The organism is Xanthomonas campestris pv. asclepiadis, assembly GCF_020784175.1.
Taxonomy (GTDB): Bacteria; Pseudomonadota; Gammaproteobacteria; order Xanthomonadales; family Xanthomonadaceae; genus Xanthomonas; species Xanthomonas campestris_D.
The window spans coordinates 1-57,209 of sequence record NZ_JAJGQM010000011.1 but is presented as its reverse complement, the minus strand read 5'-3'; the positions used below and the strand labels follow the sequence as shown (position 1 = coordinate 57,209).

The following is a 57,209-nucleotide window of genomic DNA, read 5'->3' as shown; positions in this document are numbered from 1 at the left end:
CAGTCTATCCGCACACTAGAACGCACGGGGTTGTTGTGACCGCCATCACTTTTTTCTCACAATCCGGCTCTATATTCGGCTCGACACATGACGTAAATCACGTTACTCGACGCCAACAGACGTTTTCCCGAATTTTGCGGTGCGCATTCTTCCCCCCACCCGAGCGCGCTTTGTCGCGTCCGGTTCGAAGCTGCAATCACCGAAGGAGTTTGAATGGACGCAACGCGTTCGGTCCTGCTTGCCTCCAATTACGAGGCATGGCCAGAGGCTTTCAATGGGCAGGCATATGCGTTGCTCAACGTGGTCCGCAGTCTGGAACACGCGCAACTGCTGTGTCCGCCCGCGGCCGATTACACCCACGGACGCGGCGTCAATCCCGGCGTGTCGTATCTGCTCAACGAGCTCAAACACCGCGGCGTCTCCGCACTGCAGCGGCTGTGCGGGCAGCCTGCGCTCTCCAACGCACAGCCCCGGGTGGTCGAGCAGGACCATGACCTGTTCTTCTACGTGTGCCAGTTCCCCAGGGAATTGAGCGCGCTGGGGCGTATCAAGGGGTGGCGTGAACGCTGCCGCACCCGCGTGGTGTATCTGCTGGAAACCTGGCCGGAATTGCTGGAATCGCAGAAGGCCGAGTTGAAGCTGCTGGACCAGTTCGACCATGTCTTCGTGCTCAATGCCAGTTGCGTTGATGCGCTGCGCCGCTACACCAGCACCCCGGTGTCGTTTCTGGCCAGCGCCTGCGACACGTTGCTGGCAACGCCACTGCCACGGCCGCCACAGCGCTGCATCGATGTGCTGAGCATCGGCCGGCGCATGCCACAGGTGCACGCGCAATTGCTTGCGCATGCACAGGCCAACCCCGGCTTTTTCTATCTGCACGATGTGTTGCGCGGTGGCGCGGTGCAGGACTGGGCGGCACATCGGCTGCAGTCGGCAGCCATGATCAAGCGCGCCAAGTTCTTCATGGCGCACGACTTCGTGGTGGATACCCAAGGATTCTTCAAGGGTGTGAAAAAGCAGGCGCTGGCAACGCGCTATTTCGAAGGTGCCGCCGGGGGCGCAGTGATCCTCGGCTCCGCACAGGCGTGCCCGGAATTTGCCCAGTACTTCGATTGGGAAGACGCGGTGATCGAGCTGCCGGCCGATGGCGAGGAGATCGGTCCCTTCCTGCGCGACCTGGAGCAGCAGACCGACCGACTGGAGCGTGCCCGTCTGCACAACACCGTGCAGTGCCTGCGACGGCACGACTGGGCACACCGCTGGGCGCAGATCCTGCAAACGCTGCAACTGCCGCGCCCGGCACTGATGGCCGAGCGCCTTGCCATGCTCGACAACCTGGCCACGATGGCCGAACAGGCCGCCTGTCCGCCGGCGATTGCGCTGAGCATGACCGCCTAGCGCTCCATCGCACTGCGCCGAGTCACCGGCGCCTCAGTTCAAGGATCAGCAATGAAAGCAGTCATTCTGGCGGGTGGCCTGGGAACGCGCATTTCCGAAGAAACCGCCATCCGCCCCAAGCCCATGGTGGAGATCGGCGGCAAGCCGATCCTCTGGCACATCATGAAGATCTACGCGCATCACGGCATCCAGGACTTCATCGTCTGTCTTGGCTATCGCGGTGAGGTGATCAAGGATTTCTTCATGAATTACCACATGCGCGAATCCGACGTCACCTGCGATCTCGGCAGCAATACCACCACCTTGCACAACACCCGCGCCGAGCCCTGGCGCGTGACGCTGGTCGATACCGGTGCCCAGACCATGACCGGTGGCCGGTTGCGCCGCGTGCGCGAGCATCTGCGCGACGAGGCGGCGTTCTGCATGACCTATGGCGATGGCGTGGCCGATGTGGATATCACCGCCGCCATCGCACTGCACCAGCGCGAAGGCCGCATGGCCACGGTCACCGCAGTGCAACCGCCCGGCCGCTTTGGCGCCCTGCGTGTGGAAGGCGAACAGGTCACCGGATTCCGCGAGAAACCGCTGGATGGCGACGGCCTGATCAACGGCGGCTTCTTCGTGCTCGACCCGCGCGTGATCGATGTGATCGACGGCGATGCCACCGTGTGGGAGAACAGCCCGCTGGAAACGCTGGTCGATCGCGACGAGCTGAGCGTGTATCGCCACGACGGCTTCTGGCAGCCGATGGACACGCTGCGCGATCGCAATCATCTCGAAACCCTCTGGTCATCCAATCGCGCGCCGTGGCGCGTGTGGGAGTAACACCATGCGTATTCTGATCACCGGCAACATGGGCTACATCGGCCCGGTCGTGGCCGCACATTTGCGACAGCGCTATCCGCAGGCCTGGTTGGTCGGGCTGGATCGCGGCTGGTTCGCGCACTGCCTGTCCGACCCGCGCCGCCTGCCGGAAGTGGTGCTGGACCAGCAATGGTTCGGCGACGTGCGCGATCTCACCGCGCAGCAGTTGCAGGGCTTCGACGCGGTGGTGCACCTGGCGGCGATCTCCAACGATGCGATGGGCAAGCGTTTCGAGCTGGTCACCGATGCGATCAACTGCCGCGCCAGCGTGGCGGTGGCGCAGGCGGCCGCGCAGGCCGGCGTGGGTCACTTCGTGTTCGCCTCCAGCTGCAGCGTGTATGGCGCGGCCGCCGATGGCACGCCACGTTCGGAAACCAGCGCGATCGCACCGCTGACGGCGTATGCGCATTCCAAGATCGATACCGAGCGTGCGCTCGCACAGCTGGACACCGACATGGTGATCACCTGCCTGCGCTTTGCCACCGCCTGCGGTGCCTCGCCGCGTCTGCGGCTGGATCTGGTGCTCAACGATTTCGTCGCCAGCGCGGTGGCCAACGGCACCGTGGAGGTGTTGTCCGATGGCTCGCCCTGGCGGCCGTTGATCCATGTGCGCGACATGGCGCGCGCCATCGACTGGGCAGTGAGCCGTACGCCCGCGGCCGGCGGGCAGTTCCTGTTCGTCAATGCCGGTTCGGAGCGCTGGAACGTGCAGATCCGCGATCTGGCCCATGCAGTCGGCGTGGCGATTCCCAGTGCGCACGTTGCAATCTCCACCAGCGCGCCGACCGACAACCGCTCCTATCGCGTGGACTTCTCCCTGTTCGAACGCCTGGCGCCGGAACATCAGCCGCAGGAAACCCTGCGCTCCACCATCACCGAGCTGCGCGACGACCTGCAGCGCACCGGGTTCAACGATGGCGACTTCCGCCAGCGCTCGGACTTCATTCGTCTGCGCATCCTGCAGCAGCTGGTCGACACAGGCGCCCTGGCAGCGGATCTGAGGGTGGCTGCATGATCTTCCACCCCACCCCGCTGGCAGGCGCGTTCGTGATCGAGCCGCAGCAGCGTGGCGATGAACGCGGCTGGTTCGCACGCGTGTTCTGCACCCAGGAGATGGCGCAGGCCGGCCTGGTCGATCAGTTCGTGCAGGTCAACAACTCGTTCAATGCGCAGGCCGGCACCTTGCGCGGCATGCATTACCAACTGCCTCCGGCCGCCGAGGTCAAGATCGTGCGCTGCATTCGTGGTGCGCTATGGGATGCGATCGTGGATCTGCGTCCGGATTCGCGCACGTATCTGCAGTGGTACGGCACCGAATTGACTACCGAAAATCGCCTGGCCCTCTACGTGCCGCGCGGCTTTGCGCATGGCTTCATCACCCTTCAGCCGCAGACCGAGGCGTTGTATTTCGCCAGTGCGATGTACACGCCGCAGGCCGAGCGCGGCTTGCGCTGGAACGATCCGCGTCTGGGCGTGCAGTGGCCGCTCGAACCACAGCTGGTGTCCGACAAGGATGCTGCCTGGCCGGACTTCAACGAACACCAACACGGCATCCCCACCCTTGCCGGACTCACCCAGCGGGAGCGCGCATGAACATCGATCGTCTATTGCAGGCCCGTGCCGCCGAAGGCCGCCCATTACGTGTCGGCCTCTACGGCGCCGGCTTCATGGCACGCGGCATCGTCAACCAGATCGCGCACTCGGTGCCGGGCATGCGGGTGTCGGCGATCTGCAACCGCAGCGTGGACAAGGCACTGGAGGCCTACCACCTGGCCGGCCAGCACGCACGCGTGGTGGATGGCGCCAGCGAGTTGAAGCGCCAGATCGCTGCAGGCATTCCCGCGGTGACCGACGACCCCGCACTGCTCTACGAATGCGATGCGCTGGATTGCCTGATCGATGCCACCGGCGCCATCGACTATGGCGCGCGCATCAGCCTGGGCGCCATCGCCCATGGCCGCCACATGGTCACCATGAATGCCGAACTCGACGGCACCGTCGGCCCCTTGCTCAAGCGCAAGGCCGATGCGGCCGGGGTGATCTTCAGTGCCTGCGATGGCGACCAGCCCGGCGTACAGATGAACCTGTACCGGTTCGTACGCTCGATCGGTCTGACGCCGCTGCTGTGCGGCAACATCAAGGGCCTGCAGGACCCGTATCGCACACCGGCCACACAGGCCGGTTTCGCCGCGAAGTGGGGCCAGGACCCGCATATGGTCACCAGTTTTGCCGACGGCACCAAGATCAGCTTCGAGCAGGCGATCGTGGCCAATGGCACCGGCATGTCGATCCTGCAGCGTGGCATGACCGGCTATGAGCATCGCGCGCATGTCGACGAACTGACCCGGCGCTACGACATCGAAGCCTTGCGTGCGGTGGGCGGCGCAGTGGATTACGTGGTCGGCGCCCTGCCCTCGCCCGGCGTGTTCGTGCTGGCCAGTCACGACGATGCCAGGCAGCAGCATTACCTCAATCTCTACAAACTCGGCGAAGGCCCGCTGTACAGCTTCTACACGCCGTACCACCTGTGCCACTTCGAGGTGCCGCTGTCGGTGGCGCGGGTGGTGCTGCTGGGCGATGCGGTGCTGCAGCCGCTGGGCGCGCCGCTGGTGGAAGTGATCGCCACCGCCAAGCGCGACCTGGCCATCGGCGAAACCATCGACGGACTCGGCGGCTACATGAGCTACGGCCAGTGCGAACGCGCTGATGTCACCGCAAACGCCGGGCTGCTGCCGATGGGTGTGGCTGAAGGCTGCGTGCTCCGCCATGCGGTGTCCAAGGACCAGGTGCTGACCTACGACGACGTGCAGTTGCCGGCCAACCGCCTGATCGATCGCCTGCGTGCCGAGCAGGCCAGCGTCTTCGCCGACGCTGCGGAACTGGCTGCCTGAGCGCGCAGACAGCGGCCTGCGTCGGCGTGCCGATGTCGCAGCCGATGGTCGCGCTGCCTGCCCGTCCCACCATCGGCGTGCTGCAGGCCGGGCGTGCGCTGGCCGCCACGATGGTGGTACTCAGCCACAGCGTGCTGCCCACCACGCACCTGGTGCAGCCGTTGCCGGCATGGCTGGCCGCGGCGCTGGCGCACGGCTATCTGGGCGTGGATTTTTTCTTCGTGCTGTCGGGCTTCATCATCTACTACGTCAACCATGCCAGTGCGGACACGCCGGGCTGGAGCCGCGCTTACGCCAGCAGCCGCATCAGCCGCATCTATCTGCCGTACTGGCCGGTGGGAGTTGCGTTGGCGCTGGCCTATACGCTGCGGCCCAGCCTGGACGATGGCGACATGGGTTGGTCATGGTTTGCCACGCTGACCCTGCTGCCGGTCGACGGGCAACCCGCATTGGGCGTGGCCTGGACGCTGAGTTACGAGCTGATGTTCTATGCACTGGCGTGGCTGTTCTTCCGTAGCGGGCATCCGCTGCGCTGCGCGGTGATCTGGGCAGGCGTAACGCTGCTGTACGCCGCCCTTGGCGCGCCGTTCGCGCAGCCGTTGGAGCTGTCCTGGCGGGCGTTGCTGCTGCATCCCATCACGCTGGAATTCGTGTTCGGCATGCTGGCGGCACGTGCGGTCTTGAGTGCTGCACCGTGGATGGTGTGGGTCAGCTATGCAGTCGCGGCCGTCGCATTCGCGTGCTTCGTGCTCGATGGCATGCAACGCGTGCATTCGCCGCTGTTCGGCCTGGCGATCGCTGGCGCAGTGGTCGGCCTTGTGCGCGCGGAGTGGCGTGGCTGGCTACGCATCGGCCCGATGCTGCTGTTGCTCGGCAATACGTCGTATGCGATCTACCTGGTGCATATGCCGCTGATGTCAGTGGTGGCACGCACCACGCGGCGGATGGGGCCGCTGGCCACCTGGCCGGTGAATCTGCTGCTCAGTGTAGGCGCCGCACTGCTGCTCGGCGTGCTCTATCACCTGTGCTACGAGCGCATCGCGTTGCGGCATGCGCGCCGAGTTCTGCGTTGAAGCGTCACGCCGCCGCGCGTGGATTGGCGCGCGCGGCGGTCAGCTGATCGCGCTCAGCCCACCGCCCGCTCCAGCATCAGGCCGACGCGATCGTCGCACTGCGCTGCCGCCTCGGATAAGGCAGCGCCCACCAGCAGCAGGGTCGGCAAGCCCGGCAGCATGCCGGCGGCGGTGAGTCCCAGCTCGCCCAGCGTGGTCAACCGGCGCTGCTGCTCGGGCCGGGTGGCCGCCTGCACGATGGCCGCCGGCGTGCTGTCCGGCAGATGCGCCAGCAACGCAGTGGCCAAGGCATCGGCGCGCCGCAGCCCCATGTAGATCCCCAGCGTCGTGCCGCTGGCGGCAAGCGCGCCCCAGTTCGGCTCGCCGTGATCGTGCGTATGCGCGGTGACGAAGGTGATGCCGTGGCAGTGGCTGCGATGGGTCAAGGAGACTTCCAGCGCGGATGCCGCGGCGAATGCGGCACTGACGCCGTTGATGATCTGCACGCCCACTCCGGCGCGGCGCAGGAAGCTGATCTCTTCGCCTGCGCGCCCGAACAGCAGCGCATCGCCGCCTTTGACGCGCACCACGCGCAAGCCTTGCAAGGCGTAGCGCCGCATCAGCCGGCAGATGAAATCCTGCGGCGTCGAGCGGCAACCGCCGCGCTTGCCGACCCGGATCACCCGCGCCTGTGGCGCTAGCTCGACGATCTGCGGGTTGGCAAGATCGTCCAGCAACACCACTTGCGCGGCCGCCAGCGTCTTGACCGCCTTGACGGTGAGCAGGTCCAGATCGCCGGGGCCGGCGGACAACAACACCACATCACGCGCACAGGAAGGAAGGACTGACATGAGAGGATCTCGCAGTATGTGGAGGTCAGGAAGGCCGCTCAGGCGTGCCGTGATTGCCGGCACAACCGGATGAGTTGCGGGACACAGGAGCCGCAGACCGTGCCGCAGCCCAGGCGTTGCTTGAGCTGGGGCAGATCGGCACCGTCGTCGATGGCGGCATGGATCGCAGCAGTTGAGACCTGCATGCAGCTGCAGACGATCGGGTCGCTGGGCGCGCCCTGGGTCTGCGCAAATACCGCCAGCCGCGGACCACGCCAGGGCCGGCCCGCCAATGCGCTGCGCAGCAATGCCTGGTTGGCCTCGCTGGGCTGCGCTGCGGTGAGCAGCAGGCCATCGATATGGCTATGGCCATCCTGCATGCGCCAGCCCACACGACGCATCAGCCCGCGGCGCAGGTCGCGGTACTCCAGCACGTCTGCACCGGCCGGCAGCTGCAATGCCGCAACCAGACGATCGATCCATTCGGCATCTGGTGCGCGCTCGCAGGCCGCATGGAGGACCGACCAGTGCCCGCCGGCCCCGGCCAGCGGCTCGGCATGCAGCCGCAGCGATGCATAGCCGCAATCGCGCAACAGCGGCTGCAGCGCCCGTTGCAGGGCCAGCGCGTCGCCGCGCCGGGCCGCCAGCAGATGCCAGCCGAAACTGGCCTTCTCCACCCGCACCGCCGCATGCTTGAGCTCGGGCTGCTGCGAGCGCACATCCACCGCCGGGCTGCTCACTTCGTTGATGCCCCCACTGGACAGGTGCTGCCCGCTCCAATGCATCGCGGCGAACACAGTGCCCGAGCGCAGCTCGTCGGAAAGTTCCAGCGGCAGCACCAGCGCACCGCGCTTGCTGGCGATCTGCACCAGCTCGCCAGCGACCAGGCCACGTCGCGTCGCATCGTCCGGATGCATGCGCAAGGCCGGTTCGGGGCTATGCGCAAACGCCGCCGGTACGCGTCCGCTGCGCGACATGCCATGCCATTGGTCGCGCAGCCGTCCGGTCAGCAGCCGCATCGGAAAACGTGCCGAGGTTGGCTCGGCCACCTTGCGATACGGCGTGACGTGGAAGCGCGCGCGCCCGTTGCCGGTGGCGAACACGCCGTCGGTATAGCGACGCGCCTGCCCGTGTGCGGCGCCGGCAGGGAATGGCCACTGCTGCGGCCCGCCATCCAGCATCGGGTAGTCCAGCCCGCCGATATCCAGGTCACGGCCCACCGTCAACGCACAATGCTCGTCGAAGATCTGCGCGGTGGTATCGAACGCGAATAATCCCTCGCCCTCGGCCGGCGCCAAGCGTGCCTCCAGGCGTCGTGCCACTTCGCGCGCGATCCACCAGTCCGCGCGCGCCTGGCCCGGCGCGTCCACCGCCTTGCGCACGCGGGTGATGCGACGCTCGGAGTTGGTCACGCTGCCGTCCTTCTCGCCCCAACTGGTGGCCGGCAACAGCACGTCGGCATACGGCACGGTGTCGGTGCCGGAGAACGCGTCCTGCACGATCACCAGCTCGGCCTGTTCCAATGCGGCGCGAATGCCATCCACCTCCGGCATCGAATGTACGGGGTTGGTGCACACGATCCACACCGCCTTCAGGCTGCCGGCACGCAGGCGCTCGAACAACTGCACGGCCGGTGTGCCGGCCGTGGCACTCAGACGGCCGGCCGGCAGATGCCACAGGCGTTCCAGTTCCACACGGTCCTCGGCATTGTCGATCTCGCGATGCGCCGCCAGCATCGTCGCCATGCCGCCGACCTCGCGCCCGCCCATCGCATTGGGCTGGCCGGTCAGCGAAAACGGGCCCGCACCCGGCTTGCCGATCTGCCCGGTCGCCAGATGCAGGTTGATCAGCGCCAGGTTCTTGTCGGTACCCTGCGCGGACTGGTTCAGGCCCATGCAATACAGCGACAATGCCGCCGGGCTGCGCCCGAACCACTCGGCCGCCTGCACCAGGTCCTCATGCGAGATACCGCAGATCTCGGCGCTCATGCGCGGGGTGTATTCGCGCAGCAGGTGCTTGAGGGCGTCGAAGTCCTCGGTATGCGCCGCAACGAAACGCGCATCCACCAACCCCTCCCAGATCAGGTGATGCAGCATGCCGTTGAACAGCGCAACGTCGGTTCCGGGCTCGATTGCCAGGTGCAGGTCGGCCATGGCCGCGGTGTCGGTGCGACGCGGGTCGATCACGATCCAGCGAATCCCGGGATTGCGCGCGCGTGCATCTTCCAGGCGGCGAAACAGCACCGGATGCGCATACGCCATGTTGCTGCCGGCAAACAGCACGGTCTGCGCCAGCTCCAGATCCTCGTAGCAGGTCGGCGGGCCGTCGGCCCCCAACGCGAGCTTGTAGGCGGTGACCGCGCTGGACATGCACAGCCGCGAATTGGTGTCGATGTTGTTGGTGCCGAGCAGGCCCTTGGCGAACTTGTTGAAGACGTAATAGTCCTCGGTCAACAACTGGCCCGAGAGATAGAACGCCACCGCATCCGGGCCATGCTGCTTGATGATCGCCGCCAGCTTGCCGGTGACGTGGTCGAGCGCCTGATCCCAGCTCACCGCCGCACGCGGTGCCTGCCGATGACGACGCAGCTCGGGCTCAAGCACGCGCCCCTGGGTACTGGCGACGGTCTGCGGCAACGCCAGGCCCTTGCTGCACAAGCGGCCATGATTGGCCGGATGCAGCGGGTCGCCTTCGATCCCGACGATGCGTTCGCCAGTGGCATCGTGCTCGCTGTGGATCAGCACCCCGCAGCCCACGCCGCAGTAGCAGCAGGTCGAACGCGTGATGCGATGCATCGGCGAGGATGTCTGCGGCGGCACCGCCTCACCGGTCAAGGGTCGCTGCTGGCCGTCGCTCATGCGGCCGGCTCGGCGATGGCATCCGGCAGCGATACCGGCTGCAACACGATCCACACCGCGTCGGCCTCCACCTTGACCGGGTAACGTGGCGCGCAGCCCACATCCGGCGCGCAGGCCTGGCCGCTCTGCAAGGCAATCGCCCAGCCGTGCAACGGGCAGGTCACCGTTTCGCCGGCCACGATGCCTTGCGACAACGGCCCGCCCTTGTGCGGGCAACGGTCGCGCAACGCAAACACCTGATCGCTGGCGGTACGAAACAGGGCGATCGGCGCAATGCCGTCGACCTGCAGCACGCGCGCGCCCAATGCAGGCAGGTCCTGCAGCGCGCACACGCGGATCCACGGGGTCTGCTGCATGCTCATTCCTCCACCGTGGCGGCCGGCGCGGCGATGCGCAGCGGTTGATACTCCTGCCGACGCTCGCCGGCGATACGCGCCTTCCACGGGTCGACCAGGCCTTCCAGCGAGTACAGCAAGCGCTCGTACAAGGCACGTCGGTTGGCCGCGTCATCCACCACTTGTGCACGGATGTAGTCCAGGCCCACCCGTGCGATGTAGTGCACGGTGCGATCCAGGTAATACGCCTGCTCGCGATACAACTGCAAAAACGCACCGGTGTATTCGCGCACGTCCTCGGCGGTGCTCACCTTGACCAGGAAGCGGGCCACCTCGGTCTTGATGCCGCCATTACCACCGACATGCAGCTCCCACCCCGAGTCCACCGCGATGATGCCGACATCCTTGATGCCGGACTCGGCGCAGTTGCGCGGGCAGCCGGACACCGCCAGCTTCACCTTGTGCGGGCTCCACATATTGGCCAGCATGGTTTCCAGGTCGATGCCCATCTGCGTGCTGTTCTGCGTGCCGAAGCGGCAGAACTCGCTGCCCACGCAGGTCTTCACCGTGCGGATCGACTTGCCGTACGCGTGCCCGGAGGGCATGCCCAGATCGCGCCACACATCCACCAGGTCTTCCTTCCGGACCCCAAGCAGATCGATGCGCTGGCCGCCGGTCACCTTGACCATCGGCACGGCGTATTTGTCGGCGACATCGGCAATGCGACGCAGCTCGCCGGCATTGGTCACCCCGCCCTTCATCTGCGGAATCACCGAGAAGGTGCCGTCTTTCTGGATGTTGGCGTGCGCACGCTCGTTGATGAAGCGCGACTGCGGATCGTCGATGGCCTCGTGCGGCCAGCTCGACAACATGTAGTAGTTGATCGCCGGCCGGCAGGTCGCGCAACCATTGGGCGTGCGCCATTCCATGAAGGCGTAGGCCTGCGCATGGGTCAGCAGCTTGTGCTCGCGAATGGCGCGCCGCACTTCGCCATGGCTCAGATCGGTGCAGGCGCAAACCGCCTTGGTTTTCGGCGTTTCCTGGAAGTTGGAGCCCAGGCAGTTCATCAGGATCTGCTCGACCAGCCCCGTGCACGATCCGCACGAACTCGCCGCCTTGGTGTTCTTCTTGACGTCATCGACGGTGAACAGGCCTTGCTCGCTGATCGCTTTCACGATCGTGCCCTTGCACACGCCATTGCAGCCGCAGACCTCGTCGCTGTCGGCCATCGCACTGGCACGGTCCTGCCCGCCGGTGCCGGCATCGCCGAGTGCGCTCTCGCCGAAGATCAACTGGTCGCGCTGCGCCTGGATCGGCGTGCCGTCCTTGAGCAGCTTGAAGTACCAGCCGCCATCGCTGGTGTCGCCGTACAGGCAGGCACCGACCAGCACATCGTCGCGGATCACCAGCTTCTTGTAGACCCCGCCGGCCGGATCTGACAGCACGATCTCCTCGCAGCCATCGCCCCCCATGAAATCGCCGGCCGAAAACAGATCGATCCCGGTGACCTTGAGCTTGGTCGAGGCCACCGAACCGCGGTAGATGCCGATGCCGAACTGCGCCAGGTGATTCGCACACACCTTGGCCTGCTCGAACAACGGTGCCACCAGGCCATACGCAATGCCACGATGGTTTGCGCACTCGCCCACTGCGTACACGCGCGGATCGAAGCTCTGCAGGCTGTCGTTGACCACGATGCCTCGCGAGCAATGGATGCCGGCTTCTTCGGCCAACCGGGTGTTCGGGCGGATACCCGCTGCCATCACCACCAGATCGGCCGGGATCTCGCTGCCATCGGCAAACTTCACGCCGATCACTTCGCCCTGCGCGTTGCCCAGCAATGCACTGGTCGCGGTACTCAGCTTGAACTCCAGCCCGCGCGCGCGCAGGGCCTGCTGCAGCAGATTCCCGGCCACCGGATCGAGCTGACGCTCCAGCAACCACCCGGCCAGATGCACCACGGTCACGTCCATCCCGCGCAGCTTCAAGCCATTGGCCGCTTCCAGGCCGAGCAGGCCGCCACCGATCACCACCGCATGCTGCTTGCTGTGCGCGGTCTCGATCATCGTGCGCGTGTCCTGGATATCGCGGTAGCCGATCACACCGTTCAAATCGTTGCCGGGGATCGGCAACACGAACGGCACCGAACCGGTGGCGATCAACAAGCGGTCGTAGTCGGCCTCGGTGCCATCGGCGGCGATCACGCGGCGACGCACCCGATCGATGCGCGTGACTTCCTTGTTCAAGTGCAACTGGATGCCGTTGTCCCGATACCACTGCAATGGATTGAGCACGATGTCGTCGAACTCCTGCTCGCCGGCCAGCACCGGCGACAGCAGGATGCGGTTGTAGTTGGGGTGCGGCTCGGCCCCGAACACGGTGATCTGGTACATGCCCGGCATCAGCTTGAGCAGTTCCTCCACGGTACGGATGCCGGCCATGCCATTGCCGATGACGACGAGTCTGGGTTGCTTCATTGCCTGGTTTCCTGTCGACATGTCAGACCCGCGCCGCGCCGGCGCTGGACCATTCGCTACGCCACTGCGTCTTGACCCCGGCCAGCAACGCCCAACCACCGAGTGCGAACGCAGCGAACACCCACATGCCGATCGCGTAGCTGCCGGTGTGCTGCTTGAGCACGCCCAGGCCCGCAGCCAGCGCAAACCCGCCGATGCCGCCGGCCATGCCGATCAAGCCGGTCATCACGCCGATGTCCTGCGCAAACCGCTGCGGTACCAGCTGGAACACCGCGCCATTGCCGGCGCCCAGGCACAACAAGGTCAGCACGAACAAGGCCAGCGTCACCATCGCACCGCCCGCACCGACACCTGCGATGCCCACCAGCGCAGCCACCAGGAGATAGACCGTGAGCAAGGCACGCGTGCCACCAACGCGGTCCGCAATCACGCCGCCCAACGGGCGCATCACCGACCCCGCCAGCACGCAGGCAGCGGTCGCCCAGCCGGCAGTGCGCGCATCGAAGCCGAACTGGTCGTGGAAGTAGCCCGGCAACGCGCTGGCAAACCCGGAGAAACCGCCAAAGGTCACCGAATAGAAAAACATGAAACGCCAGGCATCGCGGTTGCCCACCAGCACGCGGCCGTAGTCGGACCAGCGCTTGCGTGCGACCGGTGCAGGCGCCTCCTTCGCAATCAAGACAAAGACGATCAGCGTCAGCAGCAACGGGATGCACGCCAGTCCGAATACATTCTGGTAACCGAACGCCAATGCCAGCATCGGTGCGAACAACGCCGCCAATACGGTGCCGGAATTTCCTGCACCGGCAATGCCCATGGCAGTGCCCTGATGCTCGGGCGGATACCAGCGCGAGGCCAGCGGCAGCGCAACCGCGAACGAGGCGCCGGCAATGCCGAGCAACACGCCCAGCAGCAGCACCTGCCCCATGCTAGACACGCCGAACTGCCAGGCACCAAACAACGACGCGATCACCGCAAGCTGTGCGGCAACGCCCGCACGCTTGGCACCGATACGGTCGGCCAGCATGCCCAGCGCCAGCCGCAGTACGGCGCCGCACAGGATCGGCACCGCCACCATCAAGGCGCGCTGCTGCGTATCCAGTCCCAGCGATTGCGCAATCGGCACCTGCAGCGGACCGAGCAGATACCACACCATGAAGCTCAGGTCGAAATACAGGAAGGATGCGAACAAGGTGGGCGTATGCCCGGATCGCCAGAACGAGCGCTGCATAGAGACCTCTTCGAATGCGATGGCCAAAAAAAAAACGGCGCCCCTCCGGTAAAACCGGAAGGACGCCGTTGTCCTGGATGCGTGCGGATCGCCGTTGATCCGCTGCATCGTGTGCGTGTTGTTGCAGGTACGCCGTTGCACCTGCACGTGAGTGCCAAGCAATCAACGTGCCAACTTGCGCACCCGGGCATCATGCTGCTGCAAGTTACTGGAAAATGCTGGCTTTCTTGCGATGCCTGAAGTTCGCCAACGATCTGTCGAGGAACGAATGCAGCGTGCCGTTCCCGGCTTTCGTGCGCCGATGCACCAATAGCGTGCGTCGGTCAGTGCGCGCCCTACCCCCATCGCATGGCTAAGAGCGCCGAATACATCTGGTGCACTACAAGGGTGCGGTGTCCTTATTAGATGCAGTCAAATGTTTAGGTCAAAGCTTGGCTAGTCGAGGGCGCGATGCCCTCACCGCTTGCGGGACACGCCGTGAATCCATCCGTGGAGGCTCGGTGGCGGCATCCATGCCGCCACACGGTCCCGCAACCGGCGAGGACACCGCGCCAGACAGTTGGTCGGCGCTTAGTTGAAAAGCTGTCTGTATTGTGGCGTGCATCAGACATGGAGCCGATGCTTCATGATCGAACGAGGCGCATCCAGCACCGCTCTTGCCATGCACACCGACCATCTCGACTGGCCCTTGCCCGCTCACCGTCGCGGGACCCTGAGCGGCATGGATGCCGCGCCGGAGCCTACAAGGACGTACTTGCGGCGTATCCTGCGATGGTGGGCGGGCAAGGGCCCTGCAACCAGACGGCAGACCACATGCCTCGCGCTGTTGCCGTTGCCGTTGCCGTTGTAATTTTTGCCGCTGCTTCCGCTTCTGCCCGATCCAATGCATCCAGCCAATGCACTCCGGCCTGGCTGGCCGCATGACCCTCTTGTCAGCCAAGCTCAGGGCGTATCGAACAACCGATTGCTGCGGTGATCGCCCTCCGGCACGGCCACGCCGATGCGTGCAGCCGCGCGCCGATAGTTGTCCAACCGGTGGATGTCGCGCAGCCGCGCGATGTCGTCTTCCTGGATGTCATGCCAGCCCCAGCGTTGGAACTGGGTCAGGAACCACTCGCCGTCCGATAGCCATGGCATGTTGACCGCGCCATCGCGGTGAAAGGCCAGCGCCGTCCCATCGTTCGCAGATGCCTTCGCATCGGCATCGGCATCCAGGCAGGCCGCCAGATGCGCAGCCGACACGCCGATATGCTGCGGCTCGGCCAGCCACTGCGCGCACTGCGCGCGATTTGCCGGTTCCGCATCCAGCCAGCGGCAGGCGTCCAGCACACAGGCGGTGAGGCGTTCGGCCAACTCGGGTTGCAGCGCGGCGAATTCGCGCCGGCAGGCCAGCACTTTTTCCGGATGGCCGGCCCATAGCTCGCCACTGCGGATCACACGGCGACCGCTGCCCTGCGCCTGCGCAACCGCGGCCCATGGCTCACCGGAGCAATAGCCATCGACCAGGCCGCTGGCCAAGGCGTCCGGCATCTGCGGCGGCGGGATGCTGAGCACCTCCACCTCGCGCATCGGGTCCACACCGCACGCGGCCAGCCAGTAGTACAGCCACAGCGCATGCGTGCCGGTCGGAAAGGTCTGCGCAAACACGGCGCGACGACCCAGGCTGGCCAGCGCCTGCGGCAAGGTCTGACCATCGGCCAAGGCCTGCGCGAGCGCGGGCGCCAGCGTGATCGCCTGGCCGTTGTGATTGAGCGTCAGCAACAGCGCCATCGGACATTGCGGCCCGGCAATGCCCAGGTCGATCGCATAGACCAGGCTGGCCAGGGCATGCGCAGCATCGACCTCGCCGGCCAGCAGACGGTCACGTACGCCGGCCCATGAGGCCTGCCGTTGCAAGTGCAACTGCAGCCCATGCACACGGTCCAGGCCCAGCCGCTGCGCCGCGACCAGGGGCGCGCAATCGATCAGCGGCATATAGGCCACGCGCAGTACGGGAAGGTCGGCTTGGCTCATGTGGTCATCCCAGCAACTCGGCCATGGCCACGATGCGTCGCGCCACTTCGGCCAGTTTGACGCCCTGCTTCATCGCCTGCTGGCGCAGCGCCGCATAGGCGTCGGCCTCGCTCAGGCCGCGTTTTTCCATCAGCAGGCCCTTGGCGCGATCGATCAGCTTGCGGTCCTGCAGTGCCTGCTGCACATCGTCCAGGCGCTTGCGCATGCTGCTTTCCTGCGCAAACCGCGCAAGCGCCACCTGCACGATCGGCGCCAGCCGCGCCGGTGCCAGGCCATCGACCACATAGGCAGTGACGCCTGCGCCGACGGCCGCATGGATCAAGGCATCGTCGCCATCGCCGGAAAACATCACCACCGGGCGCGGCGCATGGGCATGCAGCATTGACAGTTGCTCCAGGGTGTCGCGCGAAGGCGAGTCGACATCGATCACCACCACATCCGGCTGCTGGCTCTGCACCGCAAGCAGCAAGGCACCGACCGATGCCACATCGTCGAGCACCGTATAGCCGGCGCGCGTCAATGCCTGACGCAGTTCGCCGATCGGCTTTTCGGTATCGTTGACCAGCAAGACACGCATTGGCGGCAGCGAGGCGTGGACGTGGCCTGATGGTGCCATGCAACATGCCGTCGATGCGAGCCATCCTTTCGGAGTACGTCTGATGCCGTTGTTCCCGTTGTTCGCAAACCTGCAGGCGCGCGCCGTGCTGGTCATCGGCGGTGGCGAGGTCGCCACGCGCAAGGTGCTGGCGCTGCTCAAGGCCGGCGCGCACATCCGCCTGTACGCGCATGCGCTCTCGCCCGAACTGGCGGAACTGATGCAGGCCGGCCGTTTCGAACAATTGGGCGGCCAGTTCGATCCGGCCTGGATCGATGACGTATGGCTGGTGGTCGCCGCCACCGACGATGGCGCGTTGAATCAACGTGTCGCCGCTGCCGCCGGTGCGCGTCAGCGCCTGGTCAATGTGGTGGACGATGCGGAGCTGTCGACCTATCAGGTGCCGGCCATCGTGGACCGCGATCCGCTGGTCATCGCCATTTCCTCCGCCGGCGCCGCACCGATGCTGGCGCGCCGCCTGCGCGAACGGCTGGAACGTGAACTGGATGTCTCGGTTGGCCGCTTCGCCGGCCTGTTTGCGCGTCACCGCGAGCGTATCCGCAGCCAGTTTCCCGACATGAATCGGCGCCGGCGCTGGTTCGACCGCGTCATCGACGGCAACGTGCCGCTGCTGCTGCAGGCCGGCAACGACGACGCGGCCGAAAGCGCCTTCATCGCTGCGCTGGACGATGCCGGCGCGGTGCCGGCACGTGGCAGCGTGCAACTGGTCGGCACCGGCCCGGGCGATCCCGGCCTGCTCACCCTCAAGGCGCTGCGTGCGATGAATCTCGCCGACGTCCTGCTGATCGGCGACGACATCCCCGATGCAGTGCTGGAACTGGCAAGGCGCGATGCCTCACGCCGCGGCTTGCCGCACGATGCCGCTACACAACACGATCTATTGCTGGAACTGGCCACCGAAGGCCTGCACGTGGTCGCGTTGCGTAGCGGCGCCGGCTACAGCGATGCCGATGCTGCCGCAATCGATGCCGCGCTGCAGGCGCGTGGCCTGGCATGCGAGCGTGTGCCCGGCATTGCTGCGCGGCTTGAAGCTGACGCATAAGCGGTGCGCGCGCGCGGCCACCGCCACCTCAGGCTTTCGGAAAGCGCTTGCGCGCACTGTCGCGCACATCGATATCGAAGGTCACCTGCAACGCCGTCTGTTCGGCATGGCCAGCACCGGCGTCGAAGCTGAAGCGCAATCCCTCGCGGCTGGGCAATTGCCGTGCATGGTCTTCCAACGCATCGCGCGGCACCGACAACTGCCAATGGTCGGTGGCGCAGTTGCAGGCCGCGTGACCGCCGGTCAGGCTCACGCTGTGGCGCACCAGTCGCGCGCCCTGCCCGCTCGGCAAGCGGCTCAGATTCTCGACATTACGCCCGGCAAGCAACTCGGCCAATTCGGCTTCGTCGATGCGAAAGCGCAGCTGCTGACCTTCAATCTGGATTTTCATGGATGAGCTGACTCCACTGCTCGGGCGTATTGCAATTGACGAACGCGGCGCGTTCGCTGGCGGTGACAGCCACGCGATGGCACTGCAATGCGGCCTGCAGGGCGCGCAGTGAGCGCGACGACCCGGCGCCGGCCATCAGCGCAGCGAGCGCCTCACGCACAGCACCATCCACGTACAGACGCATCGGCAACATCTGCTCGTCGAAGGCAACGCAACGCTGATGTGGCGGGGCCAGCAGTCGCTCCAGCAATGGCCTGGAAAGCAGCGGCATATCGACCGGCACCACCACCAGTGTCATTGCATCGGCCAGCCGATCGATCACGCTGGCCAGGCCGCCAAGCGGCCCCAGGTCCGGCTGCACGTCGGCAATCCCGGCATAGCCCGGGCGATCGCCGCTGATCACCACATCGCGCGCGCCGGCATCGCGCAACAAGGCCTGCATGTGCTCCAGCAATGGACGGCCGTGCCACTGCAACAGCGCCTTGTCCCGCCCCATCCGCGAGGACAGGCCACCGGCCAGCACCACACCCGTCCACGCAGGCGTGGCGGTCATGCCGCCTGCTCGTCGGCACTGCATCGCACTACATGCAAGTGCATGCTCACAGCGCAAGCGCCGGTGCGGCCGGCTGCAGATGGCCCAGTCCGAACACCTGCGCCGTCGTAGCGGGCGCGGCGCCAGCGTCCTGCGGTTCCAATACCGCCCACACATTGGCCTGCAACAGCGGCGCCACGCGGAACGACTCCTGCTGCGGCAGGATCTGCACGCAGAGCGTGCCCGCAGCGCTGCAGGTCAAATGTGCGCGCAGGTGCTGCCGCCAGAGTGGCCGTGCCTGCATCGGCGTCTCCAGCGCAACCTGCAAGCCGCGCTCGGCCGGCATGCCAAGGAAGCCGCGCAATGCCGGCTCGACGAAAAAACGCAGCCCGGCGGCGCTGGCCATCGGATTGCCCGGCAAGCCGACATACAGCGCACCGTGCTCGAAGCGCGCCAGCAACACCGGCTTGCCCGGTCGCACCGCAACCTTGTGGAACAGCACCGCCGCGCCATGCCGTGCCAAGGCATCCGGCACGAAATCGTAGCGACCGCGCGACACCGCGCCCGTGCTCAGAATCACATCGGCGCCTGCAGTGCGCGCCTGCGCAAGCGCCAGATCGAAGCCGGCAGCGTCATCGCCCACCTGTCCATGCCACACGACTTCGGCACCGGCTGCACGCAGCTGGCTGAGCAGATAGCTGCTGGTGCCATCGCGGATCTGTCCAGGCTGCAGCGGCTGCGCCGGATCGCCGACCAGCTCGCGGCCGGTCGCAATCAGGGCCACACGCGGACGCCGCACCACCTGCACACGCGCACAGCCCAGCGCGGCCAACAGCATCAGGTGCGCCGCCCGCAGCACGGTACCGGCCTCGATCACGCAATCATGCAAGGCCACATCTTCTCCGCGTCGACGAATATGCTGACCGGCGCGAAGGTCGGCGCGCAGGCGGATGCGGCTGGGCCGCGCGCCATCATGCGCCAGCACGTCCACCTGTTCGATCGGCACCACTGCATCGGCACCGGCAGGCAAACCGGCGCCGGTCATGATTTCCCACGCGCTGTCTGCCGCGATGCCACCCGCATCTTCGCCTGCGGCAACGCTGCCACCGATCATGTGTTCGCTGCCGGCGACCGCGCCACAGCCGGCCGTGACCAACGCAAATCCATCCATCGCACTGTTGTCGAACGCCGGCAACTCGGCCGGGCTCGACAACGCCTGCGCCAGCACACGTCCTTCGGCTTCGGCGCTATCCACCCACTCGCCGGCAAGCACGGCGATCTGCTGATGGACAATCGCAAGTGCGTCGGCGTAGCTGATCATGAGCAAGGCACGGTCGAGCGATGGATGACCTGGCTAGGATACCGGCCCCCGGCGCGGCTGGTACAGGCGTGGCGATCGCGGCATCGCCGCGTCCTGCCGCATGCGCAATCTTGTCTCACAGATGGCGCATATCGCTTGAAGCCGCTAGAACGCCTTGCCCACACAGCGCATCGCACTATTGCGCGCAGTTCCCCACGGTATCCGTGCCGCATGCAACCCGTTGACCTTGTGGGCTGGCTCGCCAGTACCATCCTGATTGCCACCTTGATCCGCCAGATCTACAAGCAATGGCGCTCGGACGCAGCGCACGGTGTGTCGCGCTGGCTATTCATCGGCCAGATCAGCGCCTCGGTGCTGTTCATCCTCTACAGCTACCTGGTCGGCAATGCGGTGTTTATCGTCAGCAATGTACTGATCCTGCTGACGGCCCTCACCGGGCATGTGCTGCACCGGATCAAGCAGCGTCGGATCGAGCGTCACCACGCACGCAGAACCGGCTAGCCCTGCCGCGTTACTCAGCGCTTTTCTTCGCCAGCTTGCGCGGCTTGGTGGGTACGATTGACTTCCTGGTAGCAGGCCGCGTTGGCGTTTTCTTCGTCCCGGTCTTGGACGCCGTCTTCGCTGTCGGCTTGCGGACCGGGGGCGCCTTCGCCACGGCACGCTTCCGCGGCTTAAGCACAGCCTTGGCCTCGGTTGCTGGCTTGGCTACCGCTTCCGGCACACGCACGCTGATCCATGTCGGCGCGTGATCGCTCGCCTTTTCCAGTGCACGTACCCACTTGTCCACGCCGGCATCCTGCAGCCCGGGCGCCAGGGTGCGATTGAGCAGCAGATGGTCGATGCGCAGGCCGCGATCGCGCGCAAAATGCTGGCGAAAATAGTCCCAGAAGGTGTAGATCGGCGTCTGGCCGTGGACGGCAAGCAGGCTGTCGGTCCAGCCCTGGTCGAGCAGCGCCCGATACGCCTGGCGGCTCTCCGGCTGCAGCAGTGCATCCTTGCGCCAACCTTTTGGGTCGTAGATGTCGGCATCGGTCGGCACCACGTTGAAGTCGCCGATCAGTGCGACCGGGTGCGGCAGGTCCACCAGCGTCCTGGCATGCCGGATCAAGCGTTGAAACCATGCCAGCTTGTAGTCGAACTTCGGCCCGGGCTGCGGATTGCCGTTGGGTAGATACAGGCAGGCCACCACCACCCCGTGAATTGCCGCTTCCAGATAGCGGCTCTGCGTATCGCCAGGGCCCCACGGCAACCCCCGACGGATTTCCACCGGATCGGCGCCACGCGCCAGCAATGCCACGCCGTTCCACGACTTCTCGCCCTGCCAGATCACGCCGTACCCGGCATCACGGATCGCCTGTTCCGGAAAGGCGTCCTGCGTGGCTTTCAGTTCCTGCAAGCCGACGATGTCCGGTTGCTCGCGCTGCAACCATTCCAGCAAGTGCGGCAGCCGGCTAGTGATGCCATTGACGTTGAATGTCGCGATCTTGCGGGTGGTGGCGGGCATGGGCGAACGGCCAGATGAGCGTAATGGAACAGCATCGCCGGCATGGCATTAAGCAGATGCTCAAGCGGGGTGAAGCTCCGCCACGTACCGGCACCTGCACTCACGCCTCGCAGACCATCAGCCTCCGTAGCCTGGGGCCCACCATTCACATCTTTGGAGATCGCATGCGACAGTCCGCGCTGTGGATTGCTCTGCTGTGCGCCGGCTGTTCGCGCAGCCCGCCGTCGGTCACCCCACCCGGCGCGCCTGAAAGCGCCAGGACCAATGTGCTGGAAGCTGGCGCCAGGGTCCTGCAACCGACCGGGCCGGTCGGCAAGCTCGACATCTACCTGGTGGGTTTTCATCCGATGAAAGACGCACCGGATGTACAGATGGAAGCGCATCACTACTGCAATCAGGTCAATGAAGACCTGGCGCAATGCGCGCTCTACGATGGCAATACCGAGCGTGCCAACCTGACCGGCATCGAGTACATCATTTCCGAAAAAGTGTTTGCGCAATTGCCGGAGCACGAGCGCAGCTTCTGGCATCCGCACAATGGCGAAATCCTGTCGGGCCAACTGTCCGCGCCCAACCTGCCACTGGTCGCCGAAAAGGAGCTGATGCGCAGCAAGCTCAACAGTTATGGCAAGACCTGGCATACCTGGCACTCGCGCAACGGCACCGCAGCGGGCGATGTACTGCCGCTGGGCGAGCCGATGCTAGCCTGGTCATTCAATCGCGATGGCGAGGTCCAACAACCGCTGATCGATCAGCGCGACAAGCTGGCCACTTTCTCTACCGCGCAACGTCGCGCCAATCGCCAGGACCTGACCCCGCTGGCAAAGCCGCAGCACGGAGTGGATGCCTTGCGGCCGCACTTCGCCAATGCCGAACCGATTGCCGGGGTGGTCGACGCAAAGACTTCACCCGACTGACACCCTCAAAACCTGGCCGCCCGTTGTAGCGCAATCGGGCGGCCGGTCACTCGACGTCCATCGACAAGCTACTGACAAGCGGACGCGATCTCACCCATCCATACAGCCACGCAGACGCCGTAATGCCTTGCCCATCAACAGATACCGGGCACGCTGCATGCGCTCAACCGATGGCCAAGCGCGCACCCATCCATCTGCGCCTTGCAGGCGCAACGTGACGCAACTGCCCTCGCCCGCAGGCATGGCCTGCGCATGCAGCAGCACGCCAAGCTGCAAGCCGCGACCGCCATCAACCTGGTAACGCACCGATTCCCCCAAGCGCGCCTCACCACGTTGTAACGCGACAACTCCACGCCCACACCAAGTTGACTGCAATGCCCAACGCGATGCATGACCATCGCCGGCGATCAGCTCGGCCACTCCATGCAGGATGCGTTGCTGCATATTGGCATCGCACCACGCATCCAGGATCTGGTGCGGCTCGGCGTGGATGATCAGGCGACGCATGCCTTGCATGACGTCTTCAGCAGCGGCAACCGCGCTTGCCGGCAATGCGGGCATGCCTTAGCGTCCAGCATCCTTGGCGCCGGCCTGCAAGGTCTTGGCAGCCGCCAAATGCTCGGCGACATGGCGGCGCGTGGTCTGCAGATGCGCCAGCACCTGCGGCGTTTTGGCCGCCGGGATCAGCTGCTTGTCCAGTGCTGACAATGCGTCGGTATGGTCCTTGACCATTGCCGTGACGTAAGCGGCCTCGAAGGCCTTGGCGTCGAGCTTCTGCAACATCGCCAGCTCGGTCTTGCCCTTGCTCATCTGCGCCTTGGCACCGGCAGCAGACACGTCCGGCGACCACTTGGCCAGCTTTTGGTTGTTCTCGGTATGCTCCTTGACCATCTGCATCGCATAGTCGCGCACGCCACCTTGCACCTGCTTCTGGAGCGCGAGATTGGCCGCGTTGATTTCACTGATGTTGATGGCGCTCAGGGTGCCCAGTGCTTCACGCTCCTTCGCGCTCGGGGCGTCGTTGCCCGCCTGTTGTGTGGTGGCGGGCATGCCGGCCTGCGTTGCATTTTGTGCATGCGCAGCAGCGGCGACGCCTAAACACAGGGTCAGCGCCGCATACATCGGGGGACGTAGCTTCATGTGAATCTCCAGAAATAGGATGTGCATCCATGCTGGACCTCGTCGCGTGACCCGTTCGTCGCACCGGTGTCGAAAGACGGAGAGGAAACCTTGCTGCAACGCACAGCGCCTCACATGGCGTGAAGGTCGTACGGCGTTCTTTCTCGGCGCTGCTACGTCCAACGACAGTGCATTGTGCAACTGGCTCCTGGGCCGACGAACAGGGCCCTGATCATCAGACTGCTTTGGAATACCTGGCGGCCGCGACCGCCGGCATTGCGATCAGGCACGGTACGCCCACGCTTCGGAGCTCGATCTGCCACCGGCCCTGCACGTGACGGGCATGACGGTGTGTCAGCAGGTCGATCGTTGTCACTCCCAACGATGCGCACACCTGCTGAGATGGCGGCTTGTTGCGTTAAACAATTCCATGCAGGAAATGCGGTCGCCAGGCAGGATTTATGCATGACACCGCTGCGCGATGTCACGGGCAAGCCGACACTACAGCAATGCCGCGCGGGCTTGCTGCCAATCGATGTTGACGGTGTCCGGACCTGGCGCAGGCCGGCTTACTTGCTTCAACGCCCTCGCATCGAGGAGCGCTGGCTCAGGCGCCGGGATCCGCAGGTCCCAACTGATTGGCAGACAGGATGTCGTCGATCCGTTTGACGATTTGCGCCGCCTGCTCCTGCGAGTCGGCGGCAGCGGTGATCTGCTCTGCACGTGCGTGGAATACATCCCAGAAATTGTCCGGATGCTGGCGACGCATAGCAGGCAATGCATCGGCAAGTTGTTTCAGTTGCGCGTCGATATCAGGTGTCATTGAGGGTCTCCTTGTGTGCCCAGGCTACCGCCGTGCTGGTGAGCCTGACGCCAACATGGCAATCCTGTGCCTCGAACGGCCGGCGTTTGCGCGACAATGACGCCATGAGCGCTCATGACATCTCCCCTGCAAACGCCCGCCTGCGCGCCCTGCAAGGCGCCTTGCTGATCGATATCCGGCAGCTGCACGAGCGTGCCGGCGGCCAGGCCGAAGGCGCGTTGGCGATTGCGCAACGCGATCTGGAAACCGCACCCGCACAACACCTGTCGGAGCAGGCGCGCGAGATCGTGCTGATCTGCCAGAGCGGCAAGCGCTCGGCAGACACGGCGGAGATCTTGCGCGCGCAAGGCTATACGCAGGTGTCTTCGGTGCTCGGTGGCACCACCGCGTGGACGAGCGCCGGCCTCCCCTTGGTGCGCCCGACCCTGCCGCCCGACGAGCAGGATTTTCTCGAGCGGTATTCGCGCCATCTGCGCCTGCCGCAGGTCGGTCTCGAAGGCCAGCAGCGCCTGGCGCGTTCGCGCGTGTTGCTCGTCGGTGCAGGCGGGCTCGGCTCGCCAGCGGCGTTCTATCTCGCTGCTGCCGGCGTCGGCCAGCTGCGGATCGCCGATGACGATGTCGTGGACCGCAGCAATCTGCAGCGCCAGATCCTGCATGTGGAAGACAGCGTCGGCGTTGCAAAGGTCAGCTCGGCCGCGCAACGCATTGCCGCGCTCAATCCACGCGTGCAGGTCGAAGCGCTGCAGACACGCGTGACTGCCGACAATGTCGACGCCTTGCTGGAGGACGTGGATGTCGTGGTCGACGGAGCCGATAATTTTCCTGCGCGCTATCTGCTCAACGATGCCTGCGTCAAACTCGGCAAGCCGCTGGTCTACGGTGCGGTACAGCAGTTCGAAGGGCAATTGAGCGTGTTCGATGCCGGACGCAGGCGCGGCCATGCGCCGTGCTATCGCTGCCTGTTTCCCGAGCCACCGCCACCCGAATTCGCGCCCAGTTGCGCCGAGGCCGGCGTGCTTGGCGTGCTGCCCGGGGTCATCGGACTGCTGCAGGCCACCGAGGCGATCAAGTTGCTGCTCGGTATCGGCGACACACTCACCGGACGCTTGCTCAGCTTCGATGCGCTGGCGATGCGGTTTCGCGAAATCCGTCTGCCACCCGACCCGCATTGCCCGGTGTGCGCGCCTGGTGTCGCATTCGCCGGGTATGCCGATTACGCCGCGTTCTGCGGCAGCGCAATCGGCTGAGAGCGGCAATCAAACGGACACCTAGCGGTGTTCGTCGCCGCCTATCCCCCTTGTGACGGCTTGCTGCACGGACGGGCGATGTCTTCCACTGTCGTCATCCCCCTCGCCATCGCTGACAACATGTAGCGACCAGTTCGCAGGTGGATGCCAACGACGTGGAAGCAACAGAATGGATCAAGGACCAGGGCACATACCGCATCGCTCAGAGCCGCGCCCGCCTGGGCGTTGAGCGCAGTACTGCTTGCTAACCGCGCCTGGTTCACCGAGGGATCAAAGCGCGTAGGGAATCACCCGCACGATCTCGCCTGCCTCGAAGCGCCGCGCCTGCTCGGGCAACACAATCAAGGCATTGCTGTCGGCCGCGCCACGCAGCAGATGCGATGCATCACCACGATGCGGCAACGCCGTCAGACGCCCGTCTTCGCCGCACTCCAGCCGCCCGCGCAGGAACTCCAGGCGCTCGTGGCGTTTTTCCCACGGACTGGCCAGGGCTGCATGCCACAGCGGGCGCGGCTCGCTACGTCCCTGCAGGCCATCCAGCAACGGCACGCCGTAGGCGATGAGCGTCGCCAGCACCGAGACCGGATTGCCCGGCAGGCCCAGCACCAGGCAGCGGCCGATCTGGCCCAGCACCGCCGGCATGCCCGGGCGCATGCGCACGCGCCAGAAGTGGATGCGGCCCAGTTCGCCGATCAGCTGCGGCAGATAATCCTTTTCCCCCGCCGAGACGCCGCCGCAGGTGATCACCACATCGAACGCCGCAGCCGCGTCCTCCAGCATGGTGCGGATACGTTGCGGATCGTCCGGCAGGGTCGGCCATGCGGTCGGCGCGTAGCCCAGTGCGCGCAGCTGCGCCATCAGCATGTCGCGGTTGCTGTTGTAGATCTGTCCCGGCCCCAATGGCATGCCCGGCTCCACCAGCTCATCGCCGGTGGCCAGCACCGCAATGGTCGGCCGCTGCGCCACTGCAAGCCGCGACAGGCCCAGCGCAGCCGCCAATCCGATCCGGGCAGGCGTCAACACCTGCCCACTCTGTATCACCAGGTCGCCCGCGCGCACGTCGCTGCCGGCCAGGCGCACCGCGGCCCCCAGCGCAGGCATTGTGCGAAAGCGCACCACGCCATCGCGCTCATCGGCGTCTTCCTTCGGAATGACCGTATCGGCGCCATCGGGCAGCGGCGCACCGGTGGTGATGCGCAGGCATTGCCCGGCGCTCAGCGTGCCGGTCCAGCGCTCGCCAGCGAATTGTTCGCCGACCAGTTGCAACGACGCATCGCCGCCAGCGACATCGGCATGCCGTAACGCAAAGCCATCCATCGCGCTGTTGGCGAAGGGCGGCAATGCGAGCGGCGCGATCAGATCGGCAGCGCAGATCCGCCCATCGGCACGCGAGGTGGCGATGTTCTCGTCGGGCGGACGGCTGTTGGCGGCGACGGCCTGCAGGATCTGCAGCGCCTGTGCATAGGGAATGCGGGAGGGATAGTCGGTCATGGCACGCAGGATACCAGTGCACCACGACGACTCAGAACGCCAGGCACTGTCAGTGCAGATGCCAGAAGGAATCACCGCACTTTCCTGGCATAGCTCGCGGCACTCGACCACGGCAGTTGCAGGCGCTGCGGCCACTCCACCTGACGATCATCCGCCAGGCACGGACCGTTCCCTGCTTACTTGCCCTTGACGTGCTTCATCAACCGCCTTTTGCGCGCCACCTGCCGTTCGGTGAGCGTGTTCTTCTTGCCCTCGTACGGATTGGCACCTTCGCGGAAGATGAAACGTACCGGCGTGCCGACCAGCTTGAAGCGCTTGCGGAAGAAGTTTTCCAGATAGCGCTTGTAGGACTCCGGCAGCACCTTCAGGCGCGTGCCGTGCACGATGAAGGTGGGCGGATTTGCGCCACCCGGATGCACGTAACGCAGCTTGGAGACGTGACCACGGATGCTCGGCGGCGGATTGGTCTCATAGGCGATTTCCAGCGCCTGGTTGACTTCGCTGGTGCTGAACTCGTGCGTGGCCGACGCGTGTGCACGGTGAATCGCCTGGAACAACTCGCGCATGCCCGAGCCGTGCAGCGCGGAAATCCGCACTGCCTCGGCCCAGCTGACAAAGCCCAGCTTGCGCGACAGCAGGTCTTCGGCCTGCGCACGCTGGTAGTCGCTCTGCCCGTCCCACTTGTTGATCGCCACCACCAGGGCACGACCTGCATCCAGGATCGCCCCCAGAATGGTCGCGTCCTGATCGGTGACGCCTTCGCCGGCATCGAGCATCAGCACTGCGACCTGGCATTGCTCGATCGCCTGCAGCGTCTTGAATGCGCTGAATTTCTCCACCGCCTCTTCGACCTTGCCACGGCGACGCAGACCAGCCGTATCGATCAAGCGGTACTGGCGGCCGTCGCGGTCCATGTCCACGGCGATCGAATCGCGCGTGGTGCCCGGCACTTCCGAGGCAATCATGCGTTCTTCGCCGAGCAGGCGATTGACCAGTGTCGACTTGCCCACGTTCGGGCGGCCGACAAAGGCGATGCGCACACGTGCCGGATCGGTATCCAGCAACTCGCCGGCACCTTCCTCGGGCAGGCGTGCGCCGACTTCTTCGAGCAGTTCGTCGATGCCCTGCCGATGCGCGGCAGACAGCGCCACCACATCGGAGAAACCATAGCGCGCGAATTCCGAGCGCACGGTCTCCTCGTCGGTGCCGTCGATCTTGTTGATGACCAGCACGGTTGGCCGCGCCAGCTTGCGCAGCCAGGCCAGGATCTCATCGTCGAGCGAGGACGCACCTTCGCGGCCATCGACCACGAACAGCACCAGGTCGGCTTCGCCGGCAGCGGCACGCGCCTGACGCGCGGTGGCGCCGGCCAGGCCTTCCTCGTCGCCGGCGATACCGCCGGTATCGACGACGATGAACGGGCGCTCCTCGTCGAGACGACAGACCCCGTAGTTACGGTCGCGGGTGACGCCGGGCTGGTCGTGGACCAGCGCGTCACGGGTGCGCGTCAGCGCATTGAAGATGGTGGACTTGCCGACATTGGGCCGTCCGACCAGGGCGACCAGGGCGACCAGGGGCAGCATCGCGAAGTCCTTATTGTGCCAACCGGAAGGCGGTGATATCGCCATCGGTGTTTTGTACCAACAGAATGCCATCCACGACGATCGGCTGCGCCAGCAGCGTGTCGCGTCCAGCGCGAGCGCGCGCGGCCAGTGCACCATCGCTGAGCTTCAGCCAGTGCAGATAGCCTTTGTAATCGCCGACCACGGCGTAATCGCCCTGGATGGCCACACCGGTCAGGGAGCGACGAGCCAGCGCGGCCTGCGACCACATCGCCACGCCGCTGCTCTTGTCCAGGCCCCACACCGAGCCGGCGTTGTCGGACACCACCACCACCGCGGACGACACGCCAACGCCACCGGCGCCACCGTGATCGCGCGTCCACAGTGGACGGCCGCTCGGGCCTTCCAATGCGAGGGTTTCGTTCTTGAAGCTGGTTGCATACAGCGTGGTGCCGTCCAGCACCGGGGCACCGTCCACATCGGACATGCGCTCCAGCTCGGTGCGGCCTTCCGGCACGCCGATCGCCTGCTCCCACAACGGGCGACCGTCCTGCAGCGCAAGGGCGCTCAAGGTGCCGCTGTCGTTACCGACGAACACCACGCCCGGGCCGGTCACGATCGGTGCATTGCCGCGCACCGACAGGGTCGGGCCTTCTTCGGCATGGAACCAGCGACGTTCGCCGGTGGCCGCGTCGAAGGCGCTGACGCGACCATCGTTGCTGCGCACCAACACCAGGTTCTGTGCAATGGCCGGTGCGGCGATGACTTCGTTCGGCACCTTGGCCCGCCACTTTTCGGTGCCGTCGGCCTGGTTCAATGCAATCACGTCGCCCGACAGCGTGCCGATCACCACCAGGCCATCGCCAACGCCGGGGCCACCCGACAGGCGCTGCTTGAACTTGCGATCGTTGCGTTCTTCCTTCTTGGGCTTGTATTCCCACACGCGCTTGCCGGTCTGCAGGTCCAGTGCCTGCACGCCGCCGGTGATCGCCGAGGCGTACACCTTGCCATCGGCCACCGCCGGACGCTGACGCACGCCGATATGGCCTTCGCCCTTACCCACGCCGGTGGACCAGATCTTGTCGACCTTGACCGACGGCTCGAACTTGACCAGCTCGGCAGGTTCCTGCGCCTTCTTGGCGGCAGCGTCCTTCCCGGCAAACCAGCCCTTGACGGTGCTGCAACCCGCCAGCGACACGCCCATCAGGGCGATCAATGCAATGCGCTTGTACATATCAACCTGCTTCATCAAATCGGCTCCGCCGGATCGGGCACCTTGCCGCCCACATCCATCAGCTTGGTTTCCAGCAAACGGCGCTGCGGCGAGGCCACGTCCACCGTGGTCAGGGCCTTGGCGTAGAGCGCACGCGCTTCATCCGGCTTGCCCTGCACGACCAGCGCATCGGCGCGAATCTCCAGGCTGGTGTGATCCTGCGCCTGGGCCAGCAGCTTGATCGCTTCGTCCGGCTTGCCGCTTTCGGTCAGCACGCGCGCCAGGCGCTGCTGCACGATCTGCTTGAGTTCGCCTTCGGCAGGCACGTCGCGCAATGTCTTGATCGCTTCGGCATGCTTGCCGGCATCCACCTGGGCCTTGGCCAGACGCAATGCAGCCAGCTCGGCGTAGACACCGCCCTTGCCGTCATCGAGCGCCACGATGTCCTTGGCCGCCTTGTCCAGGTCCTTGCCCTGGATGGACTTCACCACCGCCTCATAACGGGTATTGGCTTCCACCGATTGGGTGGCGGTGTGCTTCTGCCACCACTGCCAGCCCAGGATCAGGGCCAGGCCCAGCACGACGCCGCCTATCAGTCCCGCGCCATTCTTTCTCAACCAGGAACGAACGCGTTCGCCTTGTTCGTGTTCGTCCAGCAGATCGTCGATCGCCATGCGTACTCTCGCTCCGTCATCCCGGAGGCGCGGAACATCAATAGGGAAAAATGAAAAACCGCAGTCCGCTTCACTCGGAAGCAGGTACCACGGAGCCGTCGGAGGATACCGCAAAACGGGCTACGTTAGCGCGCTGGAACGGTTTCACATCGACGATACTGCCGCCTTGCTGAACCTCTACCGCCGACGCATTGCCCAGCACGACGCGGCCGACCTGCCCTGGCGAATAACTGCGACGCTCGCCGGCACGCACCAGCGCTTTTTCGACCGCGCTGCCATCGGGTGCCAGAATCTGCACCCAGCTGTCGCCACTGAAACTCAACGACAGAATGCCGCCACTTGAGGCCGACGCTGCAGGTGTCTCGACCTCGGGCGTGGCCCGCGGCACGGGTGTCATCGACGCGATATACGGCGCCGGCTGCTCGCGCGGCGCGCTGGCCGGCTGCGTTGCAGCGTTGGCCGGCGTGCCGGTCCTGGGCGCTTCCGGCATGCTGTCCAGCGATACCGTACTGGGTGGCTTGCCATCCAGATGCGAGCGGGTCGCGTACCACACTGGCACCGCGAACACGCCGGTGATCACCACATACATCGCCTTGCGCGCCGTACTTTCCAGGATGCGCCGCGCCCGCGGCGTATGCGTATGACTGACCAGCTTGACTGGCTCGATCGGCGCAATGGCCGCCTGCTGCAGCAGCGGCTCCAGGTCCACATGCAGCAGGCGCGCATAGCTGCGCAACTGACCACGCACAAAGACCGGCGCGCCCAGGCGCTGCCATTCTTCCTGCTCCAGCGCGCGCACCACATGCGCCGGCATACGCAGCTTGCCGGCGACCTCGTCCACGCTCAGACCTGCCGCTTCGCGCGCGTCGCGCAAATGCTGTCCGCAGCCCTTTTCCTGCTCGAAAGGGTTCGGATTGGAATCACTGATCACAATGCATTGGCCCCGGAATTGGCGGTCGCTGCGTCAGGAAATTCCCTGACCAACCGCTGTTGGTAACGGCTGGCAGCTACCTTGTCGCCTAGCCCTTGCTCAATCTGAATGGCGAGTTGTAACACGGAAGCGGTTGCCGGTGCAGCCGCAAGCCGTCGTTCGATAAAGGCGCGCGCTTCGAAATAATTGCGATTGGTCGCTTCGGAGCGCGCCATCGACTCAAGTGCGTACGGATTCCGCGGATCCAGTTCCAGCGCCTTGCGCAAGTCGCCGGACGCACGCTGCGGCTGTCCCGCCTTGAGTGCACAGCCACCTGCATTGCCCAACGCGGAGGCTGGCGATGCGTAGTTTCTGTCGGTCAGGGCGCGATCGAACCAGGTCAACGCTTCGGCGGGCAAGCCGTTCGCGCACAACCATGCGCCGTAATTGTTCAAGACATCGCCACGCTGCGGTGCAAGTTCTGCCGCGCGGCGGTAGGACGCACCGGAGCCGGCGACATCGCCCCTGGCACCCTGAATCAGCGCCAGCAACCCAATGGCATCCACCGATTGCGGATCCTTCTTCAAGGCTGCACGGACTTGCTCTTCGGCAGCGGCATAGTCGCCTGTCTGCAGCCGGTTATTGGCCAGGCCGAGCTTTTCCTGCACCGCCAGACGATTCTTGGTCGCACTGCTGTCGCGGAATGAATGCACCTGCGCAACCTCCTCGACCGTCTGGACCGAGCCCGCCTTGGCATTGCGACCACTGCAGCCAACCGCGCAAAACGCGATCGCCGCAGCCGCCATTAACGCGAGATCACGCTGCCGCATCTCGCCCGGCCTGCCCTTCCAGGGTGCGCAGGAAATCCGCCTGACGACGGGTGCGGTCCATGACCTGCCCCTTGAGCTGCCCGCAGGCGGCGTCGATATCGTCACCACGGGTACGGCGCACCATCGTCAGCACTTGCGCATCGAGCAGGATCTTCTGGAAGGCGCGGATCTCGGTCTCGCCCGAGCGCTCGTAGCGCGTGCCCGGGAATGGATTGAACGGGATCAGGTTGACCTTGCCGGCGTCCTTGGACTGCACCGCATTGTCGAACTGCCGCATCAATCGGGCCAGCTGGCGCGCATGCTCGGGCTGGTCGTTGATGCCCTTCATCAAGGTGTACTCGAAGGTGACCGAATCGCGCTTCTTGTTGCCGCGCAGATAGCGCGCGCACGACTCCATCAACTCGGCGATCGGGTATTTCTTGTTCAACGGCACCAGGCTTTCGCGCAGCGTGTCGTTGGCGGCGTGCAAGGAGACCGCCAGCGAGACATCGCTTTCGGTCGAGAGCCGGTCGATCATCGGCACCAGGCCCGAAGTCGACAGCGTCACCCGCTTGCTGGCCAGGCCGTAGCCCAGGTCGTCGCGCATCACGCTCATCGCGCGCACGACGTTGTCGAAATTCATCAACGGCTCGCCCATGCCCATCATCACCACATTGGTGAGGCGGCGTTGCTGGTGCGGCACGTTGCCCAGATGGCGCGCCGCCTCCCACACCTGCCCGACGATCTCGGCGGTGGTGAGGTTGCGGTTGAAGCCCTGAGTGGCGGTCGAACAGAAGGTGCAGTTCAGACCGCAGCCGACCTGGGACGACACGCACAGCGTGCCGCGACCCTTGTCGGGGATGTAGACGGTTTCGATCGCGTTCTTGCCGTCGGTGCCCATGGCCAGCAGCCACTTGTGGGTCCCGTCGGTGGACGGCTTGTCGAACACGACATTCGGGACGAGGACCTCGGCGTGCTGGTGCAACTTCGCACGCAGCGCCTTGCCGAGGTCCGTCATCTGGTCGAAATCGGTGACGTAGCGATGGTGGATCCACTTCATCACCTGATGGGCACGGTAACGCGCTTCGCCAAGCGTGTCGGCGAAGAAGCGCTCCAGTCCCTCGCGGTCGAGGTCGAGCAGGTTCTGCTTGCGCAGTTCCGGGGTACGGACGGGAACGTCCTGCAGCACGGAGGGGATCACGACCTCATTCACGATTCGACTCTCTCGGCCTCAGCGCGAGACCACTTCGGTGGCGGCGAAGAAATACGCGACTTCGTTGGCAGCGTTCTCGACCGAATCCGAGCCGTGGGCGGCGTTGGCATCGATCGAGTCGGCGAAGTCGGCGCGGATGGTACCCGGCGCGGCGTCCTTGGGATTGGTCGCGCCCAGCAGGTCACGGTGTGCGGCAACGGCGTTCTCGCCTTCCAGCGCCTGGATCATCACCGGGCCGGAGATCATGAACTCGACCAGCGCGTTGAAGAACGGACGCTCGCGGTGCACGGCATAGAAGCCTTCGGCTTCGCGACGCGACAGCTGCTTGTACTTGGATGCCACGATCTTCAGGCCGGCCTTTTCGAAACGGCTGTAGATTTCGCCGATGACGTTCTTGGCAACGGCGTCGGGCTTGATGATGGACAGGGTGCGCTCCAGCGCCATGGGAAGATCTCCGTTGGGCGGGCCACTGAAGGCCCGAGATTATCATGAAAAAAACCCGCGTCAAAACGCGGGCTTAGGCTTCTTTGCGATGGTCAATTCTATCTCTTCATCGTTTCATTTGCACACCGCCCCCTGAATCGTGCTGCATTGCCGCATGACTGCCGTAGCGCCCAGCCCGTAGACTCAAACAATCGTTTGATTGAGTTCCACCCCGCGCATGCCCAAGCCCGCCCACTTCTCCACCAAAGACCGCATCCTCGGCGCGGCCGAGGAGCTGTTCGCCCAGCATGGCTTCGCCGGAACTTCACTACGCCAGCTGACCACCCAGGCCGACGTCAATATCGCAGCGGTCAATTACCACTTCGGTTCCAAGGAAAACCTGGTCAACGAGGTGTTCCGTCGCCGCATGGACGAGATGACCGCCGCGCGCCTGCAGCAACTGGAGGCGGCCAGGAAGTCACAGCCGGGCGAACTCACCGCGGTGCTGGCGGCCTTCGTCGAGCCGGCCCTGGCAATGGCCCAGGACCGCCAGAGCGGTGGCGCCTTTGTACGCGTGATCGCACGCGCCTACGCCGAAAAGAACGACAACCTGCGCAAGTTCCTGTCCGACCACTACGGGCATGTTCTGCGCGAGTTCGGCAAGGCCATCGCCGCCTGCGTGCCGGGCCTGAGCAAGGAAGAGCTGTACTGGCGCCTGGATTTCCTCGCCGGCGCGCTCACCTATGCGATGGCCGATTTCGGCCTCATCAAGCGGCCGGCCGGCGTCAGCGAGGCCGACCACCGCGCGCGCGCTGCGCGCGAACTGATTCGTTTTGCGGAACCCGGTTTCCGCACCCATTCCACACCGTAGTCGCTCACACCAAAGGCTCATCGCTATGTCCAATCCGTTGCTAGTCCGTCGTGCTGCCGTGCTCGGTGCCGGCGTCATGGGCGCGCAGATCGCCGCGCACCTCACCAACGCCGGTGTCGACACCGTGCTGTTCGACCTGCCTGCCAAGGAAGGTCCTGCCGACGGCATCGTGCTCAAGGCCATCGCCAACCTGGGTAAGCTCAGCCCTGCCCCGCTCGCCAGCAAGGCCCTGGCCGAGGCGATCACGCCGGCCAATTACGGCACGCCTGACGACAGCACCGGCCTGGAGCATCTGCGCGATTGCGACCTGATCATCGAAGCGATCGCCGAGCGCATGGACTGGAAGCAGGACCTGTACAAGAAGATCGCCCCGTTCGTGGCCGATCACGCGGTGCTGGCCTCCAATACCTCGGGCCTGGGCATCAACAAGCTCTCCGACGTGCTGCCCGAGCAATTGCGCCACCGCTTCTGCGGCGTGCATTTCTTCAATCCGCCGCGCTACATGCACCTGGCCGAACTGATTCCGGCCAAGGGCACCGACAAGGCCGTGCTGGAAGGCCTGGAGAGCTTCCTGGTCACCACGCTGGGCAAGGGCGTGGTGTATGCGAAGGACACCCCGAACTTCATCGGCAACCGCATTGGCGTGTTCTCGATCCTGTCCACCATCCACCACACCGCCGAGTTCGGTCTGGGCTTCGATGAAGTCGATGCGCTAACCGGCCCGCTGGTCGGGCGCCCGAAGTCGGCGACCTACCGCACCTCGGACGTGGTCGGCTTGGACACCATGGCGCACGTGATCAAGACCATGGGCGACACCCTGCCCGACGATCCGTGGCACCAGTACTTCAAATCACCCAAGTGGCTGGAGGCGCTGATCGGCAAGGGCGCGCTCGGTCAGAAGGTGGGCGCCGGCATCTTCCGCAAGGTCGGCAAGGACATCGTGGTGCTGGACCTGCAGAAGCAGGATTACCGCGCCGCTGATCGCACTGCCGCGCCGGAAGTGGTCGAGATCCTCAAGATCAAGAACCCGGCCGAGAAGTTCGCCAAGTTGCGCGAGAGCCAGCACCCGCAGGCGCAGTTCCTGTGGGCCACGTTCCGCGACCTGTTCCACTACAGCGCCTACCACCTGGCCGATATTGCCGAGACCGCGCGCGACGTGGACCTGGCGATCCGCTGGGGCTACGGCTGGTCGCTCGGCCCGTTCGAGACCTGGCAGGCCGCGGGGTGGAAGCAGGTGGCGCAGTGGATCGCTGAAGATATCTCCAACGGCAAGAGCATGAGCAGCGCGCCGTTGCCGAACTGGGTGTTCGACGGCCGCGACGGCGTGCATGCAGCCGAAGGCTCGTACAGCCCGGCACGCGATGCCAAGCTGCCGCGTTCGGCACTGCCGGTGTACAAGCGCCAGCGCTTCCCCGATCCGTTGCTGGGCGAGCAGTTCTCGCCGGGCGAGACGGTGTTCGAAAACGACGGCGTGCGCATGTGGCATGACGGCGACGACATCGCCGTGGTCAGCTTCAAGACCAAGATGAACACCGTCTCCGATCACGTGCTCAACGGTCTGCAGGAGGTCGTCGGCCGCGCCGAGAAGGACTTCGCCGGGCTGGTGATCTGGCAGCAGAAGGAGCCCTTCTCCGCCGGCGCCGATCTGGCCGGCGCACTGGGTCTGCTGCAGGCCGGCAAGGTCGATGCATTCGAAGCGCTGGTCGCCAACTTCCAGGCCACCAGCCAGCGCATCAAGTATGCGCAGGTGCCGGTGATTTCGGCCGTGCGCGGGCTGGCGCTGGGCGGCGGTTGCGAGTTCCAGATGCATAGCGCCAAGACGGTGGCATCGCTGGAGAGCTATATCGGCCTGGTCGAGGCCGGCGTCGGCCTGTTGCCGGCCGGTGGTGGTCTGAAGGAAATCGCCGTGCGCGCATCGATTGCCGCCGGCCCGGGTGGCGATGTGTTCGCCGAGCTGAAGAAGACCTTCGAAACCATCGCGATGGCCAAGGTCTCCAACTCGGCGGTCAATGCCCAGGAACTGGGCCTGCTGCGCGCCACCGACAAGATCGTGTTCAACAGCTTCGAAGCGCTGCACATCGCCAAGGCCGAAGCCCGCGCACTGGCCGAAGGCGGCTACCGCGCTCCGCTGCCGGCACGCCGCATCCAGGTCGCCGGCGACGTCGGCATCGCCACCTTCAAGATGCTGCTGGTCAACATGCTGGAAGGCCGCTTCATCAGCGACTACGACTATGAAATCGCCACCCGCATCGCCACGGTGATGTGCGGCGGCGAGGTCGATCGCGGCGCGCTGGTCGACGAAGAATGGCTGCTCAAGCTGGAGCGCAAGCACTTCGTCGAACTGGCCCAGCAGGAAAAGACCCAGGCGCGGATTGGGCACATGCTCAAGACGGGTAAGCCACTCAGGAACTGAGATTCGGGAGTGGGGATTGGGGATTCGCAACAGCGGCTCCCCTCACCCTCCGACCTTCTCGCTTCCACCAAATTCATCCGCCGGGCAGGAACCTTCAGGAATCAGGATCCGCAGTTGCGAATCCCCAATCCCGAATCCCCAATCCCGGCTATCGGAGATAGCCATGAGCAAGCAGATTCAAGAAGCCTACATCGTCGCCGCCACGCGTACGCCGGTGGGCAAGGCGCCCAAGGGCGTGTTCCGCAATACCCGTCCCGACGACATGCTGGCGCACGTCTTGCGCGCAGTGGTGGCGCAGGCGCCGGGCATCGACCTGTCGCGGATCGACGATGCCATCATCGGCTGCGCGATGCCCGAGGGCGAGCAAGGCATGAACGTGGCACGCATCGGCGTGTTGCTTGCCGGCCTGCCCAACACCGTGGCCGGCCAGACCGTCAATCGCTTCTGCTCGTCCGGTATCCAGGCGGTGGCGATGGCCGCCGACCAGATCCGCCTGGGCAATGCCGACCTGATGCTGGCCGGCGGTACCGAGTCGATGTCGATGGTGCCGATGATGGGCAACAAGGTCGCCATGTCGCCGAACGTCTTTGCCGACGACCATGTCGCCATCGCCTACGGCATGGGCATCACCGCCGAGAAGGTCGCCGAGGAATGGAAGGTCTCGCGCGAGGATCAGGATGCGTTTGCACTGGCCTCGCACCAGAAGGCGATTGCCGCCATTGCCGCCGGCGAGTTCCGCGACGAGATCACTCCCTACGAAATCCTGTCGCATCAGCCCGACCTGGCCGGCAACGTCATCGCGCTGCGCAAGCGCCTGGTCGACACCGATGAAGGCCCGCGCCCTGACAGCTCGCTGGAAGGCCTGGCCAAGCTGCGCCCGGTGTTCCGCAATGGCCAGTTCGGCGGCAGCGTCACCGCCGGCAACTCCTCGCAGATGAGCGATGGCGCCGGTGCGGTGCTGCTGGCCTCGGAGCAGGCGATCAAGGATTACGGCCTGACCCCGCTGGCGCGTTTTGTCAGCTTCTCGGTGGCCGGCGTGCGCCCGGAAGTGATGGGTATCGGCCCGATCGCGGCGATCCCCAAGGCGCTCAAGCAGGCCGGCCTGAGCAAGGACCAGATCGACTGGATCGAGCTCAACGAAGCCTTCGCCGCGCAGGCATTGGCGGTGATCCGCGACAGCGAGCTGGATCCGTCCAAGGTCAACCCGCTCGGCGGCGCCATCGCCCTGGGCCACCCGCTGGGCGCCACCGGTGCGATCCGTGCCGCCACCCTGGTGCACGGCCTGCGCCGTCGCCAGCTCAAGTACGGCATGGTCACCATGTGCATCGGCACCGGCATGGGCGCGGCAGGCATCATCGAAGCGCTGTAAGTCATGCACTGCGGGATCGGCCGCCGGGCCGATCCCGCAACGCCGACCAGGCTGTCAGTCAACCAAGGCGTGCGCGAGCACGCCTTCTTTATGCGCCAGTGCAAACGGTCGTCAGCGAATGCCAGCGACACCATGCATCCGTCGGGGCGCCCGACAGGCACGCGGCCAAGCGTCGCGTTTGAGCATGGCTCCTGATGGCACGTTGACCGTCGCCCGGCGTCGCCAATACATGCCAGCCATTCAATAGTCGGCGTGTGCCTACGCACGCAACGTCGCCACATTCCGGCCTTCGCTTCACTCCCGCGATTACACGGCAGAGCTGCGCCTAACGCGCCACCAGCCACTGACCGGTACGCGCACCGGCGAACACCAGCGCCAGTCCGGCCACCAGCGTGATGGCCAGATACACGCCGATCATCGCGGACCGATCCGTGCGTGCGAACACCAGGCATTCCATCATCAGCGAGGAGAATGTGGTCAGCCCGCCGATCACGCCGACGATCAACAAGGCCCGCAATGGCCAGCTCGATGGCCCACGCGCATCCAGCCAGACCAGCAGCACACCGGCGACGAACGAACCGAGCAGATTCACCGTCAGCGTGCCCCACGGAAATCCGTTACCGAAGCGCTGCAGCAACGACACACCGATGGCAAAGCGCAGGCCGGAACCCAGCGCACCGCCGGTCATCGCCAGCAGCAATTGCTGCCACCACACCGGCGCGTTCACGCGCGCACTCGGCAGGCGGCCGAAGGGCTTTTCAACGAAGTGTCGTGCATGGTCGGCATCATCCAGTTCCTGAGCGAGAATAGATGCCGGGGCACAGGCCTGCCGCCCCGGCGGGGGTGGGCAGGCATCATCAGCGCGCAGAGTGCGTGCGGTTCAAGGAGGAATGCCATCTCCTGTGCGGCCGATTATGCCGTGGGCTTGCTGCCCTTGTCAGCCCGCGCCTGTTCGCGCGCGGCGCGCAGACGGTCGAGCTTTTCCTTGAGCTTGATCTCCAGTCCGCGCGGCACCGGGTTGTAGTAGACCCGCTCGCCCATCGCATCCGGAAAGCCGGTCTGGTCCAGCGCGATCCCGCCTTCGGCATCGTGGTCGTACTGATAGTCCTGCCCGTAGCCGAGCGTCTTCATCAGCTTGGTCGGCGCATTGCGCAGATGCAGCGGCACCTCCTGCGTGCCGGTGGCGCGCACCTCGGCCTTGGCCTGGTTGAAGGCAGCATAGCCGGCATTGGACTTGGCGGTGCTGGCCAGATACAGCACCAGTTGCGCGAACGCCAGCTCGCCTTCCGGGCTGCCCAGACGCTCGTAAATGTCCCAGGCTTCCAGCGCCATGCTCTGCGCGCGTGGATCGGCCAGGCCGATGTCCTCGATCGCCATGCGGGTCAGCCGCCGCGCCAGATAAGCCGGGTCGCAGCCGCCGTCGAGCATGCGCGTGAGCCAGTACAGCGCGGCATCGGGGTTGGAGCTGCGCACCGATTTGTGCAGCGCCGAGATCTGGTCGTAGAACTGCTCGCCGTTCTTGTCAAAACGACGCGTGCGGTCGGCAAGCACCTGCAGCAGCGTCTGCGGGGTGATCTGGCCACCCTCGCCGCCTGCCAGTTCTGCGGCGATCTCCAGCAGGGTCAATGCGCGGCGCACGTCGCCGTCGGCCGCGCTGGCAATTTCCAGCAGCGAGGCATCGCTGACCTGGAGCGTTTCCTGCCCCAACCCGCGCTCTGGATCATGCAGCGCACGTTGCAAGGCCTCGACGATGTCCTGCGGCGAAACGCCTTCCAGCACGTGCACGCGACAGCGCGACAACAATGCCGAATTCAATTCGAACGAGGGATTTTCGGTCGTCGCACCGACGAACAGGATCGTGCCACGCTCGATATGCGGCAGGAATGCATCCTGCTGCGCCTTGTTGAAGCGGTGCACCTCATCGACGAACAACACCGTGCGGCGGCCGCTGGCGAAACGCTGCGCGGCCTCGGCCAGGACCTGCCGCACCTCCGGCAAACCCGACAACACCGCCGAGATCGCCTTGAATTCGGCATCGGCGTAATGCGCCAGCAGCAGCGCCAGGGTGGTCTTGCCGCAGCCGGGCGGGCCCCACAGGATCATCGAATGCACGCGACCGGATTCCACCGCGCGTCGCAATGCGCTATCGGGAGCGAGCAGACGCTTCTGCCCGACCATCTCGTCGAGGGTGCGCGGACGCATGCGCTCGGCCAGCGGGCGCAGATGCTCGCCGTCTACGCTGAGCAGATCGGCTTCGGGAGCGATGGGGAGCTTGGTTCGTGCCACGCGGCATTGTATCGCGTCAGCCAGCGACCTTCTGCGAAGAACGCCATTGGCTGAGTGGATGCTGCAGGCGATGGCTTACTGCGCGTCGCCGACCACGTCCACGCCCTTGCCCGGCGTGTAGCGAAAGGTGTCGGCAGCGAATGCCGGATTGCGCTTCCAGCCGCTGAAGCTGATCGCGGTGCGCTGGCCGACCGCATCCACCACTTCCATCCTGGCCAGGCCATCCTTGCCGAACCCCAGCGAGGCCATCTGGAAACTGGCTTCGGTGTCGACCTTGGGCGTCAGCGACAGCCACTGCAGTCCGTCACGTGGCGCCGCCTCTTCGCTGACGTCGTACTGCTTGTCCAGGCGCGCCGGGTCGATCAACGCGACCAGTGGACTGTTCTGTTCTTCGCTGCCCTGCGCGCGCACGGTCACCTGCTCCAGATCCGGGTCGAACACCCAGACCTTCTTGCCGTCGGCCACGATCAGCTGCTTGTAGGGCTTGGCGTATTCCCAACGGAACTGGCGCGGCGCCGACAATGCCACCCGCCCGCTCGCGCGCTCCTTGACCCGGCCATTGGCATCGGAAACCTGCTGGCTGAACTGTCCGTCCAGGCCCTTCAGGCCGCGCGTGAACGTGTCCAGCTCCTGACGCGCGCCGGCGAACGCGGTGCCGGCGAACAGAGCGGTGGCGAGAACGGCATAACGGAGCTGGCGATGCATCGCGGTGTTCCAGAAAGGGAATGCGGGAATTCTGATACTTCATGGATGAATGGGCGAGCGCTATTGCACAAGGCGTTCAGATCGCGGCCGCCGCCAGTCGATTCATCTCACTGCGCCGTCTGCACCCTGGACAGATCGCCATACACGATCTGCCCGCGAAAGCCGCGCCGCACCTGCTGGTAGAGCTCGCGAAACGCGCGGTAATCCTGCGGCTGACACAGCGCCTGCGGTCCACGTACTGCCGCGCGTTGCAAGCGATGCACCGCCGTCACCGTCTGGCCCTGGCGCGTCCACTCGACCGCGTACTCGCCAGCGGCATTGCGAAAGCGGCTACTGCGCGGGATCGCGATGATCGGCACCGTCGCCGGGAAGCTCACCACATAGGTCTCTTCGCGCACGCTGTCGTTGCAGTAGAACGGGGTCAGGTTGTCTTCGGCCGAGGTGGTCGTATAGATGCCACGAGTGGATTCGGCGCCGGGCATATCCGGCAAGGTCATGCCGCCGACCACCGAAAAATCCACTGCGTCGTCGGCCTGGAACGCGTAGCGATAGTTGAACGGTGCATCCAGGTCCAGCGGGTCGCCCTGGATCAGCAGATCGCCGGTGCCATCGAAGCCCGACTGCGCAATGATCGACTCCTCGATGCGATTGCGGTTCTGCGCATTGAGCTGCACGAACATCGCACGCAGCCCCACCTCGCCGGTCTGCCCGCTGTCGAGCGTGGTCAGGCCGTGCAGCCCACCCTGCGGGGTGAAGCGGTACTCGGTACGCGCGACGTAGCGGTTGACCTTGCGGTCGTTGGGCGGGGTGTGCGTGACCTTGCCATCCAGCGTGTGCACCACCGGCGCCCCCAGGTCGCCGGCCGGCAACTGGCCAAAGCGCGCGTAGGGGTTGGTCGAATCCACATACAGATCGAACGCCGGGATGTAGGTGATGGCGTGGTTGAAGCGCCCAAGCACCGGAATCGGCGGCAGCGTCGGCCCGCCTTCGGCACCGATCAGCACCGGTGTGCTGGCGATGCCCTTGGCCGCCAGCAAGGCTTCCAGGATCACGGTGTGGTCCTTGCAGTCGCCATAGTGGTTGGCCAGGATGCTGTCGGCGCCATTGGGCTCCAGCCCGCCGTTGCCCAGATACACCGCCACATAGCGGATATTGCGCGCCACCCACGCGTACAACGCGGCGGCCTGCGCGCGCGGCGCGTCGATACCGCGGGTCACTTCGTCGGCCAGCGACTGGATCGCCGGCGTCACCGCGGCGGCACGGCCGCCCTTGACGTGATAGGCCAGGCCCATCTGCGACCAGCTGTCGAAGGTGCTGGCCATCAGGGTGGGGCTGAACTCCCAGGTCGCCGCGCTCCAGTTCTGGTTCTTCATCGGCGTGGTGCGCTGATAGCGCCACTCCCAGCGCGCCTGGTCGCCGCGCACCACCGGCCTGGTCCCGCCCTGCAGCCCCCGCACCGACAAATGCATCGGTAATGCCTTCGGTGCCACCAGGGTGACCACCGCATCGTCGTATTGCGCGAACACGCTGAAGGTTTCCCACAGGCTGAAGTACCCGGGGAAGTACGGCGTGTTCTGCGCCCGCCGCACGCGATAGACGATGCGCGCGCCCGGCGCCAGATTCGGGAACACCACCACCTTGACCTTGCGGTCGGCATACATCGCCGCCGCGGCGCTGGAATAGCTTTCCTGGGTGTAGATCTTGTCGGGCGCCACGTCCTGGCGCAGTCCTTCGGCGGTGACGGTGTAGGCCTGCAGCACCTCCAGGGTTTCCATCTTCTCGCTATAGCTCAGCCGCACCTGGCTGAACTGCTCCACTGCCGATTTGGTCTTGAGCAGGATCTCGTACTCGTCGGTTTCCACGCTGCTGGCGTCGGCACGTACTTCGTAATCGGCGCGATAGCGCACGAAGCTGTAGTTGGTGTCGGCCTGCGTGCGCGCCGCAGCGGCAGCAGGCGCGGCCTGTTGCTCGGCCTGGGCCAGCAACGGCAATGAGATCAGCAGCAGCAACAGCAACACGGAACGACGCAGCATGGGTCTTGATCGCGGCGGGCCGGAGCGGCCCTCGTGCAACAGGGTAGCCGGTGCGCGCCGCAGCGTCAGGCACCGGCCTCCAACATTGCCGCATCCACGCGTCTACGCATCCGCAATCCGAACAGGCCCGGAACGCGGCGCCACGCCCAAGCCGATACGCGCCGCGTTGCCGGCCGCCGATTACTTGGGCGGCGGCGGCGCCAGCACGGTGCGGTCGCCGTTGTGCTCGGGTTGACTGACCACGCCGGCCGCTTCCATCGCTTCGATCAGGCGTGCGGCGCGGTTGTAGCCGATCTTCAAGCGCCGCTGCACGCCGGAGATCGAGGCGCGGCGGGTTTCGGTGACAATGCGCAAGGCCTCGTCGTACAAGGGGTCGGACTCGTCGCCGCCACCACCGCTGCTTTCCGGCAGTCCGGTCGCACCGACCACGGTGCCATCGCCCATGGTCTGCACTTCGTCCAGCACACCTTCGACGTAGGACACCGGCCCGCTGGCCTTGAGGTGCTCGACCACCCGATGCACTTCCTCGTCGCTGACGAAGGCGCCATGCACGCGGTCCGGCAGCGCCGTGCCCGGCGGCAGGTACAGCATGTCGCCGTTGCCCAGCAGCGCCTCGGCACCGGACTGATCCAGGATGGTGCGCGAGTCGATCTTGGAGCTGACCTGGAAGGCCACGCGGGTCGGGATATTGGCCTTGATCAGGCCGGTGATCACGTCCACCGACGGCCGCTGCGTGGCCAGGATCAGATGGATACCGGCTGCACGCGCCTTCTGCGCCAGGCGCGCGATCAGCTCCTCGACCTTCTTGCCGACGATCATCATCATGTCGGCGAATTCGTCGATGAAGATCACGATGAACGGCAGCGTTTCCAATGGCCGTGGCGCTTCGCCCAGCTCGGGGTTGGGCTTGAACAGCGGATCCATCATCGGCTGGCCGGCATCGATGGCATCCTTGATCTTCTTGTTGAAGCCGGCCAGGTTGCGCACGCCCACCGCGCTCATCAGCTTGTAGCGGCGCTCCATCTCGGCCACGCACCAACGCAGGCCGTTGGCGGCCTCCTTCATGTCGGTGACCACAGGCGCCAACAGATGCGGGATGCCCTGATAGACGCTCAGTTCGAGCATCTTCGGGTCGATCATCAGCATGCGCAGTTCCTTGTGCGAGGCCTTGAACAGCAGGCTCAGCACCATCGCGTTGACCGCCACCGACTTGCCCGAGCCGGTGGTACCGGCCACCAGCAAGTGCGGCATGCGCGCCAGATCGGCCACCGTCGGGCGCCCGGCAATGTCCTTGCCCAGGGCCAGCGTCAACGGGCTGGCCGACTTGTCGTATTCCTTGGAGCGCAGCAGCTCGGACAGGAAGATCATCTCGCGGGTGACGTTGGGGATCTCCAGGCCGACCACCGACTTGCCCGGAATCACGTCGACCACGCGCACCGACTTGACCGACAGCCCGCGCGCGATGTCCTTGTCCAGCGAGCTGATCTGGCTGACCTTGATGCCCGGCGCCGGTTCGATCTCGAAACGGGTGATCACCGGGCCCGGATAGGCCCCGACCACCTGAGCCTCGATGCGGAAGTCCTTGAGCTTGAACTCGATCTGCCGCGACAACGTCTCCAGCGTCTCTTCCGAATAGCCCTTGGCCTGCGGCTTGGGATCGTCCAGCAGGGCCAGCGGCGGCAGGTCGGAACCGTCGGTGCTGACGCCCTGGAACATCGGGATCTGGGTATCGCGCTTGGCGCGCTCGCTCTTTTCCACCACCGGTGCCGGCGGCGGCTCGATCTTGACCGGCTCGCGCTTGGCCTGCTTGACCGCATCGACCTTGCGCACTTCCTCGCGCTCTTCGCGCATCACGCGGGTCTGCTGCCACTCGGTGGCCTGATGGGTCTTGCGCTGCATCAGCGGGCCCAACGCCAGCACCCAGGTGCCGATGCGCTCCATCACCGCAAACCACGACAGGCCGGTGGCCAGGGTGATCGACACCAGCAGCAGCACCAGCACGAACAGGTTGGCGCCCAAGGCCCCGAACCCGGCACTCAGCGAATTGCTGACCAACCGCCCGAGGATCCCTCCGGCGGCGGCCACGTCGCCGCTGAACAGACGCAGATGCAGGAAGCCGGTCGAGGCGATCAGAAAGCCCACCATGCCGACCAGCCGCAATGCCGGCCCCAGATCGGCCTCGGCCTGCCCTTCCTTGTCCATGCCGAACAAGGCGATCCAGGCCACTGCGCCCAGCACCACCGGCAACAGGAAAGCCACATAACCGAACAGCTGCAGCAGCACGTCGGCCGTCCAGGCGCCGACGCGGCCGCCCATGTTGTGCACCGGCGCGACCACGCTGCCGGTCTGCGACCAGCCCGGATCGGCGCTTGAGTAGGTGAACAGGCTGGCCAGCAGATACAGCAGCAGCGGCGCCACCGCGATCAATGCCAGATCGCGCCAGAGCTTTTGCCGACGCGGATTGTCCGCCACCGCTGTCTTGCGCGAGGACGTCTTGCCCTCAGCGGGCTTGCTGCGTTCGGGAACCTGCTTTGCCACCTGTAGCCAGACCTTAGAAAAATGCTGTTAGTGGTTGATAATAAACGACCGAGGCCACGGTTTCAGCTGTTGCATGCGCATCGCCTGCCCGGGCGTGCGATGGTCAACAAAAAACGCCGCACGGGGCGGCGTCGATTACGCGTACTGGGTGGACCATGCCATCTGCGGTTCAAGCAGTTCCATCGCGCCGCCTTGATTCACCGGGTGGGGACCGCCACTCTATGCCGCCACAGGGGCGCGAATTCACTCGTCTGCCCTGCCAATTCCTAGACCGCGAGTATACATGAGCGCCTCTTCTGCCAGTCCCGCCAAGCACTCCCGCCTGCTGATCCTGGGCTCCGGCCCGGCCGGCTGGACCGCCGCGGTCTACGCCGCCCGCGCCAACCTCAAGCCGGTGGTGATCACCGGCCTGCAGCAGGGCGGCCAGCTGATGACCACCACCGAAGTCGACAACTGGCCGGGCGACCCCCACGGCCTGATGGGCCCGGACCTGATGAGCCGCATGCAGGCGCATGCCGAGCGCTTCGAGACCGAGGTGATCTTCGACCACATCCACACCGCCGACCTGTCGCAGCGCCCGTTCCGGTTGACCGGCGACGGTGCCGAATACACCTGCGACGCACTGATCATCTCCACCGGCGCCACCGCCAAGTACCTGGGCATCCCCAGCGAGGAAGCCTTCAAGGGCCGCGGCGTGTCCGCCTGCGCCACCTGCGACGGGTTCTTCTACAAGGACCAGGACGTGGTCGTGGTCGGCGGCGGCAATACCGCAGTCGAAGAAGCGCTGTACCTGTCCAACATCGCCCGCAAGGTCTACCTGGTGCACCGCCGCGACACGCTGCGCGCCGAAAAGATCATGCAGGACAAGCTGTTCGCCAAGGTCGCCGCCGGCAAGATCGAGACCGTCTGGCACCACGCCATCGACGAAGTGCTGGGCAACGATGCCGGCGTCACCGGCGTGCGGGTCAAGTCCACCCTCGACGGCAGCACCCGCGAGATCGTCGCGCACGGCTTCTTCGTTGCCATCGGCCATCACCCCAACACGCAACTGTTCGACGGCCAGCTGGCGATGAACAACGGCTACCTGGAGATCCGCTCCGGTCTCAACGGCGCAGCGACTGAAACCTCGGTGGCCGGCGTGTTCGCGGCCGGCGACGTCGCCGACCAGCACTACCGCCAGGCGATCACCTCGGCCGGCTTCGGCTGCATGGCCGCGCTGGATGCCGAGCGCTACCTCGACAAGAGCGCCTGAGGTGGCTGCTGACCGCCGGCCGCGCCGCGCGGGCAGCGCCGATACCAGCGAGCCGTGCGCATGAGCGTCACGGCCCGCTGGTGCCGCCGGCTGGACGAGCTTCCGGCCGGTGCCTGGGACGCGCTGCACGACGGCGCGCACCCATTCATTTCTTACGCGTTCCTGGAAGGCCTGGAGCAGGAGGGCTGCCTGCGCCCGGACTGGGGCTGGAACCCGCTGCACCTGACGCTATGGGACGGCGACACGCTGGTCGCCGCCGCGCCGGGGTATCTGAAGAACAACTCGCATGGCGAGTTCGTGTTCGACCACGCCTGGGCGCATGCCTATGCGCGTTACGGACAGGAGTACTTTCCCAAGTGGTTGTGCGGGGTGCCCTACTCGCCGGTGACCGGACCGCGTCTGCTGGGCGCACCGCGCTGGCGCCCGCAGTTGCTCGCGGCGATGCGCGATCTGGTGGAGCGCAGCGGGCTGTCGTCGGCGCATGTGAACTTCCACCCGGCAGACGAAGATGCGGACTTCGATACCGACTGGCTGGAGCGCAACGATCTGCAGTACCACTGGCACAACGCCAGCGGCTGGAGCGATTTCGAAAGCTTCCTGGCGGCGATGGACCACAAACGGCGCAAGAACATCCGCCAGGAGCGCGCCAAGGTGCAGCGGGCCGGCGTGCAGCTGCGCGTGGTCCATGGCGATGAAGCCAGCGCTGCCGACCTGGAAGCGATGTATGGCTTCTATCTCAAGACCTTCAACGAATACGGCAACTCGCCTGCGCTGACGCCGGAATTCCTGCGTCATCTGGCTCGGCACCTGCCGCGCCAGCTGGTGATGTTTCTGGCCGAGCTGGACGGGCAACCGATCGCCGGCGCGCTCTGCCTGCGCGGGCGCGACACGCTGTACGGGCGTTACTGGGGCGGCAAAGCCCTGCCTGGGCTGCATTTTGAAACCTGCTACTACCAGGGCATCGAATACTGTCTGCGCGAAGGCCTGACCCGCTTCGAGCCGGGCGCGCAGGGCGAGCACAAGATCGCACGCGGCTTTCTGCCGACACTGGTCCGCAGCCGTCACTGGATCGCCGACCTAGGCTTCCGCGAGCCGCTGGCGCAATGGTGCGCCGACGAGCGCCAGGCAGTCGCCCGGCACGCACGCGAGCTGTCCGAGCACAGCCCGTTTCGCGACTGAGCCGCGCGGCGGCGACGTAGGGCGTAGCCGCCGCTGATCGCCGGCCGGTCGTATTGGGGACGTCGGAGCAAGGCGGCCAAATCCACCCAGAGAACACTCGTCTGGCGAGTGCGAACTACACGCCCAGCATCGCGGTGCCTGTGGGTATATGCCGCAGAGCATGTCGACCACACCCGCGAACCGTCGCATGCCGGCATGGTCGTCGCCCTGGGCGCGCCAGGTACGACACGCTCTACACTGCGCGCATGTCCCGCGCCCTTCCCTACTTGCTGGCGGCCGATCCGGCCGCGCCGTTTCCGCCGGCCGAGCAGGCGTTGCGCGAGCCGGACGGCCTGCTCGCCATCGGCGGCGATCTGTCGCCGCAGCGCCTGCTCAACGCCTATGCCAATGGCGTGTTCCCCTGGTTCTCGGACGGCCAGCCGATCCTGTGGTGGAGCCCGGACCCGCGCACGGTGTTTCGCACCGATGGCGTACGCCTGTCCTCGCGTTTTCGGCGCCGGTTGCGCAGCAGCCACTGGATCTTGCGTGCCGATACCGCCTTCGCCCGGGTGATCGACGCCTGCGCGTCGATTCCGCGCGCCGGTCAGGACGGCACCTGGATCACCACGCCGATGCAGCAGGCCTATATCGAACTGCATCGCCTGGGCCACGCGCATTCGCTGGAAGTGTTCGATGGCCCACGCTTGGTCGGCGGCATCTACGGCGTGGCGATTGGTCAGATGTTCTTTGGCGAAAGCATGTTCAGCGCCGACAGCGGCGGCTCCAAGGTGGCGCTGGCGGCGCTGGCGGCGCATCTGCACTCCCGCGGGTGGCCATTGCTCGACGCGCAGGTGGAGAATTCGCACCTGTTGCGCCTGGGTGCGCAACGCCTGCCACGTGCAGAATTCCTGCAACAGGTGCGGCTGCAGGTCGGCCAGGTGGCGCCGCCGGGCAGCTGGTCCGAGCGCTACGGCGAGCGGCCTGCCAGCGCGCTCGCTGAAGTCCGCTTAACATAAAATTTGCACCGCGGGGAGATGGAGCGTAAAATGCTGTCCCTTACGGCCCTCCCGGGCCAGCCGTGATTGCACAGGATTACATGTCGAAAGACGACTCCATTGAATTCGAAGGCAGCGTCAGCGAGACGCTCCCCAACACCACGTTCCGGGTCAAGCTGGAAAACGGGCATGAAATCATCGCCCACATCTCCGGCCGCATGCGCAAGAACTACATCCGCATCCTGACCGGCGACCGGGTCAAAGTTGAGATGACTCCCTACGACCTGACCAAGGGTCGTATTACCTACCGCATGAAGTAAGCGGTTCTGGTGTGAGACGCGAGGCGGCCAATGGCCGCTTTTTGTCGTGGCTGCGATCCGTGCATTCCGCAGGCAGTGTTGGCCGGGTTTCTCCGGCTCGCCTTTGCCTTCGCTTGTGTCCTCGGCATCGCGTTCGCGTCCAGCCGATCCATCGCCTAGGTTCCGAAGCGTGCTGTCATTGCTTGTCGTCCGCTACTCCGGTACGACCCTAGCGATCGGCCCGACTACGCACTCCACGGACATAAAAAAACCGCTCTTTCGAGCGGTTTTTTTATTTCAGGACTGCAAGACGCTCAGTCGACCGTTGCCGGCAGCAGACGCTCCGGTTCCGGGTGCGCCCCCACCACCAGCTCGCCGTCCTTGACGTCGATATTGACCCGACCGCCTTCCACCAGCTTGCCGAACAACAGCTCGTCGGCCAGCGGACGCTTGATCTTCTCCTGGATCACCCGCGACATCGGGCGCGCGCCCATCAGCGGATCGAAGCCGTGCTGGGCCAGCCAGTCGCGCGCGGTCGGTGTGGCCGACAACGACACGTGCTTTTCCTGCAACAGCATTTCCAGCTCGATGATGAACTTGTCTACCACCCGCAGGATGTGGTCGAAGCCCAGCGGCTGGAACTGCACGATCGCATCCAGGCGGTTGCGGAACTCGGGCGTGAACCCGCGACGGATCGACTCCATCGCATCGGTGGAGTGATCCTGCTTGGTGAAGCCGATCGACCGCCGCGACGCCTGGGTGGCACCGGCATTGGTCGTCATCACCAGGATCACGTTCTTGAAGTTCGCCTCGCGCCCGTTGGTGTCGGTGAGGATGCCACGATCCATGACCTGCAACAGGATGTTGAAGATGTCCGGATGCGCCTTCTCCACCTCGTCCAGCAGTAGCACGCAGTGCGGTGTCTTGACGACCTTCTCGGTCAGCAGACCGCCCTGATCGAAACCGACATAGCCCGGAGGCGCGCCGATCAGGCGACTGATCGAATGCGCTTCCATGTACTCGGACATATCGAAGCGCACCAGCTCGATCCCCAGCTGCAGCGCAAGCTGCTTGGTGACCTCGGTCTTGCCTACACCGGTCGGACCGGCGAACAGGAAGTTGCCGATCGGCTTTTCCGGATTGGCCAGACCCGAGCGTGCCAGCTTGATCGAGCCGGCCAGCGTCTCGATCGCCGGGTTCTGCCCGAAGATCACCATCTTGAGGTTGCGCTCCAGATGCTGCAGCACATCCTTGTCGGTCGCGCTGACCTGCTTGGCCGGAATCCGCGCCATCTTGGCGACGATGGTTTCGATCTCCTCGATATCGATCAGTTCCTTGCGCTTACCCTCGGGCAGCAGGCGCTGACGCGCACCGGCCTCGTCGATCACATCGATCGCCTTGTCCGGCAGCAGGCGGTCACCGATGTGCTTGACCGACAGGTCCACGGCCGCCTGCAATGCGTCATCGGCATAAGTCACGCCGTGGTGCGCTTCGTACTTGGGCTTGAGGCCCTGCAGGATTTCGAAGGTCTCGCCCACGGTCGGCTCGACGATGTCGATCTTCTGGAAGCGACGCGCCAGTGCACGGTCCTTTTCGAAAATGCCGCGGTATTCCTGGAACGTGGTCGAGCCAATGCAGCGCAGTTCGCCAGACGACAGTGCCGGCTTGATCAGATTGGACGCATCCATGGTGCCGCCCGACGCCGAACCGGCACCGATGATGGTGTGGATCTCGTCGATGAACAGCACCGCGTTGGGCACCTTCTTCAGCGCCGCCAGCACGCCCTTGAGGCGCTTTTCGAAGTCGCCACGGTACTTGGTGCCGGCGACCAGCGCGCCCAGGTCCAGCGAGAAGATCACCGCATCGGCCAGCACTTCCGGCACGTCGTTGTCGACGATGCGCTTGGCCAGACCTTCGGCGATCGCGGTCTTGCCCACGCCGGCCTCGCCCACGTACAGCGGGTTGTTCTTGCGGCGGCGGCACAGCACCTGGATGGTGCGCTCGATTTCGTCGCCACGGCCGACCAACGGGTCGATCTTGCCGTTGCGGGCCTGCTCGTTGAGATTGGTGGCGAACTCGGCCAGCGCATCGCCCTTGGCCTCGCCCTCCCCGCCCTCGCTCTTGGGCTCGCCATCGGAGGCGGACGGCTGCTCGCCGTCTTCGCCCAGCTTGGCAATACCATGCGAGAGGTAATTGACGATATCCAGACGGGTGATGTCCTGCTGGTTCAGGAAGTACACCGCATGCGAATCCTTCTCGCCGAAGATCGCAACCAGCACGTTGGCGCCGGTGACTTCCTTCTTGCCCGAGGACTGCACGTGATAGACAGCGCGCTGCAGCACCCGCTGGAAGCCAAGGGTCGGCTGCGTATCGCGGCCATCGTCTTCGGCCAGGCGCGAGACCGAGGCCTCGATCGCCTGCTCCAGATCGTTGTGCAAACGCACCTGGTCGGCGCCGCAAGCCTTGAGGACGGCCTGGGCGGACGGGTTGTCCAGCAGCGAGAGCAGCAGGTGCTCGACGGTCATGAACTCATGACGCGCCTCGCGTGCTCGCTTGTAGCACTGGCCGATGGTTTGCTCTAGGTCTTTGCTGAACATTGGTAACTCCGAACGGCTGTTGCCAACAATATGCGGCTTTTGTTGGGATTTACCACAACCCTATCAGATAGGCATGTTCAGACGGCGTTAGCATGTGATTGCAGCCACAGTGTTGCGCTGCTGGAATGATCGGATTGACGCCTCAGGTCTGTTCCATCGTGCACAGCAGCGGGTGCTGGTTCATGCGCGAGAATTCGTTGACCTGCGCCACCTTGGACTCGGCGACCTCGCGGCTGTAGACCCCGCAAACGCCACGTCCGCGGGTATGGACATGCAGCATGACCTGGGTGGCCCGCTCCAGATCGAGGTTGAAAAACTGCTGCAGCACCGTCACCACGAAGTCCATCGGGGTGTAGTCGTCGTTCAGCAGAAGCACCTGATACCGCGGCGGTGGCGCCACTTCAGGCTTGCTGGCTTCGACGGTGAGGCCGTGATCGTGTTCGTGTGAGGTCTTACGAGGCATCCGGTCATTATACGGTTCATCGCCGCACGCATTGGACGATTTACGCCGCGCCCCGCACAATTTGTCTCCGATTCCATGGCTGGCCCTTGATGACCGATTCCCTGACCGCGCCATTGCTGCCGCCGTCGTTCACCGCCGAGTTGTCCAGTTCCGTGCGCGCCTTAGGGTCCAAAGGCCGTCTGGGCCGGCGTCAAGGCGAGACCCTCGCCGATACGGCGAGCAGCCCGTTGACCGAGCAGGACCCGCAACGATGAGCGCTTCCGCACAACGCTGGCATCCGGATGTCACCGTGGCCACCGTGGTGGTGCGCGACGGACGCTTTCTGCAGGTCGAAGAGCGCATCGGTGGCCGGCTGCTGTTGAACCAGCCAGCCGGACATCTGGAACCGGACGAGAGCCTGCTCGATGCAGCGGTGCGCGAGACCCTGGAAGAGACCGGCTGGGACGTTCGCCTGACCCACTTCATCGGCACCTATCAGTGGGTCGCCCCGAGCGGCCAGTGCTTCCTGCGGTTTGCGTTTGTTGCCGAGGCCGTGACTCACCATCCCGAGCGCCGCCTGGACACCGGCGTGGTACGCGCGTTGTGGATGACCCCGGACGAGTTGCGCAGCGCGACCGAGCGCCTGCGCAGTCCGTTGGTGTGGGAAGTGGTGGCCGACTACCTTGCCGGCCAGCGCCATCCACTGGCATTGGTGCGGCACGTCGCATGAGTACGCCACGTATGGTTGTCGGTGTCTCCGGCGGTGTGGATTCGTCGGTGGCGGCCTGGCGGCTGGCCCAGCAGGGCGAGTCGCTCGCCGGGCTGTTCATGCAGAACTGGGCCGACGACGGCAGCGGCGATTGCCGCGCCGAGGACGACCGCCGCGATGCGGTGGCGGTGTGCGGAGTGCTGGGCATCCCCTTCCACTTTCGCGATTTTTCCGGCGAATACTGGAGCGGCGTGTTCGAGCACTTCCTGGCCGAATACGCGGCCGGGCGCACGCCGAACCCGGACGTGCTGTGCAACCGCGAGGTCAAGTTCAAGCATTTCCTGGATGCAGCCCAGGCGCTTGGCGCCGAGCGCATCGCCACCGGCCACTATGCGCAGGTGGCGCATCGCGGCGGTCGCTGGCGCCTGCTGCGCGGCGCCGACCGCGGCAAGGACCAGAGCTATTTCCTGCATCAGCTGGGACAGACCCAGCTGGCCGCGACGCTGTTTCCGATCGGCGACCTGGAAAAAAGCACGCTGCGCCGGATCGCCCAGGATGCCGGCCTGCCGACGCATGCCAAGAAGGATTCCACCGGCATCTGCTTCATCGGCGAGCGCGATTTCCGCGAGTTCCTGGGTCGTTACCTACCCGCGCGCACCGGCGAGATCCGCGACCCGCGGGGGCAACGCATCGCCGAGCATCCGGGGGTGTTCTATTTCACCCTCGGTCAGCGCGAGGGCCTGAACATCGGTGGCGTGCGTGGACGTGCCGCCGCCCCGTGGTACGTGGTCGGCAAGGATGTGGCGAGCAATGTGCTGTATGTGGACCAGGACCGCGACAGTCCGCTGCTGCAATCGCGCTGGTTGCAGTCCGAGCAGGCCCATTGGGTCACCGGGGCGCCGCCGGCGCGCAGCTTCGCTTGCACCGCACAGACGCGTTACCGGCAGCCCGACGAGCCGTGCACGGTGGAGGTGCAGGACGATGGCAGCGTGCAGGTACGTTTCGAGCGGCCGCAGCGGGCGGTGACGCCCGGGCAGTCGCTGGTGTTGTACGACGGCGAGGAGTGCCTGGGCGGCGCGGTCATCGCCACCACCGATGCACCGCTGGAACGCCAATTGGCGGGATCTTCTTTTTCACCTGAGGTAGTGGCTTGATGAGTTCTTCCATGGATCACCGCGTGCTGGCGCTTGCCGGTGTCGCCCAGGCCCTGCAACAGGTGCGGCGCATCGCCGAAACCGGGCACTCGGAGGCTGCGACGGTGCGTACCGCCATGGACAGCGTGTTCCGGGTGGATGCGGCCTCGCCGGAGGCCGTGTACGGCTCGCCGGCGGACCTGGCACCGGGTCTGCGGCTGCTGCACAACTATTTCCACAATCAGGGCCAGGACGAGGTCCTGCCGCGACTGGCGCTGGCGGTGCTGCAGCTGGAGCGCCGCTTCGTGCGCGACACCGCCACCGTCGCCACGGTCTCCAATGGCATCGAGGCGGCCGCACGTCAGGCACAGCGCCTGGGTGACAGCGGCCATCCGGACGTATTGAATTCGCTGGGCGGGCTGTATGCGCAGACCATCAGCCACCTGCGTCCCAAGGTCATGGTGCAGGGCAACCCGCATTACCTGGGCCAGGCCGGCGTGGTCGCGGAAATCCGCGCGTTGCTGCTGGCCGCCGTCCGTTCGGCGGTATTGTGGCGACAGATGGGTGGCAGCCTGTGGGATTTCCTGTTTGCCAAGCGCGCAATGATCGAGGCGGTGGACCGTGCGCTACGCTAAACACCTGACAAACTCGGGTTGCCACACGCGCTAGCGGTCGCTGGCGCGTGTCAACATCGGTTGAACGGGCGAGACGATGTGGCGATCGTCGCTAAAGACAAAGGGGGTACGGCCGATACAGCAACCGTGACTCTGCCGAGAACGCCCATGTATTCACGTCCACTTATCCGTCTAGCCGCCCCTTTGGCTCTGACCTTGCTGTTTCCCTTCGCTGTCGGATTCGACTGGCCCGCTTCGGTGCGCTGGGCGATCCTGGCGACCATGACCCTCAGTTGGTTGGTTTTCGCTGCCTGGGTGACCTACTCCCAGTTCCGGCGTAATCCGGACCAGACCCGCATCCTGCGCGAGCAGGACCAGCTGCTCAACGAACTGCGTACGTTCGTCAGCAACGAAGTCGACGGTTCGCGCTCGGAAGTCGAGCGTGCCCGCGAACTGATCCGCCAGGCCGTGTCCGGTCTTGGTGGCAGCTTCGAAGCGATGAACCGCAAGTCGCGCCAGCAAAGCCAGGCATTGGCCCGCATCGTCGACCGTGCCGGTGACGACGGCAGCGCCGGTGTCGACGTCGCCCGCTTTGCCCAGCACGCCAGCTCCCGGATGGAGCAGTTGGTGGAAGCGCTGGAACAGGTGAGCGGCCAAAGTACCAACACGGTGCACCACATCGATGAGATGGCCCAGCACCTGGATGGCATCTTCGCGCTGCTGGAAGACGTCAAGTCGATCGCCGACCAGACCAACCTGCTCGCCCTGAACGCCGCCATCGAAGCAGCACGTGCCGGTGAAGCCGGTCGCGGCTTTGCAGTGGTCGCCGACGAGGTGCGCAACCTGTCCGAGCGTTCCACCACCTTCAACGAACAGATCCGCAAGCTGGCGCACAGCTCCAAGGAATCGATCGCCAAGGTCCGTGAAACGGTCTCGCAGCTGGCCTCGCGTCACATGGATCGCTCCCGCGAAGCCCGCCATGAATCGGCCGCGATGCTGGAGAATGTCGCGCAGATCAACGCCTCATTGGGCGACGGCATGCGCGAAATCTCCGAGTGCGCGCGTTCCATCGACGGTAGCGTGGCCGAAGCGGTGCGTGCCCTGCAGTTCGAGGACATCGCCACGCAGACGCTGAGCGGTATCCACACCCACCTCGATCGCCTCACCGCGATCAACCGCGAAGCGGTGGCGCTGCAGGAACTGCTGCATCGCAATGGCGGCGTGTACGACAGCGATCTGGTCGCCGCGCTGGCCAAGGTGTCCAACCGCCTGCGCGACATGCGTGTGGAATGGGAGCGCCCGCCGCACAAGCCGGTGGCGCAGCAAGGCATGGGCGCCGGTACGGTCGAGCTGTTCTAAGACCGATGCCACGCACTGCCTGATTCCGACATTCCCCGGCCTTCCGGGGATTTGTCGTTCCGCAACAACCTGGTGTTCCGCTCATGACGCTACTTGCCCCGCCCACCGATGCAACCACCGCCGTGCTGGAATCAGCCGCGCTGGCGGCTGCACACGCCCAGCGCATTGCGCAAAGCGACGCTGCCCGGCCCGCGTTGCGCAGCGTACGCATGCCGGCCGCGCTGGAACGGCTGGAGCATGCCGCCCGTGCGGAAGTGCAGGCGATGCAGAACCCGCGCCGCAGCTGCAGCGAAGAAGAACTGCTGTTCGCGACCGTGGCCTGGGATCTGGGTCTGGATGGTGACGCTGTCGGCGTGTCTGGACGCTGACATCCGTACGACGGCGGGGCGTGCCTCGGCAGGCGCCCCGCCAGTTGTTTCCGCTGCCCGAGCTTTGGTGCTTCTGCATCAGGCCGTCTCACCAGGCCTGGCTCCGAGCACGCAGTACCGTGCGATTGCAGCACCAGGGTGAGGTCTCCCCTGCCCGTCTGCTCGACAACTTCTACGAATCCCACGAAACAATGTACCGCTTCGCTCGGCTGATCTACGGCTTGGCTGCAGGGCTCTTGCCCGCCCACCATCGCAGGACACGCCGCAAGTACGTCCTTGTAGCAACTGTGTTGTTGGAGGGGGTTCTGACCG

52 protein-coding genes and 1 riboswitch are annotated in these 57,209 nt (G+C 65.3%); of the genes, 23 read left to right on the top strand and 29 right to left on the bottom strand.

Features of this window, described 5'->3' with window-relative positions:
• Nucleotides 1–213: 213 nt before the first annotated feature.
• Genes LL972_RS07650 through LL972_RS07625 form a run of 6 tightly spaced genes read left to right on the top strand, consistent with a single transcriptional unit; the run spans nucleotide 214 to nucleotide 6,226 of the window.
• Nucleotides 214–1,398 carry a glycosyltransferase gene (locus LL972_RS07650; protein ID WP_228327067.1) on the top strand — a complete coding sequence of 395 codons (1,185 nt, stop codon included), beginning with the start codon at nucleotides 214–216 and terminating at the stop codon, nucleotides 1,396–1,398.
• 51 nt (nucleotides 1,399–1,449) lie between these two features.
• A complete protein-coding gene (gene rfbF, locus LL972_RS07645) occupies nucleotides 1,450–2,223 on the top strand; it encodes a glucose-1-phosphate cytidylyltransferase (RefSeq protein ID WP_039527250.1) in 774 nt (257 codons plus the stop codon).
• A gap of 4 nt (nucleotides 2,224–2,227) precedes the next feature.
• A complete protein-coding gene (locus LL972_RS07640; protein WP_119128762.1) occupies nucleotides 2,228–3,277 on the top strand; it encodes an NAD-dependent epimerase/dehydratase family protein in 1,050 nt (349 codons plus the stop codon).
• Entirely contained in the window at nucleotides 3,274–3,855 is a 582-nt protein-coding gene (gene rfbC, locus LL972_RS07635; protein ID WP_228327066.1) for a dTDP-4-dehydrorhamnose 3,5-epimerase, read from the top strand. Before LL972_RS07640 ends, rfbC begins: the two co-directional genes overlap by 4 nt.
• The gene (locus LL972_RS07630) at nucleotides 3,852–5,153 is read left to right on the top strand and encodes an NAD(P)H-dependent oxidoreductase (RefSeq protein WP_228327065.1); all 1,302 of its coding nucleotides are present in this window, start codon (nucleotides 3,852–3,854) and stop codon (nucleotides 5,151–5,153) included. The genes rfbC and LL972_RS07630 overlap by 4 nt, the downstream gene beginning before the upstream one ends.
• 32 nt (nucleotides 5,154–5,185) lie before the next feature.
• Nucleotides 5,186–6,226, top strand: a complete 1,041-nt coding sequence (locus tag LL972_RS07625) for an acyltransferase family protein (protein ID WP_228327064.1) — start codon at nucleotides 5,186–5,188, stop codon at nucleotides 6,224–6,226.
• 53 nt (nucleotides 6,227–6,279) lie between these two features.
• Here the strand turns inward: LL972_RS07625 and cobA are convergent, their stop codons facing one another.
• The 7 genes from cobA to LL972_RS07590 form a co-directional block, all read right to left on the bottom strand.
• Nucleotides 6,280–7,026: a uroporphyrinogen-III C-methyltransferase gene (cobA, locus tag LL972_RS07620; RefSeq protein WP_228327106.1), complete on the bottom strand. Its 747-nt coding sequence runs from the start codon at nucleotides 7,024–7,026 to the stop codon at nucleotides 6,280–6,282.
• A gap of 68 nt (nucleotides 7,027–7,094) precedes the next feature.
• Entirely contained in the window at nucleotides 7,095–9,893 is a 2,799-nt protein-coding gene (locus LL972_RS07615) for a nitrate reductase (RefSeq protein WP_228327063.1), read from the bottom strand.
• Nucleotides 9,890–10,255: a nitrite reductase small subunit NirD gene (gene nirD / locus LL972_RS07610; protein ID WP_228327062.1), complete on the bottom strand. Its 366-nt coding sequence runs from the start codon at nucleotides 10,253–10,255 to the stop codon at nucleotides 9,890–9,892. The genes LL972_RS07615 and nirD overlap by 4 nt, the downstream gene beginning before the upstream one ends.
• Nucleotides 10,252–12,669 (bottom strand): nitrite reductase large subunit NirB, encoded by a 2,418-nt coding sequence (gene nirB / locus LL972_RS07605; RefSeq protein WP_266104540.1) that lies wholly within the window; start codon nucleotides 12,667–12,669, stop codon nucleotides 10,252–10,254. Before nirB ends, nirD begins: the two co-directional genes overlap by 4 nt.
• Nucleotides 12,670–12,727: 58 nt before the next feature.
• A complete protein-coding gene (locus tag LL972_RS07600; RefSeq protein ID WP_228327105.1) occupies nucleotides 12,728–13,897 on the bottom strand; it encodes a nitrate/nitrite transporter in 1,170 nt (389 codons plus the stop codon).
• 981 nt (nucleotides 13,898–14,878) lie between these two features.
• On the bottom strand, nucleotides 14,879–15,949 hold the full coding sequence (locus LL972_RS07595; protein WP_228327060.1) for a CmpA/NrtA family ABC transporter substrate-binding protein: 1,071 nt from the start codon (nucleotides 15,947–15,949) through the stop codon (nucleotides 14,879–14,881).
• 4 nt (nucleotides 15,950–15,953) lie between these two features.
• On the bottom strand, nucleotides 15,954–16,526 hold the full coding sequence (locus tag LL972_RS07590) for an ANTAR domain-containing response regulator (RefSeq protein WP_228327059.1): 573 nt from the start codon (nucleotides 16,524–16,526) through the stop codon (nucleotides 15,954–15,956).
• 82 nt (nucleotides 16,527–16,608) lie between these two features.
• Here LL972_RS07590 and LL972_RS07585 point away from each other — a divergent pair, with 82 nt between their 5' ends.
• Entirely contained in the window at nucleotides 16,609–17,607 is a 999-nt protein-coding gene (locus tag LL972_RS07585; protein WP_228327058.1) for an NAD(P)-dependent oxidoreductase, read from the top strand.
• A gap of 28 nt (nucleotides 17,608–17,635) precedes the next feature.
• On the opposite strand, the gene LL972_RS07580 is transcribed toward LL972_RS07585, so the two are convergent.
• The 3 genes from LL972_RS07580 to LL972_RS07570 are packed head-to-tail and all read right to left on the bottom strand — an operon-like array spanning nucleotide 17,636 to nucleotide 19,851.
• Nucleotides 17,636–17,998: a hypothetical protein gene (locus LL972_RS07580; RefSeq protein WP_228327057.1), complete on the bottom strand. Its 363-nt coding sequence runs from the start codon at nucleotides 17,996–17,998 to the stop codon at nucleotides 17,636–17,638.
• A complete protein-coding gene (locus LL972_RS07575) occupies nucleotides 17,982–18,551 on the bottom strand; it encodes a molybdenum cofactor guanylyltransferase (protein WP_228327056.1) in 570 nt (189 codons plus the stop codon). Before LL972_RS07575 ends, LL972_RS07580 begins: the two co-directional genes overlap by 17 nt.
• A 46-nt stretch (nucleotides 18,552–18,597) precedes the next feature.
• On the bottom strand, nucleotides 18,598–19,851 hold the full coding sequence (locus LL972_RS07570; protein ID WP_228327055.1) for a molybdopterin molybdotransferase MoeA: 1,254 nt from the start codon (nucleotides 19,849–19,851) through the stop codon (nucleotides 18,598–18,600).
• 210 nt (nucleotides 19,852–20,061) lie between these two features.
• Between LL972_RS07570 and LL972_RS07565 the strand changes: the two genes are divergently transcribed.
• Nucleotides 20,062–20,352 (top strand): hypothetical protein, encoded by a 291-nt coding sequence (locus LL972_RS07565; protein WP_228327054.1) that lies wholly within the window; start codon nucleotides 20,062–20,064, stop codon nucleotides 20,350–20,352.
• 10 nt (nucleotides 20,353–20,362) lie between these two features.
• Here LL972_RS07565 and xth read toward each other — a convergent pair whose 3' ends face one another.
• Entirely contained in the window at nucleotides 20,363–21,355 is a 993-nt protein-coding gene (gene xth, locus LL972_RS07560; protein WP_228327053.1) for an exodeoxyribonuclease III, read from the bottom strand.
• A 164-nt stretch (nucleotides 21,356–21,519) separates the two neighbouring features.
• On the opposite strand from xth, the gene LL972_RS07555 reads away from it, so the two are divergent.
• The gene (locus LL972_RS07555) at nucleotides 21,520–22,272 is read left to right on the top strand and encodes an OBAP family protein (protein ID WP_228327052.1); all 753 of its coding nucleotides are present in this window, start codon (nucleotides 21,520–21,522) and stop codon (nucleotides 22,270–22,272) included.
• A gap of 90 nt (nucleotides 22,273–22,362) precedes the next feature.
• Here LL972_RS07555 and LL972_RS07550 read toward each other — a convergent pair whose 3' ends face one another.
• From LL972_RS07550 to LL972_RS07540, 3 genes are all read right to left on the bottom strand, one after another.
• Nucleotides 22,363–22,833: a hypothetical protein gene (locus LL972_RS07550; RefSeq protein WP_228327051.1), complete on the bottom strand. Its 471-nt coding sequence runs from the start codon at nucleotides 22,831–22,833 to the stop codon at nucleotides 22,363–22,365.
• A 3-nt stretch (nucleotides 22,834–22,836) separates the two neighbouring features.
• Nucleotides 22,837–23,412 (bottom strand): DUF4142 domain-containing protein, encoded by a 576-nt coding sequence (locus LL972_RS07545; RefSeq protein ID WP_228327104.1) that lies wholly within the window; start codon nucleotides 23,410–23,412, stop codon nucleotides 22,837–22,839.
• A gap of 586 nt (nucleotides 23,413–23,998) precedes the next feature.
• Nucleotides 23,999–24,214 carry a hypothetical protein gene (locus LL972_RS07540; RefSeq protein ID WP_228327050.1) on the bottom strand — a complete coding sequence of 72 codons (216 nt, stop codon included), beginning with the start codon at nucleotides 24,212–24,214 and terminating at the stop codon, nucleotides 23,999–24,001.
• Between the two features lie 104 nt (nucleotides 24,215–24,318).
• On the opposite strand from LL972_RS07540, the gene moeB reads away from it, so the two are divergent.
• Entirely contained in the window at nucleotides 24,319–25,461 is a 1,143-nt protein-coding gene (gene moeB, locus LL972_RS07535) for a molybdopterin-synthase adenylyltransferase MoeB (RefSeq protein ID WP_228327049.1), read from the top strand.
• A 270-nt stretch (nucleotides 25,462–25,731) separates the two neighbouring features.
• On the opposite strand, the gene LL972_RS07530 is transcribed toward moeB, so the two are convergent.
• The 8 genes from LL972_RS07530 to ndk form a co-directional block, all read right to left on the bottom strand.
• Complete coding sequence (locus LL972_RS07530) at nucleotides 25,732–26,952, bottom strand: molybdopterin molybdotransferase MoeA (protein ID WP_228327048.1); 1,221 nt, start codon at nucleotides 26,950–26,952, stop codon at nucleotides 25,732–25,734.
• A 176-nt stretch (nucleotides 26,953–27,128) separates the two neighbouring features.
• Nucleotides 27,129–28,526: a ribosome biogenesis GTPase Der gene (gene der, locus LL972_RS07525; protein WP_429002128.1), complete on the bottom strand. Its 1,398-nt coding sequence runs from the start codon at nucleotides 28,524–28,526 to the stop codon at nucleotides 27,129–27,131.
• A 19-nt stretch (nucleotides 28,527–28,545) separates the two neighbouring features.
• A complete protein-coding gene (gene bamB, locus LL972_RS07520) occupies nucleotides 28,546–29,763 on the bottom strand; it encodes an outer membrane protein assembly factor BamB (protein WP_228327046.1) in 1,218 nt (405 codons plus the stop codon).
• Nucleotides 29,763–30,401 carry a YfgM family protein gene (locus LL972_RS07515; RefSeq protein ID WP_228327045.1) on the bottom strand — a complete coding sequence of 213 codons (639 nt, stop codon included), beginning with the start codon at nucleotides 30,399–30,401 and terminating at the stop codon, nucleotides 29,763–29,765. The genes bamB and LL972_RS07515 overlap by 1 nt, the downstream gene beginning before the upstream one ends.
• Before the next feature lie 70 nt (nucleotides 30,402–30,471).
• The gene (locus LL972_RS07510) at nucleotides 30,472–31,332 is read right to left on the bottom strand and encodes a RodZ domain-containing protein (protein ID WP_228327044.1); all 861 of its coding nucleotides are present in this window, start codon (nucleotides 31,330–31,332) and stop codon (nucleotides 30,472–30,474) included.
• Entirely contained in the window at nucleotides 31,329–32,117 is a 789-nt protein-coding gene (pilW, locus tag LL972_RS07505) for a type IV pilus biogenesis/stability protein PilW (protein WP_228327103.1), read from the bottom strand. The genes LL972_RS07510 and pilW overlap by 4 nt, the downstream gene beginning before the upstream one ends.
• A gap of 10 nt (nucleotides 32,118–32,127) precedes the next feature.
• On the bottom strand, nucleotides 32,128–33,333 hold the full coding sequence (rlmN, locus tag LL972_RS07500; protein ID WP_429002127.1) for a 23S rRNA (adenine(2503)-C(2))-methyltransferase RlmN: 1,206 nt from the start codon (nucleotides 33,331–33,333) through the stop codon (nucleotides 32,128–32,130).
• A gap of 18 nt (nucleotides 33,334–33,351) precedes the next feature.
• Nucleotides 33,352–33,777 carry a nucleoside-diphosphate kinase gene (ndk, locus tag LL972_RS07495; protein ID WP_024940120.1) on the bottom strand — a complete coding sequence of 142 codons (426 nt, stop codon included), beginning with the start codon at nucleotides 33,775–33,777 and terminating at the stop codon, nucleotides 33,352–33,354.
• A 217-nt stretch (nucleotides 33,778–33,994) separates the two neighbouring features.
• Here ndk and LL972_RS07490 point away from each other — a divergent pair, with 217 nt between their 5' ends.
• The 3 genes from LL972_RS07490 to LL972_RS07480 all read left to right on the top strand — a co-directional run bounded on the left by LL972_RS07490 (nucleotide 33,995) and on the right by LL972_RS07480 (nucleotide 38,409).
• Nucleotides 33,995–34,627 (top strand): TetR/AcrR family transcriptional regulator, encoded by a 633-nt coding sequence (locus LL972_RS07490; RefSeq protein WP_024940119.1) that lies wholly within the window; start codon nucleotides 33,995–33,997, stop codon nucleotides 34,625–34,627.
• A 25-nt stretch (nucleotides 34,628–34,652) separates the two neighbouring features.
• On the top strand, nucleotides 34,653–37,040 hold the full coding sequence (locus LL972_RS07485; RefSeq protein ID WP_228327042.1) for a 3-hydroxyacyl-CoA dehydrogenase/enoyl-CoA hydratase family protein: 2,388 nt from the start codon (nucleotides 34,653–34,655) through the stop codon (nucleotides 37,038–37,040).
• 163 nt (nucleotides 37,041–37,203) lie between these two features.
• The gene (locus LL972_RS07480; RefSeq protein WP_228327041.1) at nucleotides 37,204–38,409 is read left to right on the top strand and encodes an acetyl-CoA C-acyltransferase; all 1,206 of its coding nucleotides are present in this window, start codon (nucleotides 37,204–37,206) and stop codon (nucleotides 38,407–38,409) included.
• Between the two features lie 325 nt (nucleotides 38,410–38,734).
• Here LL972_RS07480 and crcB read toward each other — a convergent pair whose 3' ends face one another.
• The 5 genes from crcB to LL972_RS07455 all read right to left on the bottom strand — a co-directional run bounded on the left by crcB (nucleotide 38,735) and on the right by LL972_RS07455 (nucleotide 45,971).
• A complete protein-coding gene (crcB, locus tag LL972_RS07475) occupies nucleotides 38,735–39,136 on the bottom strand; it encodes a fluoride efflux transporter CrcB (RefSeq protein WP_228327040.1) in 402 nt (133 codons plus the stop codon).
• Between the two features lie 114 nt (nucleotides 39,137–39,250).
• Nucleotides 39,251–39,319: riboswitch (Fluoride riboswitch) on the bottom strand.
• Between the two features lie 2 nt (nucleotides 39,320–39,321).
• A complete protein-coding gene (locus LL972_RS07470; protein WP_228327102.1) occupies nucleotides 39,322–40,611 on the bottom strand; it encodes a replication-associated recombination protein A in 1,290 nt (429 codons plus the stop codon).
• Nucleotides 40,612–40,770: 159 nt separating this feature from the next.
• Complete coding sequence (gene lolA, locus LL972_RS07465; RefSeq protein ID WP_016901760.1) at nucleotides 40,771–41,400, bottom strand: outer membrane lipoprotein chaperone LolA; 630 nt, start codon at nucleotides 41,398–41,400, stop codon at nucleotides 40,771–40,773.
• A gap of 107 nt (nucleotides 41,401–41,507) precedes the next feature.
• The gene (locus tag LL972_RS07460) at nucleotides 41,508–43,433 is read right to left on the bottom strand and encodes a DUF3857 domain-containing transglutaminase family protein (RefSeq protein ID WP_228327039.1); all 1,926 of its coding nucleotides are present in this window, start codon (nucleotides 43,431–43,433) and stop codon (nucleotides 41,508–41,510) included.
• Nucleotides 43,434–43,613: 180 nt separating this feature from the next.
• A complete protein-coding gene (locus tag LL972_RS07455; RefSeq protein ID WP_228327038.1) occupies nucleotides 43,614–45,971 on the bottom strand; it encodes a DNA translocase FtsK in 2,358 nt (785 codons plus the stop codon).
• A 283-nt stretch (nucleotides 45,972–46,254) separates the two neighbouring features.
• On the opposite strand from LL972_RS07455, the gene trxB reads away from it, so the two are divergent.
• From trxB to infA, 4 genes are all read left to right on the top strand, one after another.
• On the top strand, nucleotides 46,255–47,223 hold the full coding sequence (trxB, locus tag LL972_RS07450) for a thioredoxin-disulfide reductase (RefSeq protein WP_016901755.1): 969 nt from the start codon (nucleotides 46,255–46,257) through the stop codon (nucleotides 47,221–47,223).
• Between the two features lie 60 nt (nucleotides 47,224–47,283).
• Nucleotides 47,284–48,402 (top strand): GNAT family N-acetyltransferase, encoded by a 1,119-nt coding sequence (locus LL972_RS07445; protein WP_228327037.1) that lies wholly within the window; start codon nucleotides 47,284–47,286, stop codon nucleotides 48,400–48,402.
• Between the two features lie 245 nt (nucleotides 48,403–48,647).
• Entirely contained in the window at nucleotides 48,648–49,397 is a 750-nt protein-coding gene (gene aat / locus LL972_RS07440; RefSeq protein WP_228327036.1) for a leucyl/phenylalanyl-tRNA--protein transferase, read from the top strand.
• 80 nt (nucleotides 49,398–49,477) lie between these two features.
• On the top strand, nucleotides 49,478–49,696 hold the full coding sequence (infA, locus tag LL972_RS07435) for a translation initiation factor IF-1 (RefSeq protein ID WP_002813418.1): 219 nt from the start codon (nucleotides 49,478–49,480) through the stop codon (nucleotides 49,694–49,696).
• A 293-nt stretch (nucleotides 49,697–49,989) separates the two neighbouring features.
• On the opposite strand, the gene clpA is transcribed toward infA, so the two are convergent.
• Together clpA and clpS are read right to left on the bottom strand one after the other, a co-directional pair.
• Complete coding sequence (clpA, locus tag LL972_RS07430) at nucleotides 49,990–52,272, bottom strand: ATP-dependent Clp protease ATP-binding subunit ClpA (protein WP_228327035.1); 2,283 nt, start codon at nucleotides 52,270–52,272, stop codon at nucleotides 49,990–49,992.
• Between the two features lie 142 nt (nucleotides 52,273–52,414).
• Nucleotides 52,415–52,735: an ATP-dependent Clp protease adapter ClpS gene (gene clpS, locus LL972_RS07425; protein ID WP_016901748.1), complete on the bottom strand. Its 321-nt coding sequence runs from the start codon at nucleotides 52,733–52,735 to the stop codon at nucleotides 52,415–52,417.
• An 89-nt stretch (nucleotides 52,736–52,824) separates the two neighbouring features.
• Between clpS and LL972_RS07420 the strand changes: the two genes are divergently transcribed.
• From LL972_RS07420 to LL972_RS07395, 6 genes are all read left to right on the top strand, one after another.
• A complete protein-coding gene (locus tag LL972_RS07420) occupies nucleotides 52,825–52,989 on the top strand; it encodes a hypothetical protein (protein ID WP_228327034.1) in 165 nt (54 codons plus the stop codon).
• Nucleotides 52,986–53,444, top strand: a complete 459-nt coding sequence (locus tag LL972_RS07415; RefSeq protein ID WP_228327033.1) for an NUDIX hydrolase — start codon at nucleotides 52,986–52,988, stop codon at nucleotides 53,442–53,444. The genes LL972_RS07420 and LL972_RS07415 overlap by 4 nt, the downstream gene beginning before the upstream one ends.
• Nucleotides 53,441–54,577, top strand: coding sequence for a tRNA 2-thiouridine(34) synthase MnmA (mnmA, locus tag LL972_RS07410; RefSeq protein ID WP_228327032.1), 1,137 nt, complete (start codon nucleotides 53,441–53,443; stop codon nucleotides 54,575–54,577). Before LL972_RS07415 ends, mnmA begins: the two co-directional genes overlap by 4 nt.
• Nucleotides 54,577–55,191: a high frequency lysogenization protein HflD gene (gene hflD, locus LL972_RS07405; protein ID WP_228327031.1), complete on the top strand. Its 615-nt coding sequence runs from the start codon at nucleotides 54,577–54,579 to the stop codon at nucleotides 55,189–55,191. Before mnmA ends, hflD begins: the two co-directional genes overlap by 1 nt.
• Before the next feature lie 60 nt (nucleotides 55,192–55,251).
• Entirely contained in the window at nucleotides 55,252–56,529 is a 1,278-nt protein-coding gene (locus tag LL972_RS07400; protein ID WP_228327030.1) for a methyl-accepting chemotaxis protein, read from the top strand.
• 83 nt (nucleotides 56,530–56,612) lie between these two features.
• On the top strand, nucleotides 56,613–56,897 hold the full coding sequence (locus tag LL972_RS07395; protein ID WP_228327029.1) for a hypothetical protein: 285 nt from the start codon (nucleotides 56,613–56,615) through the stop codon (nucleotides 56,895–56,897).
• The last annotated feature ends 312 nt before the right edge of the window (nucleotides 56,898–57,209 follow it).

Coding starts and splice junctions, on each gene's coding strand:
- LL972_RS07650 (WP_228327067.1), top strand. CDS start 214: ATGGACGCAACGCGTTCGGTCCTGCTTGCCTCCAATTACGAGGCATGG.
- rfbF (WP_039527250.1), top strand. CDS start 1,450: ATGAAAGCAGTCATTCTGGCGGGTGGCCTGGGAACGCGCATTTCCGAA.
- LL972_RS07640 (WP_119128762.1), top strand. CDS start 2,228: ATGCGTATTCTGATCACCGGCAACATGGGCTACATCGGCCCGGTCGTG.
- rfbC (WP_228327066.1), top strand. CDS start 3,274: ATGATCTTCCACCCCACCCCGCTGGCAGGCGCGTTCGTGATCGAGCCG.
- LL972_RS07630 (WP_228327065.1), top strand. CDS start 3,852: ATGAACATCGATCGTCTATTGCAGGCCCGTGCCGCCGAAGGCCGCCCA.
- LL972_RS07625 (WP_228327064.1), top strand. CDS start 5,186: ATGTCGCAGCCGATGGTCGCGCTGCCTGCCCGTCCCACCATCGGCGTG.
- LL972_RS07615 (WP_228327063.1), bottom strand. CDS start 9,893: ATGAGCGACGGCCAGCAGCGACCCTTGACCGGTGAGGCGGTGCCGCCG.
- nirD (WP_228327062.1), bottom strand. CDS start 10,255: ATGAGCATGCAGCAGACCCCGTGGATCCGCGTGTGCGCGCTGCAGGAC.
- nirB (WP_266104540.1), bottom strand. CDS start 12,669: ATGGCCGGCATCCGTACCGTGGAGGAACTGCTCAAGCTGATGCCGGGC.
- LL972_RS07595 (WP_228327060.1), bottom strand. CDS start 15,949: ATGAGCCAAGCCGACCTTCCCGTACTGCGCGTGGCCTATATGCCGCTG.
- LL972_RS07590 (WP_228327059.1), bottom strand. CDS start 16,526: ATGCGTGTCTTGCTGGTCAACGATACCGAAAAGCCGATCGGCGAACTG.
- LL972_RS07585 (WP_228327058.1), top strand. CDS start 16,609: ATGCCGTTGTTCCCGTTGTTCGCAAACCTGCAGGCGCGCGCCGTGCTG.
- LL972_RS07580 (WP_228327057.1), bottom strand. CDS start 17,998: ATGAAAATCCAGATTGAAGGTCAGCAGCTGCGCTTTCGCATCGACGAA.
- LL972_RS07575 (WP_228327056.1), bottom strand. CDS start 18,551: ATGACCGCCACGCCTGCGTGGACGGGTGTGGTGCTGGCCGGTGGCCTG.
- LL972_RS07570 (WP_228327055.1), bottom strand. CDS start 19,851: ATGATCAGCTACGCCGACGCACTTGCGATTGTCCATCAGCAGATCGCC.
- LL972_RS07565 (WP_228327054.1), top strand. CDS start 20,062: ATGCAACCCGTTGACCTTGTGGGCTGGCTCGCCAGTACCATCCTGATT.
- xth (WP_228327053.1), bottom strand. CDS start 21,355: ATGCCCGCCACCACCCGCAAGATCGCGACATTCAACGTCAATGGCATC.
- LL972_RS07555 (WP_228327052.1), top strand. CDS start 21,520: ATGCGACAGTCCGCGCTGTGGATTGCTCTGCTGTGCGCCGGCTGTTCG.
- LL972_RS07550 (WP_228327051.1), bottom strand. CDS start 22,833: ATGCCCGCATTGCCGGCAAGCGCGGTTGCCGCTGCTGAAGACGTCATG.
- LL972_RS07545 (WP_228327104.1), bottom strand. CDS start 23,412: ATGAAGCTACGTCCCCCGATGTATGCGGCGCTGACCCTGTGTTTAGGC.
- LL972_RS07540 (WP_228327050.1), bottom strand. CDS start 24,214: ATGACACCTGATATCGACGCGCAACTGAAACAACTTGCCGATGCATTG.
- moeB (WP_228327049.1), top strand. CDS start 24,319: ATGAGCGCTCATGACATCTCCCCTGCAAACGCCCGCCTGCGCGCCCTG.
- LL972_RS07530 (WP_228327048.1), bottom strand. CDS start 26,952: ATGACCGACTATCCCTCCCGCATTCCCTATGCACAGGCGCTGCAGATC.
- bamB (WP_228327046.1), bottom strand. CDS start 29,763: ATGAAGCAGGTTGATATGTACAAGCGCATTGCATTGATCGCCCTGATG.
- LL972_RS07515 (WP_228327045.1), bottom strand. CDS start 30,401: ATGGCGATCGACGATCTGCTGGACGAACACGAACAAGGCGAACGCGTT.
- pilW (WP_228327103.1), bottom strand. CDS start 32,117: ATGGCGGCTGCGGCGATCGCGTTTTGCGCGGTTGGCTGCAGTGGTCGC.
- ndk (WP_024940120.1), bottom strand. CDS start 33,777: ATGGCGCTGGAGCGCACCCTGTCCATCATCAAGCCCGACGCCGTTGCC.
- LL972_RS07490 (WP_024940119.1), top strand. CDS start 33,995: ATGCCCAAGCCCGCCCACTTCTCCACCAAAGACCGCATCCTCGGCGCG.
- LL972_RS07485 (WP_228327042.1), top strand. CDS start 34,653: ATGTCCAATCCGTTGCTAGTCCGTCGTGCTGCCGTGCTCGGTGCCGGC.
- LL972_RS07480 (WP_228327041.1), top strand. CDS start 37,204: ATGAGCAAGCAGATTCAAGAAGCCTACATCGTCGCCGCCACGCGTACG.
- LL972_RS07470 (WP_228327102.1), bottom strand. CDS start 40,611: ATGCGTCCGCGCACCCTCGACGAGATGGTCGGGCAGAAGCGTCTGCTC.
- lolA (WP_016901760.1), bottom strand. CDS start 41,400: ATGCATCGCCAGCTCCGTTATGCCGTTCTCGCCACCGCTCTGTTCGCC.
- LL972_RS07460 (WP_228327039.1), bottom strand. CDS start 43,433: ATGCTGCGTCGTTCCGTGTTGCTGTTGCTGCTGCTGATCTCATTGCCG.
- trxB (WP_016901755.1), top strand. CDS start 46,255: ATGAGCGCCTCTTCTGCCAGTCCCGCCAAGCACTCCCGCCTGCTGATC.
- LL972_RS07445 (WP_228327037.1), top strand. CDS start 47,284: ATGAGCGTCACGGCCCGCTGGTGCCGCCGGCTGGACGAGCTTCCGGCC.
- aat (WP_228327036.1), top strand. CDS start 48,648: ATGTCCCGCGCCCTTCCCTACTTGCTGGCGGCCGATCCGGCCGCGCCG.
- infA (WP_002813418.1), top strand. CDS start 49,478: ATGTCGAAAGACGACTCCATTGAATTCGAAGGCAGCGTCAGCGAGACG.
- clpA (WP_228327035.1), bottom strand. CDS start 52,272: ATGTTCAGCAAAGACCTAGAGCAAACCATCGGCCAGTGCTACAAGCGA.
- clpS (WP_016901748.1), bottom strand. CDS start 52,735: ATGCCTCGTAAGACCTCACACGAACACGATCACGGCCTCACCGTCGAA.
- LL972_RS07420 (WP_228327034.1), top strand. CDS start 52,825: ATGACCGATTCCCTGACCGCGCCATTGCTGCCGCCGTCGTTCACCGCC.
- LL972_RS07415 (WP_228327033.1), top strand. CDS start 52,986: ATGAGCGCTTCCGCACAACGCTGGCATCCGGATGTCACCGTGGCCACC.
- mnmA (WP_228327032.1), top strand. CDS start 53,441: ATGAGTACGCCACGTATGGTTGTCGGTGTCTCCGGCGGTGTGGATTCG.
- hflD (WP_228327031.1), top strand. CDS start 54,577: ATGAGTTCTTCCATGGATCACCGCGTGCTGGCGCTTGCCGGTGTCGCC.
- LL972_RS07395 (WP_228327029.1), top strand. CDS start 56,613: ATGACGCTACTTGCCCCGCCCACCGATGCAACCACCGCCGTGCTGGAA.